The sequence below is a fragment of the Corynebacterium sp. HMSC072A04 genome (genome assembly GCF_001809235.1).
GTDB classification, from domain to species: domain Bacteria; phylum Actinomycetota; class Actinomycetes; order Mycobacteriales; family Mycobacteriaceae; genus Corynebacterium; species Corynebacterium hiratae.
Genome location: NZ_KV796748.1, coordinates 1 through 57,413, shown reverse-complemented (window position 1 = coordinate 57,413; position 57,413 = coordinate 1). Strand labels below are relative to the sequence as shown.

General features: G+C 62.2%; 51 protein-coding genes and 2 tRNA genes (1 of these 53 running past the window's edge). 15 read left to right on the top strand and 38 right to left on the bottom strand.

The window, feature by feature from the left end; genetic code table 11:
- On the bottom strand, positions 1-896 hold the 5' portion of the coding sequence (locus HMPREF2565_RS02285; RefSeq protein WP_071406814.1) for a L,D-transpeptidase. 334 nt of this gene lie to the left of the window's left edge; only the first 896 of its 1,230 coding nucleotides appear in the window; the start codon lies at positions 894-896; its stop codon lies off the left edge, out of view.
- 286 nt (positions 897-1,182) lie between these two features.
- Here HMPREF2565_RS02285 and HMPREF2565_RS02280 point away from each other — a divergent pair.
- Positions 1,183-1,255, top strand: a tRNA-Lys gene (locus HMPREF2565_RS02280).
- A 51-nt stretch (positions 1,256-1,306) separates the two neighbouring features.
- On the opposite strand, the gene HMPREF2565_RS02275 is transcribed toward HMPREF2565_RS02280, so the two are convergent.
- From HMPREF2565_RS02275 to HMPREF2565_RS02255, 5 genes are all read right to left on the bottom strand, one after another.
- Positions 1,307-1,849, bottom strand: coding sequence for a 2'-5' RNA ligase (locus HMPREF2565_RS02275; protein ID WP_070509727.1), 543 nt, complete (start codon positions 1,847-1,849; stop codon positions 1,307-1,309).
- An 11-nt stretch (positions 1,850-1,860) separates the two neighbouring features.
- Positions 1,861-2,622 carry an ABC transporter ATP-binding protein gene (locus HMPREF2565_RS02270; RefSeq protein ID WP_070509729.1) on the bottom strand — a complete coding sequence of 254 codons (762 nt, stop codon included), beginning with the start codon at positions 2,620-2,622 and terminating at the stop codon, positions 1,861-1,863.
- Positions 2,613-3,728 (bottom strand): FecCD family ABC transporter permease, encoded by a 1,116-nt coding sequence (locus tag HMPREF2565_RS02265; RefSeq protein ID WP_209167932.1) that lies wholly within the window; start codon positions 3,726-3,728, stop codon positions 2,613-2,615. Before HMPREF2565_RS02265 ends, HMPREF2565_RS02270 begins: the two co-directional genes overlap by 10 nt.
- 2 nt (positions 3,729-3,730) lie before the next feature.
- Positions 3,731-4,879: an ABC transporter substrate-binding protein gene (locus tag HMPREF2565_RS02260; RefSeq protein WP_070509730.1), complete on the bottom strand. Its 1,149-nt coding sequence runs from the start codon at positions 4,877-4,879 to the stop codon at positions 3,731-3,733.
- Positions 4,880-5,147: 268 nt separating this feature from the next.
- Complete coding sequence (locus tag HMPREF2565_RS02255) at positions 5,148-5,426, bottom strand: DUF3618 domain-containing protein (RefSeq protein ID WP_010191207.1); 279 nt, start codon at positions 5,424-5,426, stop codon at positions 5,148-5,150.
- Between the two features lie 197 nt (positions 5,427-5,623).
- Between HMPREF2565_RS02255 and bcp the strand changes: the two genes are divergently transcribed.
- Positions 5,624-6,094 carry a thioredoxin-dependent thiol peroxidase gene (gene bcp / locus HMPREF2565_RS02250; protein WP_070509732.1) on the top strand — a complete coding sequence of 157 codons (471 nt, stop codon included), beginning with the start codon at positions 5,624-5,626 and terminating at the stop codon, positions 6,092-6,094.
- Between the two features lie 3 nt (positions 6,095-6,097).
- Positions 6,098-6,736, top strand: a complete 639-nt coding sequence (locus tag HMPREF2565_RS02245) for a TetR family transcriptional regulator (protein ID WP_070509734.1) — start codon at positions 6,098-6,100, stop codon at positions 6,734-6,736.
- A gap of 13 nt (positions 6,737-6,749) precedes the next feature.
- Here HMPREF2565_RS02245 and HMPREF2565_RS02240 read toward each other — a convergent pair whose 3' ends face one another.
- From HMPREF2565_RS02240 to HMPREF2565_RS13875, 6 genes are all read right to left on the bottom strand, one after another.
- Positions 6,750-7,175, bottom strand: coding sequence for a holo-ACP synthase AcpS (locus HMPREF2565_RS02240; protein WP_070509785.1), 426 nt, complete (start codon positions 7,173-7,175; stop codon positions 6,750-6,752).
- Between the two features lie 36 nt (positions 7,176-7,211).
- A complete protein-coding gene (locus HMPREF2565_RS02235) occupies positions 7,212-7,964 on the bottom strand; it encodes an ATP-binding cassette domain-containing protein (protein ID WP_046647351.1) in 753 nt (250 codons plus the stop codon).
- 2 nt (positions 7,965-7,966) lie between these two features.
- Entirely contained in the window at positions 7,967-9,025 is a 1,059-nt protein-coding gene (locus HMPREF2565_RS02230) for an ABC transporter permease (RefSeq protein ID WP_070509735.1), read from the bottom strand.
- The gene (locus HMPREF2565_RS02225; protein WP_070509737.1) at positions 9,022-10,017 is read right to left on the bottom strand and encodes a substrate-binding domain-containing protein; all 996 of its coding nucleotides are present in this window, start codon (positions 10,015-10,017) and stop codon (positions 9,022-9,024) included. The genes HMPREF2565_RS02230 and HMPREF2565_RS02225 overlap by 4 nt, the downstream gene beginning before the upstream one ends.
- A gap of 97 nt (positions 10,018-10,114) precedes the next feature.
- Positions 10,115-19,060: a type I polyketide synthase gene (locus HMPREF2565_RS02220; protein WP_071406819.1), complete on the bottom strand. Its 8,946-nt coding sequence runs from the start codon at positions 19,058-19,060 to the stop codon at positions 10,115-10,117.
- Between the two features lie 5 nt (positions 19,061-19,065).
- Positions 19,066-19,236 carry a hypothetical protein gene (locus HMPREF2565_RS13875; protein WP_154762460.1) on the bottom strand — a complete coding sequence of 57 codons (171 nt, stop codon included), beginning with the start codon at positions 19,234-19,236 and terminating at the stop codon, positions 19,066-19,068.
- A gap of 37 nt (positions 19,237-19,273) precedes the next feature.
- On the opposite strand from HMPREF2565_RS13875, the gene HMPREF2565_RS02215 reads away from it, so the two are divergent.
- From HMPREF2565_RS02215 to HMPREF2565_RS02195, 5 genes are all read left to right on the top strand, one after another.
- Positions 19,274-20,056, top strand: a complete 783-nt coding sequence (locus HMPREF2565_RS02215; protein ID WP_070509739.1) for an HNH endonuclease family protein — start codon at positions 19,274-19,276, stop codon at positions 20,054-20,056.
- A 370-nt stretch (positions 20,057-20,426) separates the two neighbouring features.
- Positions 20,427-21,410, top strand: coding sequence for an ABC transporter permease (locus HMPREF2565_RS02210; RefSeq protein ID WP_049155780.1), 984 nt, complete (start codon positions 20,427-20,429; stop codon positions 21,408-21,410).
- A complete protein-coding gene (locus HMPREF2565_RS02205; protein ID WP_071406813.1) occupies positions 21,411-22,496 on the top strand; it encodes an ABC transporter permease in 1,086 nt (361 codons plus the stop codon). It abuts the gene before it with no gap.
- Positions 22,493-24,463 carry an ABC transporter ATP-binding protein gene (locus HMPREF2565_RS02200; protein WP_070509743.1) on the top strand — a complete coding sequence of 657 codons (1,971 nt, stop codon included), beginning with the start codon at positions 22,493-22,495 and terminating at the stop codon, positions 24,461-24,463. The genes HMPREF2565_RS02205 and HMPREF2565_RS02200 overlap by 4 nt, the downstream gene beginning before the upstream one ends.
- Before the next feature lie 57 nt (positions 24,464-24,520).
- Positions 24,521-26,230 carry an ABC transporter family substrate-binding protein gene (locus HMPREF2565_RS02195; protein ID WP_049155772.1) on the top strand — a complete coding sequence of 570 codons (1,710 nt, stop codon included), beginning with the start codon at positions 24,521-24,523 and terminating at the stop codon, positions 26,228-26,230.
- A 124-nt stretch (positions 26,231-26,354) separates the two neighbouring features.
- On the opposite strand, the gene HMPREF2565_RS02190 is transcribed toward HMPREF2565_RS02195, so the two are convergent.
- From HMPREF2565_RS02190 to pflB, 5 genes are all read right to left on the bottom strand, one after another.
- Complete coding sequence (locus HMPREF2565_RS02190; protein ID WP_046647358.1) at positions 26,355-27,551, bottom strand: SPFH domain-containing protein; 1,197 nt, start codon at positions 27,549-27,551, stop codon at positions 26,355-26,357.
- Between the two features lie 104 nt (positions 27,552-27,655).
- The gene (locus tag HMPREF2565_RS02185) at positions 27,656-28,906 is read right to left on the bottom strand and encodes an alpha/beta fold hydrolase (RefSeq protein ID WP_071406812.1); all 1,251 of its coding nucleotides are present in this window, start codon (positions 28,904-28,906) and stop codon (positions 27,656-27,658) included.
- Positions 28,907-28,910: 4 nt separating this feature from the next.
- Positions 28,911-29,780, bottom strand: coding sequence for a pyruvate formate-lyase-activating protein (gene pflA / locus HMPREF2565_RS02180; protein ID WP_046647360.1), 870 nt, complete (start codon positions 29,778-29,780; stop codon positions 28,911-28,913).
- On the bottom strand, positions 29,781-30,032 hold the full coding sequence (gene grcA2 / locus HMPREF2565_RS14350; RefSeq protein WP_071406811.1) for an autonomous glycyl radical cofactor GrcA2: 252 nt from the start codon (positions 30,030-30,032) through the stop codon (positions 29,781-29,783).
- Between the two features lie 35 nt (positions 30,033-30,067).
- Complete coding sequence (gene pflB, locus HMPREF2565_RS02170) at positions 30,068-32,179, bottom strand: formate C-acetyltransferase (protein WP_256375066.1); 2,112 nt, start codon at positions 32,177-32,179, stop codon at positions 30,068-30,070.
- A gap of 354 nt (positions 32,180-32,533) precedes the next feature.
- Between pflB and HMPREF2565_RS02165 the strand changes: the two genes are divergently transcribed.
- Positions 32,534-34,456, top strand: coding sequence for a solute carrier family 23 protein (locus HMPREF2565_RS02165; protein WP_071406809.1), 1,923 nt, complete (start codon positions 32,534-32,536; stop codon positions 34,454-34,456).
- Between the two features lie 41 nt (positions 34,457-34,497).
- On the opposite strand, the gene HMPREF2565_RS02160 is transcribed toward HMPREF2565_RS02165, so the two are convergent.
- From HMPREF2565_RS02160 to HMPREF2565_RS02150, 3 genes are read right to left on the bottom strand one after another with little or no spacing between them, the layout of a single operon-like run.
- On the bottom strand, positions 34,498-35,103 hold the full coding sequence (locus HMPREF2565_RS02160; RefSeq protein ID WP_070546629.1) for a hypothetical protein: 606 nt from the start codon (positions 35,101-35,103) through the stop codon (positions 34,498-34,500).
- Between the two features lie 6 nt (positions 35,104-35,109).
- Complete coding sequence (locus HMPREF2565_RS02155) at positions 35,110-35,466, bottom strand: DUF3817 domain-containing protein (protein ID WP_070443384.1); 357 nt, start codon at positions 35,464-35,466, stop codon at positions 35,110-35,112.
- Entirely contained in the window at positions 35,466-35,861 is a 396-nt protein-coding gene (locus tag HMPREF2565_RS02150) for an SURF1 family protein (protein ID WP_049155743.1), read from the bottom strand. Before HMPREF2565_RS02150 ends, HMPREF2565_RS02155 begins: the two co-directional genes overlap by 1 nt.
- A 143-nt stretch (positions 35,862-36,004) precedes the next feature.
- Between HMPREF2565_RS02150 and HMPREF2565_RS02145 the strand changes: the two genes are divergently transcribed.
- Positions 36,005-36,086: transfer RNA gene (locus HMPREF2565_RS02145), tRNA-Leu, on the top strand.
- Positions 36,087-36,208: 122 nt separating this feature from the next.
- On the opposite strand, the gene rdgB is transcribed toward HMPREF2565_RS02145, so the two are convergent.
- The 8 genes from rdgB to clpS form a co-directional block, all read right to left on the bottom strand.
- Positions 36,209-36,820 (bottom strand): RdgB/HAM1 family non-canonical purine NTP pyrophosphatase, encoded by a 612-nt coding sequence (rdgB, locus tag HMPREF2565_RS02140; protein ID WP_070754694.1) that lies wholly within the window; start codon positions 36,818-36,820, stop codon positions 36,209-36,211.
- Positions 36,814-37,542 carry a ribonuclease PH gene (gene rph / locus HMPREF2565_RS02135; protein ID WP_046647369.1) on the bottom strand — a complete coding sequence of 243 codons (729 nt, stop codon included), beginning with the start codon at positions 37,540-37,542 and terminating at the stop codon, positions 36,814-36,816. Before rph ends, rdgB begins: the two co-directional genes overlap by 7 nt.
- 21 nt (positions 37,543-37,563) lie before the next feature.
- Positions 37,564-38,331 carry an MBL fold metallo-hydrolase gene (locus HMPREF2565_RS02130; RefSeq protein ID WP_071406808.1) on the bottom strand — a complete coding sequence of 256 codons (768 nt, stop codon included), beginning with the start codon at positions 38,329-38,331 and terminating at the stop codon, positions 37,564-37,566.
- A gap of 67 nt (positions 38,332-38,398) precedes the next feature.
- Positions 38,399-39,175, bottom strand: a complete 777-nt coding sequence (gene murI / locus HMPREF2565_RS02125) for a glutamate racemase (protein ID WP_071406807.1) — start codon at positions 39,173-39,175, stop codon at positions 38,399-38,401.
- On the bottom strand, positions 39,175-39,897 hold the full coding sequence (locus HMPREF2565_RS02120; RefSeq protein WP_246819105.1) for a rhomboid family intramembrane serine protease: 723 nt from the start codon (positions 39,895-39,897) through the stop codon (positions 39,175-39,177). The genes murI and HMPREF2565_RS02120 overlap by 1 nt, the downstream gene beginning before the upstream one ends.
- A 13-nt stretch (positions 39,898-39,910) precedes the next feature.
- The gene (locus tag HMPREF2565_RS02115; RefSeq protein WP_046647373.1) at positions 39,911-40,855 is read right to left on the bottom strand and encodes a P1 family peptidase; all 945 of its coding nucleotides are present in this window, start codon (positions 40,853-40,855) and stop codon (positions 39,911-39,913) included.
- A gap of 22 nt (positions 40,856-40,877) precedes the next feature.
- On the bottom strand, positions 40,878-41,414 hold the full coding sequence (locus HMPREF2565_RS02110; protein WP_046647374.1) for a DUF2017 domain-containing protein: 537 nt from the start codon (positions 41,412-41,414) through the stop codon (positions 40,878-40,880).
- Between the two features lie 3 nt (positions 41,415-41,417).
- Positions 41,418-41,753, bottom strand: a complete 336-nt coding sequence (gene clpS, locus HMPREF2565_RS02105; RefSeq protein ID WP_049155733.1) for an ATP-dependent Clp protease adapter ClpS — start codon at positions 41,751-41,753, stop codon at positions 41,418-41,420.
- 88 nt (positions 41,754-41,841) lie between these two features.
- Here clpS and HMPREF2565_RS02100 point away from each other — a divergent pair, with 88 nt between their 5' ends.
- From HMPREF2565_RS02100 to HMPREF2565_RS02090, 3 genes are read left to right on the top strand one after another with little or no spacing between them, the layout of a single operon-like run.
- A complete protein-coding gene (locus HMPREF2565_RS02100; RefSeq protein WP_052750511.1) occupies positions 41,842-42,420 on the top strand; it encodes a spore germination YkwD domain-containing protein in 579 nt (192 codons plus the stop codon).
- A 41-nt stretch (positions 42,421-42,461) separates the two neighbouring features.
- Entirely contained in the window at positions 42,462-43,814 is a 1,353-nt protein-coding gene (locus HMPREF2565_RS02095) for a nicotinate phosphoribosyltransferase (protein ID WP_082254414.1), read from the top strand.
- 36 nt (positions 43,815-43,850) lie between these two features.
- The gene (locus tag HMPREF2565_RS02090; protein ID WP_070821855.1) at positions 43,851-45,812 is read left to right on the top strand and encodes an ATP-dependent DNA helicase; all 1,962 of its coding nucleotides are present in this window, start codon (positions 43,851-43,853) and stop codon (positions 45,810-45,812) included.
- Here HMPREF2565_RS02090 and HMPREF2565_RS02085 read toward each other — a convergent pair.
- From HMPREF2565_RS02085 to nrdF, 4 genes are all read right to left on the bottom strand, one after another.
- Positions 45,809-46,534 carry a peptidyl-tRNA hydrolase gene (locus HMPREF2565_RS02085; protein WP_070821856.1) on the bottom strand — a complete coding sequence of 242 codons (726 nt, stop codon included), beginning with the start codon at positions 46,532-46,534 and terminating at the stop codon, positions 45,809-45,811. The genes HMPREF2565_RS02090 and HMPREF2565_RS02085 overlap by 4 nt on opposite strands.
- The gene (serB, locus tag HMPREF2565_RS02080; RefSeq protein WP_070821857.1) at positions 46,527-47,720 is read right to left on the bottom strand and encodes a phosphoserine phosphatase SerB; all 1,194 of its coding nucleotides are present in this window, start codon (positions 47,718-47,720) and stop codon (positions 46,527-46,529) included. The genes HMPREF2565_RS02085 and serB overlap by 8 nt, the downstream gene beginning before the upstream one ends.
- Positions 47,721-47,823: 103 nt before the next feature.
- Positions 47,824-49,515, bottom strand: coding sequence for an aa3-type cytochrome oxidase subunit I (gene ctaD / locus HMPREF2565_RS02075; RefSeq protein ID WP_070509772.1), 1,692 nt, complete (start codon positions 49,513-49,515; stop codon positions 47,824-47,826).
- Between the two features lie 351 nt (positions 49,516-49,866).
- Entirely contained in the window at positions 49,867-50,856 is a 990-nt protein-coding gene (gene nrdF / locus HMPREF2565_RS02070) for a class 1b ribonucleoside-diphosphate reductase subunit beta (protein ID WP_046647383.1), read from the bottom strand.
- 125 nt (positions 50,857-50,981) lie between these two features.
- Between nrdF and HMPREF2565_RS02065 the strand changes: the two genes are divergently transcribed.
- Complete coding sequence (locus HMPREF2565_RS02065; RefSeq protein ID WP_070509775.1) at positions 50,982-51,671, top strand: FadR/GntR family transcriptional regulator; 690 nt, start codon at positions 50,982-50,984, stop codon at positions 51,669-51,671.
- On the opposite strand, the gene nrdE is transcribed toward HMPREF2565_RS02065, so the two are convergent.
- The 4 genes from nrdE to ykgO all read right to left on the bottom strand — a co-directional run bounded on the left by nrdE (position 51,668) and on the right by ykgO (position 55,131).
- Positions 51,668-53,830, bottom strand: coding sequence for a class 1b ribonucleoside-diphosphate reductase subunit alpha (nrdE, locus tag HMPREF2565_RS02060; RefSeq protein ID WP_070509791.1), 2,163 nt, complete (start codon positions 53,828-53,830; stop codon positions 51,668-51,670). The genes HMPREF2565_RS02065 and nrdE overlap by 4 nt on opposite strands.
- A 63-nt stretch (positions 53,831-53,893) precedes the next feature.
- Positions 53,894-54,319, bottom strand: coding sequence for a class Ib ribonucleoside-diphosphate reductase assembly flavoprotein NrdI (gene nrdI / locus HMPREF2565_RS02055; RefSeq protein ID WP_070509778.1), 426 nt, complete (start codon positions 54,317-54,319; stop codon positions 53,894-53,896).
- A 9-nt stretch (positions 54,320-54,328) separates the two neighbouring features.
- Positions 54,329-54,568, bottom strand: coding sequence for a glutaredoxin-like protein NrdH (nrdH, locus tag HMPREF2565_RS02050; protein WP_046647387.1), 240 nt, complete (start codon positions 54,566-54,568; stop codon positions 54,329-54,331).
- 440 nt (positions 54,569-55,008) lie between these two features.
- Complete coding sequence (gene ykgO / locus HMPREF2565_RS02045) at positions 55,009-55,131, bottom strand: type B 50S ribosomal protein L36 (protein WP_003847162.1); 123 nt, start codon at positions 55,129-55,131, stop codon at positions 55,009-55,011.
- Between the two features lie 217 nt (positions 55,132-55,348).
- On the opposite strand from ykgO, the gene nadE reads away from it, so the two are divergent.
- A complete protein-coding gene (gene nadE, locus HMPREF2565_RS02040; protein WP_371326146.1) occupies positions 55,349-56,164 on the top strand; it encodes an ammonia-dependent NAD(+) synthetase in 816 nt (271 codons plus the stop codon).
- 16 nt (positions 56,165-56,180) lie between these two features.
- On the opposite strand, the gene HMPREF2565_RS02035 is transcribed toward nadE, so the two are convergent.
- Complete coding sequence (locus HMPREF2565_RS02035; RefSeq protein ID WP_175973587.1) at positions 56,181-56,906, bottom strand: fructosamine kinase family protein; 726 nt, start codon at positions 56,904-56,906, stop codon at positions 56,181-56,183.
- Between the two features lie 168 nt (positions 56,907-57,074).
- Positions 57,075-57,413, bottom strand: a 339-nt coding sequence (locus HMPREF2565_RS14025; RefSeq protein ID WP_210385869.1) for a hypothetical protein, incomplete at its 5' end; no start/stop codon positions are given.

The following is a 57,413-nucleotide window of genomic DNA, read 5'->3' as shown; positions in this document are numbered from 1 at the left end:
GGGTACTGGTCACCGATGATGTAGGCGCCATTCGGGGTGTCCCACTGACCATCCCTGCCCATCGACACCGGAATGCGGCGCAGCACCTCCCCATTCTTGAACACCGACATCATCTTCGTGTTGTTATCGACCAGCGTGATGACGCGGTCACCGATAGTGAAGTTGGTGGAGGCATCCTCGCCGCCGTAAACACCGCCGCCGAGGTTGCGACCGTACAGGTCGACGTCGACAGTCACTTTCGTGCCCGTCTCCCAGTAGTTCTGCGGGCGCCAGCGCACCTCCTGGTTATTTACCCAGTAGAACGCCCCCTCAACGGCGGGCTCGGTCTTGACCGTGATGGCCTTCTCGGCCGCCTTGCGGTCGGTGACGTAGTTGCCGAAACGCACGCCGATAACCTGGCCCACTCCTACTTCGGAGTCCGGCAGCGGGCTCAACGCCACCTCAGACACCGCCGCGGCCTGCGGAGTGGTGAAGGTGATGGTCTTGTGGGTGCCATTCTTGTCTGTGGCATCGATGGTGTAGGTGCGGTTGTACCCCAGAACCTCGGCACTCTTCCACGTGGTCGAATCACTCGACAGCTCGTCCTCCACCACTTTGCCGGCCTCGTTGGTCATCGTCACCGACTTCAGACCCGCAGGAGAAGTGACCTCGACCGGTTCGGAAGGATCGACATCACTAGCGCCGTCTTTGACAGAAAACTTTAGTTGCTTCGCCTTAGCGGCTGCCGAGGCCGAAGCATCCGCCGCCGCACTCGCTTGGGCGTCTGCCTCAGAGTGACTATCGGCCGGGCTGGAATTCTCGGCCCCGCCAATGGTGCAGGCAGTCAGAAGGGAGGCAGTCGCAATGAGACTCGAGAGAAGCACTGCGGGACGTGCAGAAGGGAATAGAGAGTGCACACAAACCCCTAGCTCATAAAAGGACAGACAAGGACAAGAGTGCACTAAGCCTAACCGCCCGCACGGCCTTCTAACTAGTTAGCGCCACCGCCCTTAACCGTTTCGTTACCGGTCTTCCCCACTCCCACACTCCACACTTTCAAAGAAGAGACAAGTAGCCGCAACCTTAGGAGCTCAAAAACCTTTATTCACCTGGCGATTTTACCTTTTCAGGAAGAGGGTGTTAAAGTTACATCTCGTTGCACGGCAGGCACTGAGGAAATCAGAGCCAGCTAGGTAAACACCAGCGCCATTAGCTCAATTGGCAGAGCAACTGACTCTTAATCAGTGGGTTCGGGGTTCGATTCCCTGATGGCGCACAATATCACCCCCGCCCGGGTTATCCGGAGCGGGGGTTTCCTGTTTCTTAATCACTCCGCGGATTCGCGCTCGCGACCGACGGCCACAGACCCACCAAAGATGTCGAGGCGCTGTGTCTTAGGCCGCCACCACGCGGCATAGTCAGCCCTAAACTCTTTATGCTCCGGCCCGGCGATTTCATCGAGTGCGCGCATATAGTCGGGCACGAGCGCTCTAGGCAGGCGCAACCCCATCGTCAGGTGCGGGGTCCACCGCGGCCCGCGGCCTTCCGGGTTTGCGGCGCTAACCTGGCGCGCAGCGATCTCCAGGTCATCCGTGGTTTCCAAAAGCCACGCCACGGTCTGCTTACTTTTCCTGCCGAACACCACCGTCCCGACGCGATGAAACAGCGCCGGCAGTAGCGGCGGCAACAGAGTGCGGGCCTTGTCGACGACTGCGGTCTCGAGCGCCGGCGCAAACGTTACCGTAATGTGCGGGCGCTGGTGCTGCACCGGAAAGCCACGCTGAGCCAGGGCAGCATAGACTTCCCGGATCGTGTCTTCATCCTCCGGGGTGAGGTACAGCAGGAGGTTCTCGGGCGAATTTCGGCTCACACGGCCCGAGTCTAACTAACCTCTCGCAGCGCCACGATGGGTTGCCCGCGGTGGTCCAGCACATCCGTCTCTACGCCGTAGACCTCGCGCAAGAGTTCCTCCGTGAGCACCTCCCCCGGCGCGCCGTGAGCGCGTCCCTTGCCGCCGTGAAGCACGACAAGCTGATCGCACATCCGGGCGGCCAGATTGATGTCATGAATCGCCACCAACGCGAGGCTGCCTTCCTCCCGAGCTTTTGCCCGCACGCGGCCCAAGACGAAGAGCTGGCGGTTGAGATCGAGGGCAGAAGTGGGCTCGTCGAGAAGCATGAGCCCAGGGGTCCCCACGAGCATCTGCGCCACGGCGACGAGCTGGCGCTGGCCTCCAGAGAGCTCATTGAGGTAGCGCTGCGCAATCTCATCGAGCCCCATGGAGTGCAGGACCTCGGCTGTGCGGGTGATTGGGTCCTCGCACGCTTCGCGCCGCGCCGCAATCAGCACTGCCTCAAACGCGCGCAGCGCCGCGGTGTGCGGCAGGCCCTGCGGCACATAGCCGATGAGCTGGCGGCGCCGCTGTCCGCGCGGGCTCTGGCCGTCGACGCGAAAGCCCACCGTGCCGCCCCGCGCGCGATGCACGCCAGCGAGCGTCTTGATGGTGGTGGTCTTGCCGGACGCATTCGGCCCCAGCAGCCCCACGACCTGCCCGCCGCGCAGGGTGGGAAGGCTCAGCCCGTCCACCACCGTGCGCGAGCCATAGCCGGCAGATAGATCGGTGATGGTGAGTTCTACGTCCACAATGCCCTCCTCCGAGTCATGACGATGGCGATGAAGAATGGCACGCCCAGAAGCGAGGTGACGATGCCGATGGGGATGGCCAGCCCGGGCTTAATCAGGAGGCTGAGCGCGTGGGCGGCGCACATCACCGCCGCGCCCGCGGCCATGGAGGCCGGCACGAAGTAACGCTGGTCCTCACCCACCAACATGCGCGCGATGTGCGGGCCCACCAGGCCGATAAATCCGATGATGCCGGCGAAAGCCACGGTGGTGGCCGCGACGAGCGAGACCACGACGAGCACGATCACGCGTAGGCGGGAGGTGTTGATACCGAGGGCGGTGGCGCGGGCGTCGCCAAGCCGCAGCGCCGTCAGCCGCCACGACAGCGCTCCCAGGATCGGCAACGCCACCGCAAGCACGCCGGCCAGCACGGCGTTGGCCTGCCAGCTAGCGCGGGTGAGCGAACCCATGGACCAGAAAACGATCTGTTGGAGGGCCTCGCTGGAAGAGCGGTATTGAATGAGCGCCAGCATGGCCTGGAAGAAGAAGACGAGGCCGATGCCGAGCAGCACCATCGTCTCGGACTTCGCACCGCGAATAACGGCGGCAACGACGATGATGGCTGTGGCCAGCGCCGCCGACAGCCACGCGATGAGTGCGAGGTTGAACTGCGGCTGGGCCAGAAGCTGCCAACGCAACACGATGGCGCTGGCTCCGCCGAAGGCAGCCGCCGCGGAGATGCCGAGGGTAAAGGGCTCCGCCAGCGGATTATCCAGGATGGTCTGCATCTGCGCGCCAGCCAGTGACAGGCTGGCCCCGATAAGCAGCGCCATGACGGCCATAGGCAGGCGCAGGCTCCACAGGACTGTACGCGTTTGCTTGTCGACGCCTCCCGGATCCACCATCCCCCGCAGCACCTGCCCCGGGGTGAGGTCGATGGCGCCAACGATCACGCTAAGAACGAATGCGGCGAGTGCTACGACGATAAGCCCGGCGACGATGGCGATACGGCGGCGGGTCACGCGGGAGTGCTCGCGTGCGAGGGCCTCCACGGGAAGCACCGCGGTTTCTGCGCGCGTGGTCCGTTCAGGGCTTGCCGAGCGCGCGGTTGAGGTGAGAATGCTCATGACTAGTTGGTACTGAAGAAGGTTCCGTCGCCGGGAACGGGCGAGTATTTCTCTTGGGCTTCGGCCCATTCTTGCTGAACGTCGACGTCTGCGTAGTCCTCTGGGTGGAGCCACGCGGCGATCTGAAGGAGCGCCAGGTAGTTGAAGGGCGAGTTGTAGAACTGGTGCCACAGGCCGTGGAGGTTGTGCTCCTTGACGGCGGAGAGGTCCTCAAAACCAGGTTGAACGCCGGCCAGCGAAGCGGCGCTGTCATGGGCGTCCTTTTCGCTGATGCCATAGCCGGCGGCAGCGAAGCCGGTGTGGCCCTTTGCGTTATCGACCTTGGCGGACCAGTCGCCGCCGGTGGCGATGATCATGTCGGGATTGGCGTCGATGACCTTCTCCGGGGTCAGCGCGCCGGACTCACCCTCGATGATGCCGTCTGCCACGTTCTTTCCACCGGCGACGTTGACCAGCTCAGAAATGTTGGAGTCATTCCACGAGCCGCAGCAATCGGAGACACCCGCTGCGCGCCACACGAAGGTGGAGGGCTTGTCCTGCGCTTTCGTGGCGCGCTCGGTTACCAGATCCACGTTCTTTTGCCAGTCCGCGATGAACTCCTCCGCGCGGTCCTCGTGGCCGAAGATATCGGCGAAGATTTCCATGGTGGGAATGGTGTTCTCCAAGGGCTTGGCGCGGAAGTCCGTGACAGCATAGGTCAGGCCGGCCTGATCCAGCTTGTCGGTGAGCCCAGCGGTCTGGGAGGCCTCGTACTGATCCTTGGAGAGCACGATGAGGTCCGGGTCGAGGCTGATGAGCTCCTCCACAGTGACATCGCCCTTGGTGAAGCCGCCGATTTCCGGCAGCTCGTTGACTTTGGGCGTGGTCTTTTCCAACTCGCGGTAGTAGTCGGGCACATTCTGCTTCAGGTCCGATCCGATGGCCACGACCTTGTCCAGCGGGTCTTCCTTGTTGAGGATGCCGGTGGCAAAGACGCTGCGGCCTTCTCCCAGGATGACGCGTTCCGGCGCGTGGTCCAGCTCCACCTGGCGGCCGGCAAGGTCTGTGAAACTCACAGCGGCAGTCCCCTGCGCTCCCGTGGCCTGCTCGCTGCCGGCATCGGCATTGTCGGAGGCACAGCCCGCCAGCGCGCTGGCCAGCGCCGCCACCATGGCGCACGCCCCTACTACTCGCCCGGCGCGCGGACGGGATGCCTGGCCTGCAGGCGTCGATACGTGAAGCACGATTTCTCCTTCAAACTTTGGTCTTATGGTCTGTTCGGAGGTTCATACTACACAGACAGGTAAGGCTACCCAAAGCCCGCATAGGGTAGGCAATGCTTCCAGTAACGCATACGGAGCGCAAAAATGCCCCACCCCGGGGTATTTCCCAAGGCAGGGCCTCTAGGTATGCAGTCGCGCCCAACGGCGCTAACCGGCTCTAGCGACGCTCAGCGAGCAGGCGCTGCAGCTCCTTGATATCGGACTTGCGGCGCTTGGAGCGGAAAACGGAGAAAGCGATAAGGCCTACGACGGCTGCACCAACGCCGGCGAGCGCCATCTGCACATTGCGCTCCTGCAACTTCTGGGTTGCCGCGCCCTTAGCGTCCTCGACGAAGTTCTGCGGCTTGCTGCGATCAGCCAGCTCATCCAAGGTGCTAGCCAGCTGACGGCGGGTGCGCTCGATGTCGCGCTGGATATCATCAATGTTGCGTGCCACGTGAATCTCCTGAATTTGGCTTCGTTCGGTGTTGTTGCGGTTAGTGTCTTTCTAACCGTTGAGGTTCTAACGTGGACATTCTACATTGACCACCAGCTCCCCTGCAGAGTTGGCCAAGTTTTGTCTCAGCTGTGCTGCGGCGAGCGAACTGAGATTCACCAAAGAGTCCTAAGGGAGAGCACGGTAGGCTATACACCATGACTGAAGCACAACGACTGTCCGTGGGTGACAAAGCCCCCGCTTTTTCCCTCAGCGATGATGCCGGCAACACCGTAAGCCTGAGTGACTATGCCGGCCAGCGCGTGGTGGTCTACTTCTACCCGCGCGCCAACACCCCTGGCTGCACGAAGGAAGCCTGCGACTTCCGCGATAGCCTAGAGCAGCTCAATGGCATGAACATCGCCGTGGTGGGCATCTCTCCCGACAAGCCCGAGGCCCTGGCTAAGTTCCGTGAGGACCACGAGCTGAACTTCCCGCTGCTCTCTGACCCCGATAAGGAGGTCATGACTGCGTACGGCGCTTTCGGTGAGAAGAAGAACTACGGCAAGGTAGTCCAGGGAGTTATCCGCTCCACGTTCCTCGTCGAGGAAGACGGCACCATTGGCCAAGCCATGTACAACGTCAAGGCCACCGGCCACGTCGCCCGCGTGCTCAAGGGGCTCAACTAAACCGTGGAATCTAGCTCGAAGTCACCGGAGATACTGGTCCCTAGGCGTCGCCCAGCGCAGGCGCGTAGCCGGGCCAAGTATGACCGGATTTTGTCCTGCGCGCGTCAGACGCTCGTGGACCATGGCTTCGAGTCTTTTACTTTCGACGAGGTCTCGCGCCGCGCGGAAGTGCCGATTGGCACGCTGTATCAATACTTCGCCAACAAGTACGTGCTGATCTGCGAGCTTGACCGCCAAGACACCGCCGAAATGCTGGCGGAGGTTGAGCGTTTTTCCCAGCGCGTGCCGGCCCTGCAGTGGCCGGACTTTCTCGAGGAGTTCATTGATCGCATGGCGCGGGTCTGGCGCGAGGACCGCTCGCGCCGCGCAGTGTGGCATGCCGTGCAGTCCACGCCGGCCACCCGCGCCACGGCCGCTGATACGGAGCTGTCTCTGCTCAAACCCATCGCCGAGATCATCGAACCACTTGCCCAAGGAATGGACGAGTCCGCCCGCGTGGAGATTGCGGCCTTCCTCGTCCACACCGTGGTCTCGCTGCTTAACTACAGCACCATGCGCTCGGAGGAGAGCTTCGATGGCGTGGTGGAAGAAATTAAGCGCATGCTCATCGCCTATCTCTTTGCCATCGCCACCAGCGCCTAGATCATGGCGTGGGTTATGGCGTGTGCCGCGAAAGGTGCACGATAGCGGTGGCGTAATCACCATCGTGGCTGATGGACAACGCCGGTGAAAAATCCCCCAAGGACTCCCGCGCGAGGCGGGCAATCTCGCCCCGCAGTTCAAGTGCTACGCGGCCCCACGCATCGGGGCGGACCTCAATCTCGGCCCAGTCCACGGCCTCCTCCGCTAGGACCGGCGGATGCCCGTAGAGCGCTTGCGACCACGCCTTGATGAAGGCCTCCTTTGCCGCCCAGCGCCCTGCGAGGTGCTGCGCGCGGGCAGCACCGCTCAGTCCACGGGCCTGCGCCACGCGCAATTCGGAGGCGCTGAAAACCTGCGCGAAGTGCGTGCCGGGAAGCTCCAGCTGCTGGGCAAAGGAGGGGATGTGCACCAGGTCGGTGCCCACGCTCACGCCACTCATAGTCATGCAGGCCAGCTTAGTTACGCCAACTGTGGCCTAGCGCGCCAGCTCCTGTTTGAGCTCCTCCAGCTCGTCACCGCCGGCCATCCACTGGGTCAGCTCCGGCAGCGTGACCTCCTCCTTGGAGGCATCCAGCGACATCTGCCCCACCGTGAGCACGATGAAATGATCGCCCACGAGGTAGGCGTGCTGCGGGTTGTGCGTAATGAACACCACGCCCATGCCGCGTTCGCGGGCGGCGTCGATAAAGCGCAACACCATGCCCGACTGCTTCACACCAAGAGCGGCGGTCGGCTCGTCCAAGATGATGTAGCGCGCGCCGAAGTAGATGGCGCGGGCAATCGCGACCACCTGGCGCTGGCCGCCGGAGAGAGCGGAGAGTTCCACGGAGACGTCGCCAAGCTCAATGCCCATCTCGGCCAGCTGGTCATGCGTAATCCGCTTCATCTCTTCCTCACGCAAGCTCCCCAGCGCCCCGGTTAGTTCCTGGCCCAAGAAAAAGTTGCGCCACACCGACAGCGAAGGCACCAGCGCCAAATCCTGGTACACGGTGGCAATTCCGGCATCGAGGGAATCGCGGGGGCTGGCGAAGTTCACCTCTTCCCCATCGACGGTGATGGTGCCGCCCGTGGGCTGGTTGAGGCCGGCGAGGATCTTGATCAGCGTGGACTTGCCCGCGCCGTTATCACCCAGCACGCAGGTCACCGCCCCTTCCTTCACGCTGAGGTTGATACCGCGCAGGGCGTGGAAGTTGCCGAAGGTTTGGGAAATATCGTGCAGCTCAATCATGATTATCGCTTCCTCGTAAAGTTGGCCACCGAGGTGTTCGTGAGCACGGCGAAGAGCAGCATGGCGCCGAGGAAGAACTTGAACCAGTCGGGGTTCCAACCGGCGTACACGATGCCCTGGTTGGTCATGCCGAAGATAAGCGCGCCGATAGCGGTGCCCACCGCCGTACCGCGCCCGCCGGTCATGGAACAACCGCCGATGACCGCGGCGATGATGTAGAGGAACTCGTTGCCAATGCCTTGGCCTGCCTGGATGGAGTCGAAGGCAAAGAGGGTGTGCATGCCCACGAACCACGCTGCAAATCCGACGAGCATGAACAGCGCCACCTTGACGCGGCGCACGGGAACGCCGACGGCGCGGGCGGCTTCATCGTCGCCACCAACGGCGAAGATCCAGTTTCCCCAGCGCGTCTTGTACAGCACCCACGAGGCAATGGCGACGAAGAGGATCCACCAGATAACGGTGGCGCGGATACTCAAGCTGCCGATGTGGATGGTGCCGGCAAAAATGACGCGAGCAGAGCCGAAGCCTTCCATGTCCGAGATAGTCGGGGTGGCAACCTGGCCCGTGACCAGCTTGGTAATCGCCAGGTTGAGGCCCTGCAGCATGAGGAATGCCGCCAGCGTAATAAGGAAGGAATCGATCTTGGTGCGCACCACGAGGAAGCCGTTGAGCGCACCGATGGCCAGTGCGGTGATGAGGGACAGCCCCACGCCCACCCACGAGTTGAGGTGGAAGTTGTAGTTGAGCATGGTGGCCACGAGCGCCGCGGAGGTCACCGCCACGCCGGAGGATAGATCAAACTCATTACCAATCATGAGCAGGCCCACCGCTAGGGCCACAATGCCCAGCGTGGAGCTGGCGTAGAGCACCGTGGAGAAGGCCTCCACTGAGCGGAAGGCGGGCGCCACGATCATAAAGAGGACGAAGATGACCACAGCACCGAGCAGGCTGGCCAACTCTGGGCGGCGGATGAGGCGCGCGAAACCGCTGCGACGGGTCAGGCGCGTATCGGCGGGGCTAGATAGAGCCTCGTCTGATGCAGTAGCGGTCTCGCTCATCGCAGACCTGCCTTAGCGGATTCGGAGATGATGTCCACGTTGGTGGAATCCACGAAGGAGGGACCGGTGTACACGGGGCGGCCGCCGCCCATCGTGGAACCGTTGCGGTGCGCCAACCACAGCGAGTCGACGGCGAGGTAGCCCTGCATATAAGGCTGCTGATCGACGGCCCACTCGATGCGGTTGTCCGCGATGGCGTCGACAAGCTCGGCGTTGGTGTCGAAAGTGGAGACCTTGGCCTGGGAGGAGGCGTCAGCAACCGCGTCGGCGGAGCGCATCGCCACGGAGGCCTGCAGCGCCATGACCCAGTCAATGGACGGGTCCTGGCTCAGCTTCGCGTTGATGGTGGACTGCGCAGCAGTGAGATCCTTGCCGTTGACGTACAGGATCTCCACCTTGCCGTTGTCCAGCCCGTCCTTCACGCCGGCGCAGCGCGACTCCTGAGAAGAGTTGCCTTGCTCGTGGATGACGCACAGAACGTGCTTGGCGCCATCGTCCTTGAGGCGCTCACCGGCCTTGGTGCCGGCGACCTTTTCCTCTTGGCCGAAGAAGGCGCTCATGCCGTACTTCTGGTAATCATCCATGCCGGCGTTAAGCCCCACGGTGGGGATGCCGGAATCCGCAGCTTTCTTGGCCACAGGGCCAATCGCCCCAGAGTTAGGCATGGTCACGGCGATGCCGTCCACGCCGGAATCGATGGCGGACTGCACCAAGTTAGCCTGGTTGGGCGCTTCCGGGTCGGAGGAGTAGCGCAGCTCGATGTTGTCCTTGCGGGCGGCATCCTCCGCACCTTTGCGCACGAGGTCCCAGTACGTATCTCCCGGCGCGCCGTGGGAAATCATGGCGACGACAAGACGCTCGGTGTCGACGCCACCGGCTAGCTCACCGTCAGCTTCGGGACGGGGAGCACCACCGGTGGCGGAGCAGGCGGCAAGAAGGGTGGCAGCGGCTACCGAAATAAGGCCTAGTAGTGGCTTCTTAGCTTTATTCACCCTTGCATGGTGCCCCAGATTGGGGGACTTCTCCAACCCGTCTGACCTGCTTCTTTATCGTTCCAGAGGGTGCACGCTGGGGATACTCTAGCGCCCGCTACCCCCGTTGTGTTGTGTTTCCTCCCTCCGGATCCAGGGTGCCTCCGCGCAAGCGCGCGGACTCGCTCAGCAACGCTGCGGCCTCTCTTTCGGTCACCTCGGTAGCTGGGCCCGAGCCGAGGTTGCGGTTCACCGGCCTCTCGTACAGCGCTGCTCCACCTCGCATGGCATCTTCTAGGCGCCGCAGACCACGCCGCTCGCGATCGGTAGCGGCTGCCCGCCAGGCTTCGGCCACGCCCCCACCCTGCTCCCGAGCCAACGCAGCAAAGAAAGCACCCGGGTGGACCAGCGCGATGAGGGCGGAAACATGCCCGAAGCCCAGGGAGGTCACCAGGCCCGCCTTCGGCGGGGTGCGGCGAAGGTCCAACGGCTGGCGCAGCCACAGCAGGTGCGAGTGACGGCGCAGCGCGGGGTCGACGCAGTCGAGCGAACGGTTCGGTGGGAGGACTCCACTACGCAGCGCCTGAGTCAGACCGACGAGCTGGAAGGCTGCGGCACCGCCCTTGGCGTGCCCGGTCAGGCTCTTCTGCGAAACCACATACAGCGGGTTGCCGGGGCTGCGGCCGAGGGCTGCGGCGATGCGCTCGTGCAGGTCAGATTCGTTGGGGTCGTTGGCGTTGGTGGACGTATCGTGCTTCGACACCACCGCAATATCGTCCGCGCCCACGCCGAGGGCCTTCAGCGAGCGGGCCAGGCGGGAGTTTGTGCCGCCCCGCGCCGCTGAGAGCGCACCCAGGCCCGGCGCGGGGATGGAGGTGTGCGCGCCGTCGGCGAAGGACTCAGCAAAGCCCACCACGCCGAGGACCGGCAGCCCCATCTCCGCCGCAAAGGTTCCCCGCGCAAGCAGGATGGTTCCACCGCCTTCGGATTCCACGAAGCCGGCGCGGCGGCGGTCGTTAGCGCGGGAGAAGAAGCGGTGCTCAATCCCCTTCGCCGCCATCTCGGCGCTATCGGCCGTGGCCGCCATGTCACCAAAGCCGGTAATCCCCTCGATGGACAGGGCGTCGATACCACCGGCCACGACGAAGTCCGCCTTGTGCAGGCGCAGCTTGTCGACGCCCTCCTCCACCGACACCGCCGCCGTGGCACAGGCGGCCACGGGGTGCACCATCTGGCCATAGCCGCCGACATAGGACTGCATCACGTGCGCAGCAATGACGTTGGGCAGCGCTTCCTGCAGGATGTCATTGGGCCGCGGCTGGGCCAAGAGCTTATCGACGTACAGCGAGCGCAGCGCCTCCTGACCCGCCATGCCGGTTCCCTGGGTGGAACTCACGCGCGCCGGGTGGACGTGGGTTAAGAGCTCGGCGGGACTAAAGCCTGCGGAGAGGAAGGCATCCACGGTGCACACCAGGTTCCACAGGGCGAGGCGGTCGAGGTTATCCACCATGTCCGCCGGGATGCCGTAGACCTGTGGGTCGAAGCCCTCCGGTATCTGGCCGCCCACGAAGCGGGTCATGGCCACGCGCCGCGGAACCCGCACCGCGGAGCCGGCGGGCCGGGTGACCTGCCATTCGACCTCACCTGTCGCGCCATCGACGCGGCGCAGCGTGGCTCCCTCGCAGCTATCGACGAAACTGCGCGCTGTCGCCTCATCCCCCACGGTGAAGCTCAGCGGCTTCTCCAAGTAGATGGTGGTCAGCTCGGGCGCGAGGTTATCCACCATAGGCAGGTGCGGGCCGAAGTCATCGTGGAAGCGCCGCACACCAATCCCGGCGAGCACCTCGTCGTGGAAGCGCGCGTAGACGTCTTCCTCGGCTATCTCCTCGCCTTCGGCAGTCAACCAGCCGGCCGTGTGCTCATCCCAACTGATGAGCCCGCGGCTCCACGCCAGCTCCAGCACGCCAGCCGCAGAGAGCTCTCCACCGACCTCCGCCTCATAGCGGGTACGCGAGGAGCCCAGCGGACCGAGCTCTCCCGCGCCAACGATGACCACCATGTCCTCGAGGGACTGCGTCACCGTGTTGAAGTCGGGGCTGGTCCACTCTGCAGGCTTCAACACATTCGGCAGGGCCTTCGCCGTTCGCGGAGCCTTCTCTTCGCCCGATCTAGCAGCTGCGCTCGATGCATCTGCATCCTCTGACTGTGAATCCCGGGCAAGCGCGGCTAGGTCTAGCTCGGCCTCGGCCAGCCCGCCGGTGAGGTCAAAACTCAGCGGTGAAGACGCTGCCTGGGCGCGAATGTGGGGGGAGGCGGTGGCGTCGATAAGCTGCACCGCCATCTCCTTCGCCGAGAAGGTCCGCACGCCGCGGGCCTCCACCTGAGCAACCAATGGATCGTTGCCGCCCATCAGGCCGGTGCCGCGCACCCACCCGATGTGGGCATGCACCAGCGAGGTCCGCGCACCCCAGCTGGATTGCTCGGAAGACCAGCGGTTAACCAAGGCGTCGAGGGCCGCCTTGGCCTCGCCGTAGGCGCCGTCGCCGCCGAAGCGCCCGCGGTTCGGCGAGCCCGGAAGCACCACGTGTAGCCGGTGGCCAACATGTGTATCCGCGCCCACGGCGGACAGCGACGCGATGAGCTTCTCCACCGACCACAGCAGCAGACGCATCTGGGACTCCGCCCCTGCCCCGGCATCCACAAGAGTGCCGGCCACACGCGGCGCGGCGAAGGGGAAGAGAAGATCCGGCACGTAAGCAGGCTTGAGCTGTACGGACTTTCCGCCCACGATGGCGGTGTGCTCCGCCGCAATCCATTCCACGAGCGCATCCACGTCCGCGAAGGAACTAAGGTTTGCTGGAACCACCCACAGCGCTGCCGCCCCGACGGCCCGGCTGCGGTAGAGCTCCTTATAAAACTCCAGGCGCTCGTGTTTTAGCTGGGAGGTCGTCGCGATGACGGTTGCGCCCTCCGCGAGCAGTTCACCGATGAGTTCGGCGGCAATCGAGCCCGGCGAGCCACCCGTCACCACGGCTACTTGGTCAGCGAAGAGCAACCCGTCGGCCGGGGTGCGGGCATCGCGGGCCAGATGCTCATAGCCGAAGTGCTCGGCTAGGAGCGCAACTTCCTCGCCGGCGCCCAACACGTCCAGCTCGGGCTCTGCTTCCCCGGCGGCCGCCGCGCGAGCGATGTCCTCGCGGGCGCTGGCCCAGCGGTCGTCGAGAAGCACTGCCTTGCGCGCATCAAAAGCGGGGGCGACGCGCTGCTGCCAGTCCGGCCCCAGCTCCGTGGCAACGAGTTGCTCCAGCTCCGTGTGTGCTGCGCTGTCCCCCTGCTCAATCGGGGTCTCCTCACGGCCGAGGGCGGCGAGTGCGGCGCGGGCGGAGTCCTCCAGCGCCGATTCAAGACGCTCGGTATAGGCGCGCACCGCCTCCGGGTCCACGGTCTCGTGTGGCGTTGCCGCTGCGGCCTTCTGCAGCGCGATTCCTTCGCACTCGCCGGCAGCGCGCACCGCGGAGTCGATCAGTTCATCGAGCTCAGCTACCGACACCACGGCAGTCATGGGCAAGCTAGCCAAATCCCCGCCGCGCAGCGAGGAGCCCTCGCGCGTGCCCAGGACCAGCTGTACCGTCGCGTGGTCGGCCCATCCAGTGCCCAATCCCCACGTACCGCTCACACGCTCAGCCACGTAGCCCGGCTTCTTGCCCGCCGGTCCCGTCAGCCGAGTCAGTGCCTGCGAGACCTGCTCTGAGAGGACCTCCCCGAAGGTTGCATAACCCGGCGCGCGCTGAGCCACGCTCTCCGCCAGCTGCGGGATGGCAGCATCCGCGGCATTCTCGATGGCACTGATGCCGAATTCCGATCCGAGGTCGACGAGCAACTGGTTGCGGCGGGAGGACACGCCTTCCACGAGGGTTTCGATCGAATCAGTCGGCGCGATCTGGTCGGGGCGGACCTTGGTCCACAGCGCGATAAGCATCTCGAGGGCCTGGTGCACGCTCAGCGGGAGGTCCTCGATGGCGGCCGGCGCCTCCTCACGGGGTGCCTGCACGGTTTCTTCCTGGTGTGCCCTGTCGATTGCCTGCCTCGACTCAGATTCGACCGATTCCGCTTCGGCGCTAACCGGTTGTGCGGCATGCTCTGCGACCGCCTTCGCTGCTGGCCCGGGTGCCGGCTCGGCGTCTTCGGCAAAGACTCGCCCATGGTCGCGCTCATAGTTGAGCACCTCGAGGTCTGCGCTGCCCGCGTACTGGGGAAGCCGCAGGGTTTGGCCCAACATGTTGGACAGCGTGGGCGCGGTGCCAACGCCAACCTCGATGAAACGCTCCACTTCGAGCTTCCCAAGGAGCAGATCCTGGGTCTCTATCCAGCGCACCGGGGAGGCAAACTGCCAGGCCAAAAGCTCGATGAGCAGGGTTCGGCCAAGACGCGCCGGGCTCGCCATGGCACCATCGAAGTCCGCGAGGATCTCCGCGATAGGCTCCGAGTCCACCACTTCTGCGATGGCCTCCACGAACTCGCGGCTGAGCGCGAAGGGCCGCGCCACGAGGTTTGGAATATAGCGCCCCACCAGCACCTCAAGGTTGACCTCCTGAGGGATGAGGGCGTTAAGATGCGCGCGGAAATCTGCCACGCCGCCCACTAAGCGGGAGGAGTGGAAGGGCACGTCAATCCCCGGGATGGGGATGACGGCACGTTGCCCAGGGGCGCGCCGCTCGGCGTCGCTCGCCAGCGCATCCAGGCCCGCCTTCGTGCCGGCCACTGCATATTGGCGCCCGGCAATATTGTGGTTGACCACCTCAAGGAACTCGCCCGTCTCCGCGGCCACGCCCGCGACGTGGGCGAAGGCTTCGGTCGCGCTCATCCCCATCTTGTGCGGGCGCAGCGCCGCCAGACCGTAGAGCGACTGGCCCGCGGCATCGCGCTCGACCAGATGGTGCATGGTCAGCCCGCGGACATAAACGATGTCCAGGACCGCCTCCAAGGACAGGACCTCGGCATAGGCGGCCAGGGCGTTGTACTCGCCCACCGAGTGTCCAGCGAAGAAGGCACAACTTTCAAGGACCTCGGATTCTTTAAGCGCTGCAATCTGTGCGCAGCCCAGTGTGGCCATGGCCACCTGCGTGAACTGCGTCAGATACAGCACGCCATCCGGGTGCGTGAAGGTCTCACCAGCCACCACCACGGTGTCGGGGTTGTGGCGGACGATCTCCAGGATGGAGAAGCCCAAGCTTTGCCGCGTGTGCTCATCCGCACGCTCCCACACGGCGCGCGCCGCTGCGGATTCCGCATAGTCCTTCATCCCCATCCCCGGGGACTGGATGCCCTGGCCGGGGAAGGCATAGAAGGTAGTGGGGCTGCTCATCGTCGCTCGCGCCTGCAGCACCGGAACGCCCTGGCTGGTGGCGGTCACGCTGCGGATCTCGCCGTAGCCGCTGCGCTTGTCGACACCCACCCGTTCCACCTCGAACTCCACCTCACTGCCGGGAAGCACGGGTGCAAGCCAGGTAACGGACCACTCGAGGACGCGAGCCCCGTCGAAAGCCACGGCTGCTTGCGCCAGCGCCGAGGTCCACATGCCGTGGACGATCGGGCCTTGACGATGCCCCGCCAGTGCCGCAGCGTTCGATGACAGGTGGATGGGGTTCCTATCCCCCGTTACAACGGCGAAGGGCCGCAGTGATTGCGGTGCCACCGCGGTGGTGCGGTGGCGGAAGGAACGCGGAGTCTCCCGGAAGGAGGACTTTACGCTGTCTTCTTGACCGCTTTCTTGTGCACCATTAGTTGTGGCGCGCACGAGCTCGAGCGCAGTGCCACCGCGCCGCCCGGTAATCAGGAAGCGCTCGTGCATCTGCGCGAATTCATGTTCTTCGCCGTGCACGGCGACGTTGACAGCAACGCTCACGTCAATGAGGCGCCCCGAGGGCGTATCGCGAACGTCTTTCAGTTCTGCGATGTAGCTCAGTGCCAAGGGCTCGGAGCCTGGGGCGGCGCTGCTGCGAAGCAGCTCCCTGGTGTCTGGCGTGAGGCTCAGCGAGTGCTCGAAGTGGACGAGGTCAAGGAAGCCTTCGACCAACGGCTCCCCGGACTCTGTGTGGGCACTGGCCAGGACAGCGAAGAGTGCCGGCCAGGCGCGACCAAGGAGGACATCGGGCGAGACAGCAGTGCTCATCTCCCCGCTCGTCACCGCACCATACTGGGCAATGTCGGTGGCGTTGAGGTGAACGTTGACTGTTGCGGCCCCGGAATCAACCTCAGGTAGGTCACCGCCGGCGGCTTGGCGCAGCAGCTCCCGCATGGCGGATTCGGCATCGTCGACAGTGACCAGTGGTGAGGCACCCGGAATACGCGGCAGAGTGATGCGCACACGCAGCCCAGCTCCGGAGTGGAAAGGAACGGTCAACCACATGGCCTCCTCGCCCGCAGTTTCCAGCTCGGCCCCATCAAGGCCAAGGCGCAGGGGGTTGGGCTGCTCGCGCCCGGCCCAATTCAGGCTCGGGGCGCGGCAGATGAGCTCTTCAGCGCTAAAGGCGGGCTCGCCAGAGTCATCATCAGTTCCGTCGAGAAGCGCAAGCGCCGCCTGTTCGAAGCAGCCGAGTATCTGCGCCACCGGCACGTTGGCCTGCGTGATTCCCTCAACGGCTGACGTGCCGGGGATGATGCAGACCTCATCGGCGGAATAACGCTCATTGTGGGCCTGCCACAAGGTGTCGTGGCGCCAGCGGCGGCGTACGTCCGCATCAATGACCGGGACGAAGTTCGCGGGTTTGCCAGGGCTATCCACGAGCTGAATGAACCACGCGGCGTCGGTCGGGTGCAGCGCCGCGTCACCGTAGAGTTCGGTCAGCTGAGCAATTGCCTCAGCCGGGTGCTCACGGTCGACCTCAACGCACAGCTCAATCTCGCCGTGATCGGCCGGGTGGAGGCGGGCTTCGGCGCGAGTCACCATGCGGGTGAATCGGCTCAACCAGGATTCATCAACCCAGCCGTCCAGGTAGGACAGCTCAAGGTAGCGCTGCAGCCACTCGGAATAGGACATCTCATCGAGGTCCCCGAAGTAGGGCTTGCACGTGCGCCCGATGGCTTCAATGATTTCCGCGCGGCGTGCTTCTACGGCCGCGGCGTCACCGGCCACCGCATCCAGCAGGCGCCCGGCGCGGGCGAAAGAGTTGTCCAGTTCATGGATGTCCGCGCCCAGGTCCGAGCGGCCCGACACAACGTCCCCGCTGTGCGCGGCGACGAGAGCATGCTTCACCGACTCGGATGCGGTGGACTCCTTCGCCGCCATGGCGGCGGTGCCCACCATGATGGCATCGACGGGGGCTGCGGGCAGGCCGAAGCGCTGCGCCCACGTACCCAGGAGGTACTCCGCGCCACGCGCCGGGGTTCCGATTCCCCCGCCGACGGCGAGGAGGACATTGTCGCGCTCACGGATCCGCGCGTAGGTGGCAGCCAGAACATCATCGAGGCCCTCTAGGGAATGGTGGCCACCGGCCGCGCTACCTTCCAGTTGCATGATGACGGTGGTCTCGGGGAGAGCATCGGCGATGCGGAGTACGTCCTCCACCTGTGTCGAGGTGCCCGGCTTGAAAGCGACCCAGGGGATGTTTTCCGCGTGGAGCTTTTCCACCAGCTCCACGGCTTCCTCCACAGGAGGAATGCCGGCGGAGATGACCACGCCGTTGATGGGTGCTCCTCCTGCGCGCGCCTGCAGGATCGAGTTCGGCCCCTCAATCTGGCGGCGCCACTGGGAGGCCGCGAGATACAGCGCGTTGAACTGGGCATTCACCCCGGGCTGCAGCAGCCTGCGCAGTACACGCAGGTTCTCCTGCAGAATGTCATCGGTGTGCTGTCCCCCGCCGGCCAGCTCCGCCCAGTGCCCAGCGTTGGCGGCCGCGGCGACGATGGCCGGATCCACCGTGGTGGGGGTCATCCCGGGGAGCATGACCGGTGAGTAACCGGTGGCCTGCGTAAAGGCAGTCACCAGGCGCCCGTCTGTCACTCGCGGTGCCCACTCGGGCCACGCGCGTGGCAGGGCGGGCGCGTGGCCCGGCTCCACGAGCTGGGCCAACCCTTCCGGTGCAGCGACGGCCAGCGTGCCCACACCGCGCCCGGCAACGATATCTCGAGTCAGCGGCTCCACCCCGCGGGCGGGCCCGATTTCCAGAATCCAACGCGCCCCGGCCTGAAGCGCTGTGTCAACGCGCTCGGGCCAATCCACGTAATCGGTCAATACCGCCCGCGCGAGCTGCGCGGTGGGCTCAGGATCCAGTCCGATCCGGTCCGCCCAGATTTCCACCTGTTCCACCGCGTGCTTCATGGTGGGATGGTGGAACGCGGCTGAAACCTCAAGGTCGGTGACAGCGACGGCGGCTGGCTCCCCTTCCCGATCTTCCTTGAGGTCCGAGCTCTCTTGCAGCGCGGCCTTCACCCGGGCAAGTTCAGCCGGGGTTCCGCCGATGACGAAGCGCCCCCGCCCATTGTCGAGCCCGATGTGGGCGCCGGCGTCGAGCAGTTGCTGCTTCGTCGCGCCGGTCACCGCCGCCATGGGCGCGCCCTGCGGGGTGCGGACCAGCCCAGCACTTCGTGCGGTTGTCTCCAGAGCCGCGCCGATGAGGCGTGCCAGCGCCAGAGCCTCGGCTGGGCTCATGCGTCCCTCAACGACCGCCGTGGCAAGCACGCCCTGGGAGTGGCCAATGTTGGTGACGGCATCCTCGAGTTCAATTCCGTGTGCACGCAGCGATTCGAGGACCGCTAGCTGCGCGGTGAGGATGCCGGGGGTGGAAAGCGAGGCGTCGGCAAGCGCGTGTGCCCACGCCGGCTCCTCGTCTGTCCAGTCCAGAGGCGCGAACCCGTGCGGAGTGGCAGGCAGAAGCTCCTCCTCCAGCGGGGCAAGGAGTTCCTCGGTCTTAGCAAGGTACTCCGCGATGTGTGGCTGCGCACCGGTAGCAAGGGCATCGCGCAACGTCGGCAGCCAGGCATAGCCCTGACCGGAGAAAGACAGCGCGAAAGGCTCGGAGGCCAAGCGCGCGGACAAAGGCACAGAGACGTGAAAATCAGACACCTGCACTACTCCCCCAAGGTGTGGGCGACGAGTTGAACCGCCTCTTCGAGGGAAGACTGGGTCTTCGGCTCAGGCGCATCACAAAAGACCTGGCAGGCGTGGTCCGGGACAACCTCGGCGGAGCGCGTCAGGCCGCGTTCAGCGAGGTACTCGTCAAAGAACATATCGATACTCATACCGTGTGTCGATTCTACCCACTAGGATCAATGCGTCATGGCCACTCGTACCCCGTTCTTCATCGCCGCGCTGCTCAACGCTGCGGTGGCTGTGCTCGTGGCGATCGGCCTGCTCCTTCCCTCCCCGTCCACTCTCCCAGCGGCGGGGCCGAGTTCTTCCACAACGACAGCGGCGCCCACACAAGAAGCCCCCACAGAAGAACACTCCGACGAAGCCACGCCCCCGCCAGACATTGCGCCGGGCATAGCCGAAGCGCTCGCCGCCCTAGATTCTCTGAAGGTCAAGGGCCGCGCTCCCATGACCGACTATGAGCGTGAGGAATTCGGCCAGGTTTGGTCCGATGACGTCTCGGTGGAGTTTGGCCACAACGGCTGCGATACCCGCAACGATATCCTCCGCAGGGACTTGGATCCGGAGAGCCTCGTGCTCAAGGAAGGCACCCACGACTGTGTGGCGCTCGCCGGCACCTTGCATGATCCTTATTCGGGCCAGGACATTGAGTTTCAGCGCGGGGTGCAGACCTCGAGTGCAGTGCAGATCGATCACGTTGTGGCGCTGGCCGACGCCTGGCAGAAAGGCGCCCAGCAATGGTCACCCGAGAAGCGCCGCAACTTTGCCAATGATCCCCGCAATCTCCTTGCCGTCGATGGTCCTCTCAACCAGCAGAAAGGCGCTGGCGATGCCGCCACGTGGCTGCCGCCCAACAAAGGTTTTCGCTGTGAGTATGCGCGTCGCATCGTCGAGGTAAAAGCAGTCTATGAAATCTGGGTCACGGAGGCAGAAAAAGATGCGCTAAGCCGGCTCCTGCATGCTTGCTGAGCGTTCCTTACCCCTTATCTATTCAGCACAATCCCCCTGCACACTACCCCCAAACTATGCGCATATTATTCACTCCCACCCAGGCAATCAGGCACGATTTGTGAGCCCAAAGAAGCTTTCAGTCCCTGCACCGACACTCCCCTGCTTGCAGATTTCTATAGGCCAATTAATATGTAATTAATACAAAGTTTTCACACGCGGGGAGTACCCCCATGAAACAAAAACAATCATTATTCCTCTCCTGTCTCACATTTCTTTTAATATGTGACACAGCACCTAGCCTGAGGTCTAGGTCACATGAGTGCCGTTAACTCTTATCGGCCGCCATACTCACCGAATCTGCCGAGACAAACCCTGCGAAGGAATAGTGATGTTCAAGTACATCATCAAGAAGACCGCCAGCTGGCTGGTAGTCATCTTCCTCGCGACTAATATCGCGTATCTCCTGGCCGCAACCTTCCTTGATCCCCGATCAAATTATGTCGGCCGCAACCCACCACTCGAGCCGGAAGAAATCGGCCGCATCCTCACTCCGCTCGGACTCAATCCTGAGACCCCGCTTATTGAGCGCTGGTGGGGCTGGCTCTCTAACATTCTCTTCCACTGGGACTGGGGTACCTCCCCTCTCGGCGACCCGGTCAGCGCGCAAATCGCTCACCGCGCGCTCGTCTCGGCGCAGCTGCTGCTCGTCGCCACAATCCTCTCCGTCATCATCGGCGTTGGCCTCGGTGTCTACACCGCTTCCCGCCAATACAAAGCGGCTGACCGCTTCTGGCAGGGTGTTTCCATCATCACGATGAACACCCACGTGGTCGTCGCCTCCATTCTGGTTGTTGCCGGTGGCCTGTGGATCAACCGCGTCACCGGCCACCGCGTGGTTTATGTGACGGGCGCGTCCAGCCTCGGCGTCGAGGGCTTCTTCCCCAAACTTCTGGATATGGCGCAGCACCTCATCCTGCCGTCCATTTCCCTCATCATCATCAGTTACGCCGGGTATCACATGATGCAGCGCACCTTGCTGCTGGATAACCTGAACGCCGATTATGTGCGCACCGCCCGCGCCAAGGGCCTGACCCGTGCGCAGGCTATTCGCAAGCACGCCCTGCGCACCTCCATCATCCCGGTTGCGACCTCCGTGGCCTTCTCCGTTCCCGGTATCTTCACCGGCGCCATCATGACGGAAACCATCTTCGCGTGGAAGGGAATGGGCCAGTACTTCATCGAAACCATCAGCCGCAACGATGTCAACGGCACCACCGCCGTCGCCGCCTTCGGCGCCGTCATGATTGCCTTCTCCGCAATCTTGGCTGACCTCGTCGTCGTAGCCCTCGATCCGCGAGTAAGGGTGAGCTAAATGTCTCCAGAAAAGAAATCCACGTCGCCGCGCTCGGCAGCACGTCAGCCGCAACGCCACCGCCGCAACGATCTCGCTATCGACACCGCCGCGGACAACCTTGGCGTGCGCCCGCATACCGCCACTGCTGACTTTTCACCGCAGACCGAACCCAGCGCACAGTCCGCACTTGGTTCCGGCGTCGATGTCGATGACGCACAGCGCAAGCAGTTCTCCAGCAACGAGTTCCGCGGCACCTCAAAGCTCAAGCTGTACGTTCGCCGCTTCTTCCGCAACAAGTTCGCGGCCGTCGGCCTCGTCATCTTCGTGTTGCTCACCCTGCTGGCCATCTTTGGCAGCCTGCTGACCCCCTGGGGTTTCGATGAGCCGGACTTCTTCAACCTGTCCACCGGACCTTCCTCCGAGCACTGGTTCGGCACGACCGATTCCGGTAACGATCTCTTCGCACAAACCGTCCACGGCCTGGGCCGCTCGCTCATCATTGCGCTTATCGTGTCGATAGCATCCACGGTGTTGTCCGCTTTCATCGGCGCGGCCGCGGCCATTTACGGAGGCGCGGTGGAAAAGGTCATCCTGGCCGTCATCCACTTCCTGCTGGCTATTCCGACCTTCCTGCTCATCGCTCTGGTGGTCTCCGATTCCGGCGGTGACTGGAAGCTGCTCATCGTGGTGCTCATCGTCTTCGGCTGGATGTACCCGGCGCGTGTCATCTGGGCCATGGCGCTCAGTGTGCGCGAGAACGACTACGTCCGCGCCGCGGACTACATGGGTGTTTCGCGCCTGCGCACCATCTTCCGCCACGTAGTGCCCAACATCGGTTCGCTGCTCATCATCCAAGCGGCCCTGGGCGTGGTGTCCACCATCATGTCGGAGACCGCGCTGTCCTTCTTGGGCTTGGGCGTGAAGCTTCCCGACGTCTCCCTGGGCACCCTCCTGGCCGGCGGCGCCAACGCCGTCGAGGCTTCACCCTGGCTCTTCTACTTCCCTGCAGGCATCCTCACGCTGCTGACCGTCTCCATGGCGTTCATCGCCGACGGTCTGCGCGACGCCATTGACCCCAACTCGAACTCTGGAGGCCGAGCATGACCCCGCAGAATACTGCGCATAACGCCAACGCCGTCCCGGCCAGCCGCGCTACCGATCCCGCCGCGTCCGCCGACCCGGTTCTGTCCGTACGTAATCTGTCCGTCACCTTCCCCTCGGAGGCCGGCTCCGTCCACGCCGTACGTGGCGTTGACTTCGATCTCATGCCGGGCCGCACCCTGGCCATTGTGGGCGAGTCCGGCTCCGGTAAATCCGTCACCTCAATGGCGGTTATGGGCCTGCTGCCGGATTACGCCAAGGTGGAAGGCTCCGTGGTCTATGCCGGCACCGAGCTCATCGGCAAGTCCGACAAGGACATGTCGAAGATCCGCGGCAAGGACATCGCCATGATCTTCCAGGACCCGCTCTCCTCCCTGACCCCGGTGTTCTCCATCGGCGACCAGCTCATCGAAGCCATCCAGACCCACCGCGATGTCTCCAAGAAGGAGGCGGAGAAGGAGGCCATTCGCCTGCTCGAACTCGTCGGCATTCCGGAGGCGGACAAGCGCGTGAAGTCCTTCCCGCACGAGTTCTCCGGTGGTATGCGTCAGCGCGTGGTCATCGCCATCGCCATGGCGAATAACCCGCGCGTCATCATCGCCGACGAGCCCACCACGGCCCTCGACGTCACCATCCAGGCTCAGATCCTGGAGGTCCTCAAGGTGGCGCAGCGCGAAACTGGAGCGGCCGTCATCATGATTACCCACGACATGGGTGTGGTAGCAGGCACCGCCGACGACGTCCTCGTCATGTACGCCGGGCGCCCGGTGGAGCTGGGCGATGTCGACACCATTTTCAACCACCCCAAAATGCCCTACACCGTTGGCCTTTTGGGTTCCACTCCGCGCGTGGACAAGGCCACCGATGAGCCACTCACTCCCATCGCCGGTACCCCACCACGCCTCATCGAGGTTGCTGCCGAGTGCCCCTTCGCCGACCGCTGCCCGGTCGTGAAGGATGAGTGCCGCACCGTGGAGCCAGAGCTGCGCGCGCTTGACGACGCCCCCGGGCACTACGCCTCCTGCCTGCGCTCCGATGAGATCGAGGACGGCACCATCGGTGGCGAGCGCATGTACCCGCTGCCGAAGATTTCCGCCGATACCCTGGGCGATACGCCCTATGAGCAGCGCCCCGTCACCTTGGAGGTCAAGAACCTGGTCAAGGACTTCCCGCTCATCAAGGGAGCGATTCTCAAGCGCCGCGTCGGCACCGTCCATGCGGTCAAGAACATCAGCTTCGACGTGCACCAAGGCGAGTGCTTCGCCATCGTGGGCGAGTCCGGCTCCGGCAAGACCACCACCCTGCTGGAAATCATGGACCTCAACCCACCAGAGGGCTCCACCATCGTGGTCAACGGCACCAACACCTCCGGCTTGAGTGCGTCGGCACGCCGCAAGCTGCGCAAGGACATCCAGATCGTCTTCCAGGACCCAATGAGCTCGCTCAACCCGCGCATGACCATCCGTGAGATCATCGCTGAGCCGCTGGAATCGCTGGGGTACGAGGGGGACGTCGGCCAGCGCGTGGCTGAGCTGATGCAGCTCGTCGGTCTCGAGTCCCACCAGGTAGACCGCTTCCCCGGACACTTCTCTGGCGGACAGCGCCAGCGCATCGGCCTGGCCCGTGCTCTGGCCACCAACCCCTCCATCGTGGTGCTCGACGAGCCCGTCTCCGCCCTCGACGTCTCCATCCAGGCCGGCATCATCAACCTGCTGCACGACCTGAAGAACCGCCTGGGCATCTCTTTGGTGTTCGTCGCCCACGACCTCTCCGTTGTGCGCCACCTCTCCGACAAGGTCGCCGTGATGTACAAGGGCGACTTCGTGGAATACGGCCCCACGGACGAGGTCTTCGACAACCCCAAACACGCCTATACCCGCGCGCTGCTCTCCGCCATCCCGGTGCCAGACCCAGCCGTGGAACGTGACCGGGTGCGCGAGATTTACCAGCCCGCCGAAACCCCGGCTTAGCAAGACTTATAACTAAATACTCCCCGTCTCCATGTTTCCTCTCGAAAGGACACAAAAATGAACATGAAGCTCCGCAGGACCGCCCTCGCAGTGGTCACCGCCTCTGCCCTCATTCTCACCGGCTGCGCCTCCGACGGCGGCTCCGGCAGCTCCGATGGCTCCAAGGACTCCAGCAACTCCGCAGCCGGCGAGAAGCTGGACGTCAAGCTGGACGGATCCTACAACGCCAAGGACCGCTCCGAGCTCAAGCAGGGCGGCGAGCTGCGCCTGGCCATCACCGAGATCTCCCAGCAGCAGAACCCCTTCCAGGCCGACGGTACCCGCTACACCAGCGACGTCTGGAAGTTCTACAACCCGCAGATCGGTCTTTTCGACGGATCCGGCGAGTTCCACGTCAACAATGACTACATCACGGACGTCAAGGACGAGGAGAAGGACGGCAAGACCGTCGTCACCTACACCATCCACGAGAAGGCCCAGTACAACGACGGCACCCCGATTGACTGGAAGGCCTTCGAGAACACCTGGAAGTTCAACAACGGTGAGGACGAGGAGGCTAACGTCTCCTCCACCGATGGCTACGAGCTCATCGAGTCCGTCGAGCCAGGTGAGAACGACAAGCAGGCCGTCATCACCTTCAAGCAGGCATACCCCTGGTGGCAGGGTCTGTTCAACATCCTGCTCCCGCCGCAAATTGACTCCGCCAAGAAGTTCAACGAAGCCTACCTCGGTGAGGTCCACCCAGAGTGGGGCGCGGGCCCGTTCAAGGTTGAAAACGTTGACTTCCAGAGCGGCAGCGCTACCTTCGTCCCGAACGAGAAGTGGTGGGGCGATAAGCCTTTCCTGGACAAGGTGACCTACCGTCAGATGGAGGATCAGGCCTCCATCAACGCGTTCAAGGCCGGCGAGATTGACGCCACCGGCGTGGGCAACAAGGAGCGCCTGGCTGCAGTCAAGGACATGCAGGGCATTGAGATCCGCACCGCCATGGCCCCGTCCAACTCGCTCATCGTTCTCAACTCCAAGAACGAGATTCTTTCCGATGCCAAGGTCCGCGAGGCCATCATGACCGGTATCGACCGCTCCACGCTGTCCGGCATCCGCTTCAACGGCCTCAACGGCTACACCGAGGAGTTGCCGGGATCCTTCAACCTGTACCAGACCCAGGAGGGCTACGAGGACAACTTCGGGTCTGTGGTGAAGTTCGATGCCGAGAAGGCTAAGTCCCTGCTCGACGAGGCCGGCTGGAAGGAAGGCGGCGACGGCATCCGCGAGAAGGACGGCAAGAAGCTGTCCATGCGCTACACGCTGTTGGGTGATTCTTCCATCAGCAAGGCCCTGGCAACCGCCACCCAGAAGATGATGAAGGACATCGGCGTGGACCTGAAGGTGGAGGAGCGCCCGTCCGCGGACTTCTCCAAGATCACCTCCTCCTATGACTTTGATGTCTTCCCCATGGGCTTCTCCTCCGGCGATCCGTTCGGTGTGGCCTACTTCGGCCAGATTTACCGCTCCGGCTCCCAGCTCAACCGCTCCGGCACGGGTACCCCGGAGATGGACAAGAAGATCGACGAGCTATCCCAGATCGCCGATCCAAACGAGCAGATCAAGGAAGCCAACAAGCTGGAGAAGGAAGCACTGGGTCAGTTCGGCATCATGCCGATTTACAACGGCCCGGCCATGGTGGCTACCAGCCCGGACATCGCGAACTTCGGTGCCAACTCCTTCGCCGTCATCGAGGTGGAGAACATCGGCTACACCAAGTAAGTAGCGCGCTAGGCACCGCGTCTTATTATTCGCAGTGCCTAGCCACTCCATACGCCGTGTAGGGCAACGACAAGAGGGCCTTCCCAAACTGGGGGAAGGCCCTCTTTGTGTGTTTTAACTGTGTTTAGTTGTCCTTGTTGAGCTGGTTGCGCAGCTGGTCAAAGTAGTCGCGCGCGCTCTGCGGCTGGTTGTTGCCCTGCGGCGGGGCCGGGAAGCCGGAGAACTGACCAAAGCCCTGGCCCTGCTGTGCGTTCTGCACCTGCTCTTGTGCCTGTTGCTGGGCGCGCTGCGCCTGCTCCATCAGCTCAGCATCGCGGCGGGCACGCTCATCGCGCTCGCGGCGCTCCTGCTCCTCACGGCGGCGACGCTCAGCAGCGGCGTTCTCGCGGCTGTGCTTTGCTTCGCCGGCCGGCACCTTCGGCTTCGGAGCTTCGTTAATAGCGTTGGTGGACAGCAAAGTATCGCGCATACCGCCGAAGAGATCCTGCATGCCGCCCGGGTTAGACGGCATGTACAGCACGTTGGTGTGGGCGCGGTCGGCCACATCCACCATGGCGTCGAGGTACTGGGAGACCAGCATGAGGGTCTCGGGGTTCTCCTGCACGCCGGCAGCACGCAGCAGCTCATACTGCTGGGCAATACCTTCGACGATCTCCTTACGTTGGTCAGCCACACCGCGACCCTGCAGCTTCTTAGCCTCGGCCGCACCCTCGGCTTCCTTGACCACGCGGATCTTCTCGGCCTCCGCCTGGGCTACGGCTGCCTCGCGCTCACGCTGCGCCGCGTTAATGGAGTTCATGGACTCGCGCACGCGGGCATCCGGGCGAATATCGGTGACCAGGGTATTGACGAAGTTCCAGCCGTAGGCGGCCATGTTATCGCGCAGGGACATCGCCACGTTGCGGGCGATGGTGTCCTTGGAAGAGAAGGAATCATCCAGATTCATGTTTGCCACGGAGGAACGGACATTGTCCTGCACGTAGGCCACGATCTGCTGCTCGTGGTTGGACAGGGTGTAGAAGGCCTGGCGCTCGCTGCCCTGGACTACCTCATACTGCACGGCAACCGGGATCTGGACGAAGACGTTGTCCTTGGTCTTGGTTTCTACCATGACATCGAGCTGACGGATTTGCAGGCTGATCTTGGCGCGCACGCGGTCGACGTAGGGCAGCTTGAAGTGCAAGCCTGCGTGAGCCACGGTCACGAACTTACCCATGCGCTCAATGATGGCGGCTTCCTTCGTCCGGACGATGAAGAAACCGTCGAAGGCGGTGGCAATAATAAGTAGGAGAATCACGCCAATGACGATGAGACCGGCCATAGGCTTATCCTTTCTGCTCGATTTAAATTTTCCTAACCAGTGTGCCACACGGTGACCACCACCACATCCCGAAGGAGATCACTCCCCGAGCTCACTCGGAGCCTTTAATGCTCGTCAGCTACCCGGAAGAGCTCACCCAAAATCCCCGCACCGTCCTCACTAATCCCATTGTGCTGGAAGCGGTTGGTCACCACTGGGCGCAAGTCGCGATAGGTCTCCCCTGTAGCCAGGGAATCCTCGAAGGGCACGAAGATATCGTCGAGGTAGATGGCGGCGGAGGCGGTCACGGGGGCGTCGGCAAGCGCAGCGGCGTCATACGGAGAGCTTGCCCACTCGTGGGCGGCGAGCTCCTCGGCGGCCTGCTTGAAGGGGCGCAGCGCCGGATCCTCATCGAATTGCCAGGGGAAGATGTGCTCACCAGTGAGATAGGTACCGTCCTCGGTAAACTCGGGGAATTCCTCGCGCACGCGGTGAGCAGCCCAGCCGGTGACGGCCTGGCCGCCGACGCCGCCGTAGATAGATTCATGGATGGCCGCATACAGCGGGCCAGCCTGGAAGCTCACGCGCTGCCCCACGTCGTTGAGGAAGTCCGAACGCAAGCGCTTTTCGCCGTTCACCGTCCGGAAAGGCTCCTCCAGCAGGTAGCCCAAAGAATCGAAGCCAGTGCCGCGGCCCAGCTCAATTCCGATGGTGCGGAAGCGGCGCGACGACAGGCGCTCCCCTGTCGGCAGCAGCTCCTCCGAGTTGTCTAGGTGGTGGAGGATTTCCTCGATGCGCGCTTGTGCCCACGGGAACTGGGCATAGAAGCGTTCGTGGCGCACCTTGAGCTTGGCAAAAGTCGTACGGTAGAGATCATCAGCGCCTTTGGTCAGGGTGGGCAGTCCACCAGTGAGGAAGGCACGCCCAATGGAATCAGGGAACATCGAGACATAGGCGGTGATGATGAAGCCGCCGAAGGATTGGCCGAAGAGATCCCAGGATTCCTCGCCGAGGTGCTCGCGCAGGCGCTCGGCATCGCGCACGATATTTTCTTGCCGCAGCTGCGCCAGACGCGCAGCGCTGCGATCCTCAGCCGGGCTGAGCTCGTCAATGCGGTGGCTGCGCCCGGTGCCGCGCTGGTCCATGAGGATCCAGCGGTAGCGCTCCAAGCCCTTCCCGATGAGTCCGGAAGCACCCGTCGGCCGCGGCGCCGGGAAGCCCGGCCCGCCCTGGTTATAGAGCAGCGCCGGATAATTCTCACCGCCGGGCGGGATGATTTCCCGGGCGTAGAGCTCGAACTCCCCCGCGGCGGGATTGTCATAGTCCCAGGGGACGGTGATGGTGTGTTCCTTGATGGTGTGGCCGAAGCGTTTCATGCTTCTAGTAGACCACGAAACCTTCCTTGCGGAACACCTCGCGGATAGCTTCGACGTCTTCCGGCTTCGGCGGCTTCGTATCCTCCAAGGTGTAGGGGTAGCCCAGCTCGTGCCACTTATCCGCGCCCATGTTGTGGAAGGGCAGCACCTCGATGCGCTCAATGTTGCTCTTCCAGCGGGAGACAATGCGCGCAACGTTGGCGACGTTCTCTGGGGAGTCGGTAAGCCCCGGCACCACCACGAAGCGAATCCACACCGGTTTGCCGATGGCATTGAGGCGATCCCCAAAGTCGATCGTCGGCTGCAATTCACGCCGGGTGACCTTCTTATAGGTCTCCTCGTCACCGGACTTGACGTCCAGCAGCACCAAATCGATATTGTCCAGGTCTTCATCACGCAGGCGCGCGCCGAGGTAGCCCGAGGTATCGATCGTGGTGTGGATGCCTGCATCGTGGACTTCCTTGAGCAGGCGCCGCGCGAAGGCGATCTGGAAGAGTGGCTCACCACCAGAGATGGTCAGCCCACCCCCGGAAGCCTTGAAGACGGGCTTATAACGCTTGACGCGCTTAACCACGTCTTCGATGCGCTCCAAGGTGCCGACCTTCATCTCCATGGTGTCTGGATTGTGGCAGTACTGGCAGCGCAACGGGCACCCGGACATGAACATGGTCATGCGTGTTCCGGGCCCATCCACAGCCGTCACCAGCTCCCAGGAGTGCACGAGTGCGACGTCGCCGGAGCGGCGAGCCTGCATCAACTCCGAGCGGGTGTAGCCGTCGAGGTCATTGTCCGTTCCTAAACCGGCGGCGGCGCCGCGCACCTTTTCCCCTTCTTCCGGAGAAAGACGCACGACGCCGGTAATGCCATCTGCCATTTAGGAGCCCTGGTGGAAGGTACGGGAGATGACGTCGAACTGCTGCTCGCGGGTGAGCTTCACAAAGTTCACCGCGTAGCCAGAAACGCGAACCGTGAGGTTCGGGTACTTCTCCGGGTGCTCAACGGCGTCCTCCAGGGTGGACTTGTCCAGGACGTTGATGTTGGCGTGGTAGAGGCCCGAGTCCATGTTGTTGGCGGTGCGGTTGGCCTTCATGGTGGCGAGGCGCTCGTCAAAAGTTGGGGTTGCCATGATGTGTTCTCCTTAGGAAGTGGTGTGGACGTGGTCTATTCAGAATCCATGATGAAGCCGGCATCAAGGACGCCCACCAGGTTGGTGATGCGCTCCTCCGGGGTGCGGCCCAATCCGGATGGGGTGATGGTGTTGGTCAGCGAGATGCCATCGAGGGCATCCTTGTAATCCAACTTGCCCACCGACAGCATGGAGGCGACCATGCCGTGGTTATCCGCGCCGTTCTCCGGATTAGCGCCCGGGGCGAACGGGGTACCTGCCTCGTGGCCGGACGGGAAGGCACCGGTGGCCTTGCCGTAGACAACGTTGGAGGTAATGGTCAGCACCGACTGGGTGGGGATGGCGTTGCGGTACATCGGGATGGCCTTAATCTTCTCCATCACGGTGTGAACGATGGTGGCGGCGATGTCATCGGCGCGGTCGTCATCGTTGCCGTAGAAGGGGAAGTCACCTTCCGTCTTGTAGTCCACGATAAGACCGGTCTCATCGCGCACCGGGTAGACCTTGGCGTACTTAATGGCGGACAGCGAGTCAGCCACGATGGACAGGCCGGCGATACCGCAGCCCATGGAGCGCACGATATCGGAATCGTGCAGCGCCATCTCGATCGACTCGTAGGCGTACTTGTCGTGGCAGTAGTGGATGATGTTGAGGGCCTCAACGTAGGTGCCCACAACCCAATCCAGCATCTCCTCGTACTTCTGCCAGACCTCATCGAAGTCGAGCGGTCCATCGCCCTTGATGGGCTCGTAACCGTCAACCCCCTGCTTGCCGCTGACCTCGTCGCGGCCGCCGTTGATGGCATAGAGCAGGGCCTTCGCAGCGTTGACGCGGGCACCGAAGAACTGCATTTGCTTGCCGACGGCCATCGGGGACACGCAGCACGCAATTGCGGCGTCGTCGCCCCACTGCTCACGAATCTGCTTATCGGACTCGTACTGGATCGAGGAGGTCTCAATCGAGATGTGGGCGCAGAATTCCTTGTAGCCCGCCGGCAGCTGCGGATCCCAGAAGATGGTGATGTTTGGCTCCGGGGACGGGCCCAGGTTGATCAGTGTCTGCAGCAGACGGAAGGAAGTCTTGGTCACCATGTGGCGGCCATCGTCGCCAAAGCCGGCATCGGACCAGGTTGCCCAGTACGGGTCACCGGAGAAGATCTGGTCATAGTCCTCGGTGCGCAGGAAACGGACGATGCGCAGCTTGAGCACCAGCTGGTCGATGATTTCTTGGGCGTCTTCCTCGGTGATGATGCCCGCGTTCAGGTCGCGCTCGAAGTAGCAGTCGAAGAATGCGGAGAGGCGGCCGATGGACATGGCGGCGCCGTCCTGGGACTTAATGGAGGCCAGGTAGCCAAAGTAGGTCCACTGCACTGCCTCGTGGGCGGTCTTCGCGGGCTTCGAGATATCGAAGCCATAAGACTCAGCCATGACCTTGAGCTTCTTCAGGGCCTTGATCTGCTCGGCGTGCTCCTCGCGGTAGCGTGCCCAGTGCTCGGAGAAGCCGAGGTCCCCCACCGCGTGCTTGGATGCTTCCTTCTCAGCGATGAGGTAATCCACGCCGTAAAGGGCCACTCGGCGGTAGTCACCAATGATGCGGCCGCGGCCATAGGCATCCGGCAGGCCGGTGATGATGTGAGAGGAACGCGCTGCGCGGATGCGCGGGGTGTAGATATCGAAGACTGCATCGTTGTGGGTCTTGCGGTAGCGCGTGAAGATCTTCTCGATCTCCGGGTCGGTTTCCTTACCGGCTTCCTTGATGGCCTGCTTGACCATGCGCCAACCACCGTTGGGCATCATGGCGCGCTTGAGCGGCGTATCCGTTTGCAGGCCAACGATGACGTCATCGTCCTCGGAAATGTACCCAGCCGGGAAGGCATCGATATCGCTCGGGGTGTGGGTATCCACGTCGAAGATGCGCTTCTGGCGCTCGACGGACAGGTAATTCTTCTCCAAATGATCCCACACGCGTTGCGTCTTCTCGGTGGGTCCAGCAAGGAAGGAGGAGTCCCCGTCATAAGGGGTGTAGTTGCGCTGGATAAAATCACGAACGTCAATGTTTTCAGTCCACGGGCCGGGCTCAAAGCCCTTCCATGCCTCGAACTGCACAGACTGTTCCGTTGCGGTGGTCACTATTTTGACTCCCTTCATAGTTCGCACGACGCGTAACACTTAGTCGCAGAAGGGCTGTGGGTGACTTCGGCTCACGGGCAATTCGGTCAACACGTATCGTCACCGAACCCCTCTCTGTAGCCCATAGTAGGGGTACAACCGCATAACCTCACATCGGCAAATGCGGGCCCCATGCCACCGAACGGGCTGGTTTTAGCACCACACTGGTCAGCTCTCTCATAGGTAACGACCGTACGGTTGGATGCGGGGGTAAATCACCCCCTGACGTGGCCTTTCCCACACCTTCCAGGCGAGTTCTTGGTGCCTGTCCGCGCCGCGCTCTATTGTTATGCGCAGTATCCTCGTCTCGCCCTTCAGCAAGGAGCTCTTTGCGTGTCTGACACCGCCGCTACCGCTAGCCCTGCCACCACCCCAACCCATCCCGTTGATGTTGTCCCGCCAGCGCCCAAGCTGGCAGCGCTCGGACTTCAGCACGTTCTCGCTTTCTACGCGGGCGCGGTCATCGTGCCGCTGCTCATCGCTGGTTCCTTGGGCCTCGATGAAGCCACCACGATTCACCTCATCAACGCTGACTTGTTGACCTGTGGTCTGGCGACGTTGATCCAAGCGGTGGGCGTCGGCAAGCACATCGGCGTCCGGCTGCCCATCATCCAGGGCGTAACCACCACGGCGGTCAGCCCCATCATTGCCATCGGCATGAGCGCTGGTGACCAGCCACTGCCCACGATCTATGGTGCGATTATTGCTGCCGGTATCTTTACCTTCTTCGCCGCGCCGGTCTTTGGACGCGTGCTCAAGTACTTCCCGCCGATTGTCACCGGCACCGTGCTTCTGGTCATGGGTACGTCGCTGCTGGCGGTCTCAGCAAATGACTTTGTCAATTACGCTGACGGGGTCCCGGCCGCGCGCGATCTGCTCTATGGTTTCGGCACGCTGGCCATCATCATTGTTGTGCAGCGTTTCTTCCGCGGCTTCCTGGGCACGCTGTCGGTGTTGCTTGGTTTGGTCATTGGCACCGGCATGGCCTTCGTGTTGGGCGATACCTCCTTTGACGGCGTGCGTGAGGCTGATGCCATCGGCATGACGACGCCCTTCTACTTCGGTATGCCGAAGTTCGACATCATGGCGATTCTCTCCCTCATCATCGTCATGATCATCACCATGGTGGAAACCACCGGCGATGTCTTCGCTACCGGTGAGATTGTGAAGAAGCGCATCAAGCGCGATGACGTTGTGCGTGCCATTCGCGCCGATGGCCTCTCCACCACCCTTGGTGGCGTGATGAACTCCTTCCCCTATACCTGCTTTGCGCAGAACGTCGGCCTCGTCCGCCTCACCGGTGTGAAGTCCCGCTGGGTCGCGGTGTCAGCAGCGGGCTTCATGATCATCCTGGGCCTGCTGCCCAAGGCCGCAGCCATCGTGGCGGCTATCCCCTCCCCGGTGCTCGGCGGCGCCTCCCTCGCACTATTCGCCAACGTTGCCTGGGCCGGCCTGCAGACCATTGCGAAGGAAGACATCGCCGACGGACGCAACGCCGCCATCGTTACCACCGCGCTGGGGCTGGCCATGTTCGTCACCTTCAAGCCGGATGTGGCCACCGCGTTCCCGGAGTGGGCGCAGATCTTTGTCTCCTCCGGAATGTCCATCGGCGCTATCACCGCAATCCTGCTCAACTTGCTCTTCTTCCACGTCGGCTCGCAGTCCGGCGATGATGTCAGCCGCCTTGACGGCGCCGGCGTCTCTCTCAAGGAGCTCAACGAGATGGACCGCGAGAGCTTCGTCAGCGCTCTGCGCCCGCTCTTCAACAACGAAACCTGGCCGCTCGAAGCCGCCTGGGAGCTGCGCCCCTTCCAGGACGTCAGCCAGCTGCGCGAGGCTATCCAGGTCACGGTGCTTACCTCTCCGAGCGACCAGCGCCGTGCACTGATCCACGACTACCCCGCGATGGATGAGCTGCTGCTGGCCGATTCCGACACGGCCGCCACCATCTCCGCCGACCGCGGTTCCCTGGCCCTGGATGACCTCGATGACGTACAAACGCAGCAGCTTATCGACGTCTCACAGGCCTACCGCGAGCGTTTCGACATGCCCTTTGTGGCATACCTGGATACCAACGACTCGGCCGACCGCGTAATCGATGCGGGCGTGCGCCGCTTGTCCAACTCGGATGAGCTGGAGCAGCGCGTGGTCTTGAGCGAAATCATCGAGATTGCCAATGACCGCTTCGATATCCTCCTTGCGGACGCTAACCCGGTGCGAGCTTACTGGGACCGCAAGTTCACGGAGGTGGAATGAACATAGTTCATTCCACGTACGGGGGACACTCGACGTGAGGACTAGCTGAACTCCATGGTGACCTGGGCCTCGGGGTCAACGCCACGGATGATGCCCTCATAGAAATTGCGAGCTTGGTCCTGCAGGAGCTCGCGGTTGTCGTCGATGTCCTCGCGCTTCTTATCGGCGCTGAGGACATCCGACACTGTAGATGCGGCGTCGATCGGCTGGGTGGTCCAGCTGAGCACGCCGTTGTTTTCCACGGCGGTCTTAAACTCTTCATCGGAATGCCCAATGAAGATGAAGTCCGGGATGTGGACAGTGTAGGCATGCTCGCCGGTCTCAGTGACGCGAACGTCCTTGCCTTCGATACCGAGCTTGGCTTTATAGGAATACTGCACAAATTGTGTTCGGCTAGTCCACGGAACCTTCACGCCTAAGACCTGACCCACGGAAGATTTCTCCGCCAGCCCCTGGATACCCAGGCTGAGCAAGACCACCTGCTCTTCGCGCTGGACAGCCTTAACGACCTGCGTGTTGGTTGACTGCACCGGCGCGGTATAAACCTCGTGCGGCTGGCGTACGGCATACACACCCAAGCCAGCGCAAGCGAGTGAAAGAAGCACCACAATCGCGATAAGTGTGGTGCTCAGTTTGCGGCTCGTCATACCTACCTACAGCTGGAACTGCTCAACAACTTCAGTGCGGCGCTTGTGCTCCATCCAGAAGGACAGGAATGGAACAACACCGGCAAGCGCCGTGGTGAAAAGCTTGCTTACCGGCCACATGGCACGCGGACCAAGGACCAGGATGGACACGAGGTAGACCATGTAGGCCACGCCATGCGCTTGGGCGATGAGCGTAGCCCAGGATGGCATCTCCATCCCCACGCCGTATTGCAGGATCATGCGCGCGACGAGAATGAGAAGGAAAATACCGGTGATAGTGGCGGCAATGGAAAAGAACTTCAGCGGGCCACGGATACGCGCCTGACGGTCAGGATGGACAGCGTTGTTGACTGAGTTGCTCATTAATACTCCTCTTCAGTGCCGCGACGGCGGCGCTGCTTGTTCATAGCGTTGAAGGTGTCCACATCAATCTGCGGGCGAGGCGGTAGGAAATCTTCGTCGATTTTAGTCGCGGTGTGCTCCTTGGCCGCGCGCACGCTCTCTGCCTCATACTGAGCAGGCTCTTCTCCCCGTTCGAGGGCTTCGTTCTCGGCATCGATTCGCTCATTCTCGTAGCGCATGGCAGTGCGGTAAGCGTACACAACAAATACCGCGAACAGCGGCCATTGGAAGGCGTATCCCAAGTTCTGGAAGGTTCCCGAACCGGAGCGGAACCGCGTCCATTGCCAATAAGCAAGGAACAAAAAGAGCACGACGAAGAGCACGATGATGACGATGTGCCACCATCGAACCTTCATCCGCTTTTTCGGTGCTGGGTTGGTGCTCACTCTCAACAGCCTACCCACCACGCCCAGAAAAGTGGATTTCCGTCTATGGCCTGCCGCCCTGTAGGCTAGTGACCGTTGCGCAGAGCAAAGAGTGCTCCGCAGTGACTAAACCCGCGCCCGTGGCGGAATTGGCAGACGCGCTAGATTTAGGTTCTAGTGTCTTACGACGTGTGAGTTCAAGTCTCACCGGGCGCACATATTCAGACCCCGCACGGTTTCCGTGCGGGGTCTTGTCGTCACAGCGCCCGGCAAGCCAGCCCAGCTCGCGGATGCCGGGCTTGCGGATGCCGGGCTTGCGGTAATGGTTTGGCGGATACTTAGGCTTGGCCGGCGAGGGCTGCTAGGGGTTCGCGCAGCTGCGCCAGCGCGCGCCCGCGGTGCGAGACTGCGTTCTTCTCCTCTGGAGACATCTGCGCGGCGGAACGGGTTTCGCCCTCGGGCTGGAAGAGAGGATCGTAGCCAAAACCATTTTCTCCCTGTGGGGTGCTAAGCAAGGAGCCTGGCCAACGGCCTTCCACCACATGTTCCTGCCCATCCGGGGTCACCAGCGCGCAGACCGACACGAAGGCGGCCGCGCGGCGCTCGGCGGGCACGTGTGACATCTGCCCCAGCAGCAGGCGGTTATTGGCTTCATCGTCGCCGTGGCCGCCCGACCACCGGGCAGAGAGCACGCCCGGCATGCCGTTGAGTTCTTCCACCGCGAGGCCGGAATCATCCGCAATCGTTGCCAAACCGGTGTGCTGCACCCCGGCGCGCGCCTTGATCAGCGCGTTATCGGCAAAGGTGCGGCCATCCTCCACAGGCTCCGGGTAGGTCTCCACCGCAGACAGCGGGAGCAGCTCGATGCCCTCAATGCCGGCATCAGCGAGAATCTTCTCCAGCTCCTTGAGCTTCTTGGCGTTATTCGAAGCGACGAGGAGTTTTACCATCCGAGGGCCGCCTTTTGAGCGTCGATAAGCTGGGCGCAGCCGGCTTGGGCAACGTCCAACATGTCGTTGAGCTCCGCGCGGCCAAACAGACCGTGCTCACCGGTGCCCTGAATCTCGACAAAGTCCCCGCCTTCCTGCATCACCACGTTGAGATCAACCTCCGCGCGGGAATCCTCCTCATAGGGCAGGTCCAAGCACACGTGACCATCGATGATGCCAACGGAGACAGCAGCGATCGGATCCAGCAGCGGCTCGCCCGGGACGACGCCCTCCTCCTTGAGGTAGGCAATCGCATCAGCCAGCGCCACATACGCGCCAGTAATCGACGCCGTGCGGGTACCACCATCGGCCTGCAGCACATCGCAATCCAGCTGGATGGTGTTCTCCCCCAGCTCGGACAAGTCGACGGCGGCGCGCAGGCTGCGGCCCACCAGGCGGGAGATCTCGTGGGTACGTCCCTTGACCTTGCCCTTCATCGACTCGCGCGGCATGCGGTCGTGGGTGGCCGCAGGCAACATCGCGTACTCAGCAGTCAGCCAGCCTTCGCCGGAGTCCTTCTTAAAGCGCGGCACCCCGAATTCCACGGAAGCCGTACACATGACTCGGGTGTTGCCGAACTCCACCAAGACCGAACCAGCCGGATTAGTGGTGAAGTTGCGGGTAATACGAACGCTACGAAGTTGGTCGAGCGCGCGACCATCGGCACGAGTGAAATCAGTCATGCCCCTACCCTACCGCGCGTGCTAAAAGTCGAGCTCCATCCCAGCAGCACCGACGACAATCTCACCGTCGAACTCACGGGCAGCTGCGGCATAGGTGGCGGCGGCATCACCCCAGGGCTGCAGGTGAACGAGCACAAGCTTCTTGACCCCCGCCTCGCGCGCCAAGCGGCCAGCTTCTGCCCCCGACATGTGCATGTCCGGGGCCTTGTCCTCCGAGGTCTCGCCCCATGCGGCCTCACAGAGGAAAACATCCACGCCCTGGGCAGCTTCAACGAGTGCGGGCGTATAGGCCGAATCCGCGGAATAGCACAGGGTGGCGCTGGTCTTGGTGTGCTCAACCCGCAAAGCGTATGTCTCTACCGGGTGAACTGTGCGGAAGGGGGTGATATAGACATCGTCGACAAGCTGGCGTTCCCGATCCACCCACGGGCTGAACGCAAACGTATCGCTCATATCATCCACCCCGTCCGGAGTATCCGAGGACAGCCGGCCCAGGTGGGTCTCAGTCGTCGACGGCCCGAGGCAGAAATTGCGGGAGGCTGCAGGGGCTGTTGGGTGGAAGCGACGCCACACCATCAAAGACGGAAAATCCAGGCAGTGATCGGCATGGAGATGAGTTAACGCCACGTGTGCATCGCACGGATCCTGGAGTTCCTGCAGGCGTGCAAGCGTACCCGGGCCCAAATCCATGATGATGGACGGAGCAGAGGGGAAAGACAAGAGATAGCCAGAGGCCGGATTACCCACAGTGGGCACCGAGCCGGAACAGCCTAGGATGGTCAGCTTCATGCGTTCAATAGTTCCACGAAACAATGGGGGATGCGGGATTTGGGTCGATTGTACATCCTCACCCGCTCTAAATCTTGGGCCCCAGGAAGCGCGCGGCTAAACGCTCGAAGGTGGCGTGGTCGCCAGTGGACTCGAAACTACGTGTGGGTACCTGCCCTACTGGGGCCAGCATGTCTGTGTTGGTGAGGATGCGCAGGACATCCTTCGCAGTCTCCTCCGCCGAGGACACCAAGGTGACGTTATCCCCAATAGCGAGCTGGATGACGCCTGTGAGCAGCGGGTAGTGTGTGCAGCCAAGAACGAGCGTGTCGACGCCCGCCGACTGCAGCGGCGCGAGGTAGCCCTCGGCCACACCAAGAATCTGACGCCCGGCGGTAATGCCGCGCTCAATGAAACTCACGAAGTCCGGGCACGCCACGGCCGTGCACTCAACATTCGGGTTGACGGCGAACAAATCCTGGTAGGCCCCGGAGTTAATGGTTCCCTTCGTACCAATCACGCCGATCTTGCCGTTGCGGGTGGTGGCGATGGCGCGGCGCACGGCCGGGCGGATGACCTCCACGACCGGAATGGCATAGCGCTCGCGGGCATCGTGTAGGAAAGCGGCCGTGGCGGTGTTGCAGGCGATCACCAGCATCTTGCAGCCGCGCTCCACCAACTCGTCGGCGATGGCGGTGGACAGCTCCCTCACCTCGGCGATGGGCCGCGGGCCATAGGGGGTATGGGCGGTATCGCCGATGTAGATGATGGATTCGTCAGGAAGCTGCTCGATGATCGTGCGAGCGACGGTCAGGCCGCCCACACCCGAATCAAAAATCCCGATCGGAGAGGTTGCGTCAGGCATTAACGCATCGCTCCCCGAGGCGCGGGCTTGACCTTCTTAATCGGGTCATCTGAGGTGATCACCATTCCCGCGACGATGCCACCGATGGCGCCGAAAAGGTGCCCCTGCCAGCTGACTCCTTCATAGATAGGCAACACGCCCCAGATAAGACCGGAATAGGCAAAACCCAGCCCCACGCCGACGAGAAATTGGCCCAGGGAACGGTTGAAGATTCCCCGGACGATAAGGTAAGCCAACCAGCCGTACACCATGCCCGAGGCACCGATATGCGAGGTCCCAGGCCCGCCCAGCAGCCACGTGCCCACGCCGGCGATGAGCACCACGATGATGGTGACCTCCCACCATGCCTTGCGGCCCGACAAGCCAATCAGGAAACAAAAGATCGCACCAGGCAACGAGTTTCCGATGAGGTGCTCGAAGTTCGCGTGGAGCAGCGGCGCGGTGAAAATCCCCCAGATGCCGTTGAAGTCCAGCGGATGAATGCCGTACTGCCCCAGCTCGCTTCCAAAGAACAGGAAGTTAATGATGTGGATGATCCACTCGACGGCGAGGAATCCCACTGTGAGAGACGCGGCTGTTTTGAGGCGGCCGGCCCGCGTGTAATTCTTCGAATCGCCTGTATTAAGGAGGGGCTGCTGTCCCTGTCCCGCGGCAGCGGGGCGGGGTTGGAAGGGGTTAGGCTCATGCGAATGCTGCTGGCCAAAGGGTCCACTCGTCGTCATAATGCCTCCAACTCTAGCAAGCCCGCAGCGAGGAATACGCCTCCAAACCCAGCCCTGGGCTTGCACTCACCACGGCGTCAACGATGGCTGCCTCCACGGCATCGGCAGCAGCTGCGCTTAACGACGCCAACTCCGCCGGGCCGATGCCCTTCTCCGCTGAGCGGACTCCCGAGGCGGCAGCAAACAGCGTATCCCCATCCAGCGGGGAATGCGCTGGGCGCACAGCGCGAGCGATGCCATCGTGGCCCGCGAGGGCCAGGCGCTTGGTCTGGGCCTTGCTTAAAGGAGCATCGGTCAACACCGCACCAATGGTGGTATTAAGCCGCGAGGATTCCGCGAATGACTCGGCCAAGCTGCGGGCCGCGGCAAACCGCTCAACGTCGACGGCTGGTGCACCCGGTGCGCCAAACAAGCGCCCGGTCTCAGCATCAATCACCTGGCCTACCGGGTTGGCCACGACGACGGCGGCGACGGAGAAGGGGGAGACGTCGACAAGCGCGGTGCCCACCCCACCCCGCACCTTGCCGGCACAGGCTCCGGTGCCCGCACCCACGCTGCCACTCGTGGCGTCGTGTCCTGCCAACGCGGCGCGTAGAGCCGCCTCGCCGTCTGCCGCCGAGGGACGCTGCGGTCCGGCGAGCAGGTCGAAGATGACCGCGCCCGGGACGATAGGAACGCGCGGGCCGGGGATCTCCTCCCCAAAGACGGGGAAGCCAATCCCTGCCTCCTCCAGCCCGCGCATGACGCCATCCGCAGCGGCCAGCCCAAAGGCCGAGCCGCCTGCCAGAAGAAACGCATGAACGCGCTCAACCGTGTTGTGTGGCTCTAAAAGATCCGTCTCGCGCGTGCCTGGACCGCCGCCCCGCACGTCGACACCGGCCACGGCCCCCTGCTCGCCGCAGTAGATGACGGTGACGCCGGTGTCCTCACGTGTGACGTGGCCGACGGAAAAGCCCATGTCGGGAAGTGTGCGCACGGTGCTAGTCCATGAGAACGTCGAGCAGCGAATCCTGGCAGAACGCCAGCCATTCCACGAGCGTATCGCGGTCCGCCCCAGGGGTATCCTCCGGCACGTCCCCGGCGGCGATATAGAGGCGCAGATCATTAAGCCCCGCGAGGAAGGCATGCGCCTCTTCCTCACTAATGGCTACCTCTACCCCGCCAGTCGGCCCCAGCGCGGTGTTAATAACCTGCAGGTTCTCCAGCTTGGCGCGCGCGATGTCGTTCTCGTGGAGCGAGCGCATGAGGGAATTGTCTCCATCGAATTCCTCATCCCCCGGCTTCTTGAAGTCCGGAAAGAGGCGGGCCAGCGACGGGTCTTCGGGGGCTTCGGTGTGGCCGGTGGGCATGTCGAGCATGTCCGCCAGCTCATCCTTCGGCGCCGACTGCGCGCGAGCGATGATGGCCTCGGACACCGTCGCGGTGAGGTCACCCAAGACTTCGCGCTCCATCGGCTCGAAAACAGCCGTGTACTTGGCGCCGCGCATGAAGGACTTTTTCTTCTTCCAAGCCTGCATAACCTACCCTGCCTGCTGCATTGTGGCCCAGAGGCCCGCGACCTGCAGCTTCTTCACGTCGGCTTCGACTTTGTCGCGTTCACCCGAGGACACGGCTGCCTTACCTTCGGTATGGACCTGCATCATCAGCTCGTTGGCTCGCTTCTTGTCATAGCCTAAAACGGTCTGGAACACGTAGGAGACGTAGCTCATCAGGTTGACTGGATCATCCCAGACAATGCACATCCACGGCAGGTTTTCGCTCGTGGCGACGTCGACGTCAATCGCCTCATCCAGCTCCGGGGTGGCCATGGGTGAACTCATCACCACGCCCGCGGACGTTTCGTTGTGCGCTTTCATGCCCTCTACACTAGCTAAAATTCTCCGCGTCGCGAGCAGTTATACTGTCAGCGACCCTTAACCTGATTATCGTTTCCAGGTGGCATCAATGAATTCTTTCTCCCTTCCCCCAGCCGTTGTTGACATTCTCGCGGGACGCCAACCGGCGAAGGAGGATGTCGTGCTCCTCCTGCAGCGCGTGCTCACCGTGCTCGTTCTCGGCGGCACGCTCGTGGCTGCCGTGTTGAGTCTGACCAACCCCTCCGACGACGGCAGCTCGACGGATGCGGAACCCCCGACGTCGGAGGCGTGCGACTACGAGCTTCCCGACGTTTCCGTCCAACGCCAGCTCAACACCATCCAAGAGGAGCTGATAGGTGCGCTCAACACCTGGCGTAAGGAAGACGGCCAGGCCCCATTGGTGCCGTGGATCGACCGCCAAACCGCAGCCCGCGAAAAGGCAGAGTGCAACGCGGTGACCAAGACGCAAGAGCCATCGGAAGAAAATGTGCAGATGGTTCAGCACCACCTGCCCGTGGACAAGGCCAGCGCATATGAATTCGTCGAGGCCTTCCGGGCCTCCCCCGACCACGTGGCCGCCCTGCGGGATCGCCGGATGACCACCGCGGCCGTTGGCGTGGCTTATAACGACGGCGAGGTGTACGTCGTCATTCAGCTTGAGGAATAGAACAGCTGATTTTTTAGGACGCCCTGAGTAGCATCTTCGATGTGACTACTACCTCAGATAACGTCCGGGATGCCGGAAACGACCCTGCAGATCGTTCCACGGCCCTTCTTACCGATAAGTACGAGCTGACCATGCTGCAAGCGGCGCTGCGCGATGGCTCCGCGCACCGCCAGGTAGCCTGCGAAGTTTTTGCCCGCCGCCTTCCCAACGAACGGCGCTACGGCGTTGTTGCCGGCACCGAACGCGTTCTTCGCGCAGTCCGGGACTTCCGTTTCACCGCCCAGCAACTGGCGGAGATGGACTTCCTGGATGCTCCAACCAAGGAATACCTGGCCAATTACCGTTTCTCCGGGCAGATCGATGGCTACCGGGAAGGCGAGCTGTACTTCCCCAACTCGCCACTGCTGACCGTGCGCGGCACCTTCGGTGAATGTCTCATCCTGGAAACCGTGATCCTCTCCATCATGAATTCCGATTCCGCGGTGGCCTCCGCGGCCTCCCGCATGGTGGTTGCCGCGGACGGCCGTCCCATCATTGAGATGGGCTCGCGCCGCACGCACGAATACGCCGCGGTGACTGCTGCCCGCGCCGCCTATCTGGCTGGCTTCCAGGCCACCTCCAACTTGGAGGCCGGCTACCGCTATGACATTCCGGTCTCCGGTACAGCGGCGCACGCGTGGACGCTGGCACACGTCAACGAGGACGGCACCCCGAACGAGGAGGCCGCCTTCCGCGGGCAGATCGAAACTCTCGGCGTGGATACGACCCTGTTGGTGGATACCTATGACATCACCAAGGGCGTGGAAACCGCCGTCAAGGTGGCCGGACCCGAGCTGGGCGGCGTGCGGATCGATTCCGGCGATTTGGCCGCGGTCACCCGCCGTGTGCGCAAGCAGCTCGATGATTTGGGCAACCACAACACCAAGATCGTGGTCTCCTCCGACCTGGATGAGTTCGCCATCGCCGGTCTGCGCGGCGATCCCGTCGACGTCTACGGCGTGGGCACCTCGGTGGTCACCGGCTCGGGCGCCCCGACTGCTGGGATGGTCTACAAGGTCGTCGAGGTCGATGGCCATCCAGTGGCCAAGCGTTCCTCCTCGAAGAAGTCGCAGGGCGGGTCAAAGCGCGCCCTGCGCACCTACCGCTCCTCCGGGGTGGCCGTCGAGGAGCTCGTGCTCCCCTTCTCCTCCGAGAACCCAGAGACCGGGACGCTGCGCACCCGCGAGATGACGGTGCCGCTGATGCGCGACGGCGAGATCCTCGACAACCTGCCTACCCTCGAGGAATCCCGCGAGTACCTGGCCCAAGCCATCACCACCCTGCCGTGGGAGGGCCTCGCACTCACCCGCGATGAGCCCGCGGTTCCCACCCGCTTTATCGGCTTCGACGCTTAGGAAGTACGCGCGGGAAGACCGACTACACTGGCACCAATGCAGGACACAACGGTTGACCTCCTTGACGCCGCAGTCTCCGCCCTCGGTGGCTCGCGGCGCCCCGGCCAGGTGCGCATGGCGACGGCCGTGACCACTGCGTTGGAGAAAGAGCGCCACCTCGCCGTGCAGGCAGGAACAGGCACAGGTAAGTCCTTGGCCTACCTTGTGCCTGCCTTCCGCCACGCACAGGAAACCGGTCACACCGTCATCGTCTCCACCGCCACGCTGGCGCTCCAACGCCAGCTGGTGGAGCGGGACCTTCCACGTCTGGCCGAGGCCCTCGAGCCGCACCTAGAAAAGAAGCCGACCTTCGCCATCATGAAGGGCCGCTCCAACTACGTCTGCCTCAACAAAGTCTCCCGCGCCGCTGAGCTTGAGGACGAGGACGCCTTGCTCGACGAAGACGCTGTTTCCCACCTCGGCCGCCACGTCCAGCGCGTCTACGAGTGGGCGGAAGACACCGAGACTGGTGACCGCGAGGACTTGGAACCGGGCGTGCCAGACTTAGCGTGGCGGCAGGTATCGGTCACCTCGAACGAGTGCCTCGGTGCCACGCGCTGCCCGCACGGCGAAGACTGCTTCGCGGAGCTCGCACGGCGCCGCGCGGCCGACGTCGATATCGTCGTCACCAACCACGCCCTGCTCGCCATCGACGCAGTAGCAGACATCAATATCCTGCCGGAACACGATGTCGTCATCATCGATGAGGCCCACGAGCTAGATGGCCGCATCACCTCGGTTTCTACCGCCGAAATCACCGGGCGCGCGCTGAAGATGGCGGCCAGCCGCGCCAAGTCTCTCGGCGCCAACGGCAAGGACCAACGCCTCGCTGAGCAGGCCAACGAGCTGAGTCAACTCCTCGGAGAATTCGCGCCAGGCCGCTGGACCGACTTGCCAGAGGAAGCCAAACAGCAACTCATGAGCGTGGCGGACACGCTGGCCGACTGCCGCGACACCATCGCCCGCGCACCCGAGGGCGAACAGTCCCAAGACCCGGAAAAATCTGCGGAGCGCCAGAACCTGACCAATCACCTCGCTAGCCTCGTCGAAGCCATCGCTCGCATCCTTGACGTTTTCGCTACCGGTGACCCCGCCGCACATGCCGACGTAGTCTGGCTGGAGCGCGATGAGCGCACGCTGAACGACACCCTAGCCGTAGCCCCTCTGTCCATCGCTGGCATGCTGCACGAAAAGCTCTTCGGCGAACAAACCGTGGTGCTGACCTCCGCCACCCTGGCATTGGGCGGGCGCTTCGACGCCATGGCCGCACAATGGGGCCTGCCGAAGGGCACGTGGGACAGCCTTGATGTGGGTTATCCTTTCGACCCCGCGCGCAGTGGCATCTTATATACCGCGTCGCACCTACCGCAGCCGGGCCGTGACGGCCTCAGCCCCGAGACGCTCAAGGAGATCCGCGAGCTCATCATGGCTGCGGGCGGGCGCACGCTCGGGCTCTTCTCCTCGCGGCGAGCCGCGCAGCAGGCAGCCGAGGAACTCAAGCCCACGCTCCCCTTCGATATCTACCTCCAGGGCGAGGACTCCATCGGCGCTCTCGTGGACAAGTTCACGAAGAACGAAAACTCCTGTCTTTTCGGCACGCTAACCCTTTGGCAGGGCGTCGACGTACCGGGTCCTGCTTGTTCCCTGGTCCTCATCGACCGCATTCCCTTCCCCCGCCCGGATAACCCCCTCATGCAGGCTCGCACCGAGGCCGCGAAGGCCGCCGGGCGCAACGGCTTCATGGAAGTCTCCGCCACGCATGCTGCATTGCTTATGGCCCAAGGCGCGGGCCGTTTGCTGCGCTCTGCTAACGACCGCGGCGTCGTCGCAGTACTGGATAACCGCTTAGTAACCAAGCGCTATGGCTCCTACTTGAGGGCCTCGATGCCACAGATGTGGCCCACGAGCGACCCGCACGTCGTGCGCGGGGCTCTCCAGCGCCTAGTCGAAGCCCGTTAGGGGCGGCGCAGCGCGCAGACCGTAGCTGAGTCTGGGGCAACTTCGGTGAAGCCGGCGTCGTGCACCACAACAGCACCGGGGCGAGCGCATGCCGCTGCAAAGTCCGCAGTGCCGAGTTCGCGCACGGAAAGCGAAAAGTCCCGCGCTGCCCAGTCCTCTACTTCCTTGAAGCTTATTGCCGCAGCCAGCAGCATTGAACCATGCCCCACTTGCGCCGCAGCCTTTCCGGCGCTCATGGCAAGGGATGAGTCGATGTAGATCACGGGGGCGTCGGCAAGCGCGGGGCCCGGCTCATCCTGCGGGAGATCAGTATGGCCGATCTGCAGCTTGGCGACGAGCGGGTGCACATCCTGTACCGCCGAGGGGACGAAGACACGCGCGCGGTCATTGACAGTGACCCCAGGCAGAGCCTGTACATCGCGCCACGCCTTGTTGCGCGCCCGGCGGGCCACCTTGCGGATGCGGTGGCCGTACCACTGCCCCAAGGCCTCGGCGAAGGCCCCATCCTGCCCGGCCCGATCGTCGAGGCAGAGCTTGACCACGCCCCGCGCCGCTGCCTCCAACACCTCCGTGCGCGTGGGTGTGTCTTGCTTGGGCAGGTTGAGCGCTATCTGCATCGCCTGGATGGTCTCGGGCTTGTTGGGGTCCTCGGGATCCTCCCGCCAGCTGCGCTCGCTGCACGCGGCCACGAGGCGACGGTGGGCCTCGCGGAGGTTATTCACTGGCAACTTCCTCCATGGGGATACCCAGGATTTGCAGGATTTCATCCATGTACGGATGGTTGACCGAGGTATCCGCAACCTCTCGCAGCGCGGGTTTGGCGTTGAAGGCGATGCCCAAGCCGGCAGCGGAGATCATGTCGATATCGTTGGCACCGTCACCAACCGCCACGGTCTGCCGCATGCTCAGGCCCGAATCCGCAGCAAATTCGCGCAGGAACATCTCCTTGGCCTTACGGTCCACGACGTCCCCGATGACCCGGCCGGTGAGCTTGCCGTCCTCGATCTCGAGGGTATTGGCGCGCACGTAGTCGAGGTCGAGCTCTTTAGCTAGATCCTCGAGGACCTGAATGAAGCCGCCAGACACCACCGCAACGCGGTAGCCCATGCGCTTGAGCGTGCGGATGGTGGTGCGCACGCCTGGAGTCAGACGAATATCGTTGGCGGTTTCCTTAATCACCGTTTCCGGCAACCCGGCCAAGGCGGCGACGCGCTCGCGGAGAGACTCTTCGAAGTCCAGCTCACCGCGCATAGCGCGCTCCGTCACGGCGGCAACCTCTGCCTCCTTGCCGGCGTGGGCGGCCAACATCTCGATAACCTCGCCGGTGATGAGGGTGGAATCGCAGTCAAAGCAAATAAGCCGCTTTGAGCGGCGTTGCAGGCCGGAGCGCTCGATGGCGATGTCCACGCCCTGCTCCGTGGCCAAGCGGGCCAACATGGCGCGAACAGGGTCAGAGGAGCCATCGATCGTGATGTAGAGCTCCAGGCCGTTGAGCGGGTACGTGGACAGGCCGCGGATGCGGTCGATGTTGACATCGAGGTTGGCCAACTCTTTGGCAATCGCCGACATGTGGCTTGCGTTGACTTGACGGCCCAGCACCACGACGACGTGTGTCGAGCGCGGGCGGGAGGTGGCTTCCTCCTCCCGGGGCTCCACGGTGATGGACTGCGCATAGATGCTCAACGTGTTGCGCAGCCCCTGCTCCATGGCCTCCAGACGCGAGGCGCTGACACGGATGTACGCAGAGAGGGAGATGCGGCCGGAGAAGATGGCCTGTTCGGCGTCGACAAGCTCGACGTTATGGGAGCTAAGAACGCGGAAGAAGGCGGCAGACACGCCTGGTTTGTCGGGACCTGAGGCGGTGACAACGGCGAAAACTTGTTCACTTTGATTATCCACGGGCCTCATTATCGCACACCGCGATCCTGGAATCTCCACCAACGGCAAACGCCGCCACCCCATCGCTGTGATGGGGTGGCGGCGTTTTCAGGAGTACTCAGCTAGTGAGTGCTTAGTGCCCGACGTGTGCTTCCTCGCGCATGCGCTTAACCATGTGCGGGTAGTGCAGCTCGAAGGCCGGGCGCTCAGAACGGATGCGCGGCAGGGACACGAAGTTGTGGCGCGGCGGCGGGCAGGAGGTAGCCCACTCGAGGGAGTTGCCGTAGCCCCACGGATCGTCCACGGTGACGATCTCGCCGTAGCGCCAGGACTTGAAGACGTTCCAGACCAGCGGGATAACCGAAGCGCCCAGGACGAAGGAGAAGATGGTGGAAATCTGGTTGAAGACCGTGAAGCCATCAGACTCCAGGTAGTCGGCGTAACGACGCGGCATACCCATGTTGCCCACCCAGTGCTGAACCAGGAAGGTGCCGTGGAAGCCGATGAAGGTCAGCCAGAAGTGGATCTTGCCCAGACGCTCATCCAACATGCGGCCGGTCATCTTCGGGAACCAGAAGTACAGACCACCGAAGGCGGAGAAGACCACGGTACCGAACAGGGTGTAGTGGAAGTGAGCGATAAGGAAGTAGGACTCTGCGAGGTGGAAGTCCAACGCCGGGGAGGCCAGCATAATACCGGTCATACCACCGAAGAGGAAGGTGGTCAGGAAGCCCATGGCGAAGATCATCGGGGTATCCCAGGTGATGTGGCCCTTCCACATGGTGCCGACCCAGTTGAAGAACTTCACGCCGGTCGGAACCGCAATCAGGAAGGTCATAAAGGAGAAGAACGGCAGCAGGATGGCGCCAGTCACGAACATGTGGTGTGCCCACACAGCCATGGACAGAGCACCAATGGCCAGCAGGGCGAAGACGAGGCCGATGTAGCCGAAGACCGGCTTACGGGAGAAGACCGGGACAATCTCAGAGATAATGCCGAAGAACGGCAGTGCGAGGACGTAGACCTCTGGGTGGCCGAAGAACCAGAAGAGGTGCTGCCACAGGATGGCGCCGCCGTTGGCAGAGTCATAGATGTGGCCGCCCAGCTTGCGGTCATACAGAACACCCAGAGCCGCAGCAGTCAGCAGCGGGAAGATCATCAGCACGATGATGGAAGCGGTAAAGATAGCCCAGGTGAAAACCGGCAGACGGAACATGGTCATGCCCGGCGCACGCAGGGTGAGAATCGTGGTGATCATGTTGATGGCGGAAGCAATGGTACCGACACCGGTAGCACCCACACCAACGATCCACATGTCCGCGCCGATGCCCGGGGTGTGGACGGAATCAGCCAGCGGCATGTACATGGTCCAGCCGAAGTCAGCAGCGCCGCCCGGGGTCAAGAAGCCCGCGAGCATAACAATGCCGCCGGTCAGGGTAATCCAGAAGCCGAAGGCGTTCAGACGCGGGAAGGCCACGTCCGGTGCGCCAATCTGCAGGGGCATAACGTAGTTACCGAATGCCCACACCACTGGTGTAGCAAACAGCAGCAGCATGACAGTGCCGTGCATGGTGAACAGCTGGTTGAACTGCTCGTTGGACAGGAACTGCAGTCCTGGGGTGAAAAGCTCAGCGCGAAGCAGCAGAGCCATGAATCCACCGAGGAAGAAGAAGCTGAAGGACATGATCATGTACATGATGCCCAGCTGCTTGTGGTCGGTGGTGGTTAGCATCATCCAAGCCTTGGAACCGGTCTTTGCGTTACCAGTCGGCTCTGGACGTGTAGGCGCGACGTAATCGTCGAGCCGTGGCGCCACAGCGGTCATAAAATCCTCCTGAAGAACAAGTGCTTAACCACATCGGCATCACGCGTTTTCTCGCGCCACACACTCAGTGGTCAAACACCTAGGTTTACTCGCATTATATTAGGCCACCTCAGGGCCGAATTTCCAGCGCTCTGTTATTTTCCGCCAACCTTGCTAACCCCGTTTGGAGCAGATAACGCCATGTACGTGGCCAACTGCCCACACTACGCCCTAGCATACGGTGATCTAGAACACAGCAACGCGGGGGTGTCGTCCCCCAAAACCCGAAAACGCACCCCCTGAAAGAATCAACCTTTCGGATGATCCCTGCCAGAAGGTGCGGTACGGCGACAGGTAAATGCGAGGAACTAGCTAGAAGTCCCAGTCATCATCGGTCGTTTCCTCCGCCTTACCAATGACATAGGAGGAGCCGGAGCCGGAGAAGAAGTCGTGGTTCTCGTCCGCGTTCGGGGACAGCGAGGACAGGATGGCCGGAGACACGCGGGTCTCATCAGCCGGGAACAGCCCCTCGAAGCCGAGGTTGTTCAGAGCCTTGTTGGCGTTGTAGCGAAGGAAGCGCTTCACATCTTCGGTCCAGCCCAGCTCGTCATACAGATCCTCGGTGTAGTCGATCTCGTTCTCGTAGAGGTCGTAGAGCAGGTCGAAGGCATAGCCCTTCATTTCCTCCTGCTCCGGCCCCGACAGCTTCTTGTACCCCTGCTGGAACTTGTAGCCGATGTAATAGCCGTGGACGGCCTCATCGCGGATGATGAGGCGAATGATATCCGCGGTGTTCGTCAGCTTCGCGCGCGAAGAGAAGTGCATCGGCAGGAAGAAACCGGAGTAGAAGAGGAAGGACTCCAGCAGCGTGGAGGCGACCTTCTTCTTCAGCGGATTGTCACCCTGGTAATAGGACATAACAATCTTGGCCTTGCGCTGCAGGTTCTCATTTTCCTCAGACCAGCGGAAAGCATCGTTGATCATCGGGGTCGACGCTAGCGTCATGAAGATATTGGAGTAGGACTTCGCGTGCACCGACTCCATGAAGGCGATGTTGGTGTAGACGGCCTCTTCGTGGGGCGTGACGGCGTCGGGAAGCAGCGATACCGCACCCACGGTGCCCTGGATAGTGTCGAGCAACGTCAGGCCAGCGAAGACGCGCATGGTGGTCTCCTGTTCCTTCTCCGTGAGCGTCTTCCAGCTCTGGATGTCGTTGGACACCGGGACCTTCTCTGGGAGCCAGAAGTTGCCGGTTAGACGATCCCACACCTCAAGATCCTTCTCATCTGGAATGGTGTTCCAGTTGATTGCCTTCACCGGAGCCTCGTGGCTGGCGATGTAATCGTCGTACTCGTGAGACACGCACGTCACCTCGTCTTACTAGTAATTTGTGAGTCTGGTGCCATCGTACCCGGTAAAACTAGGGGCCAAAATTCCTGCGTGTTTTATACTTAAGCCCTACTCCCACGACCCCGAGTTTCGATGGAATGACTGAACCCTCCACTCCCCTACTCAGCACCGTTTTGGACGCGTTGGGCACTGATATCGTCAGTGGCGCCCTCCCCGCCGGTGAACGTTTTACGCTCAACGACCTCTGCGAACGCTTCGGCATTTCCCGAACCGTGGCGCGCGAAGCCATGCGCGCACTGGAGCAACTGGGAATGGTCTCTTCCTCGCGCCGCGTCGGCATTACGGTGCTCCCCATCAGCGAATGGGCGGTCTACGATCCCGCCATCATTTCGTGGCGCCTGGGCTCGGAGAAAGCGCGCGATAGCCAGCGCACCTCCCTTAATGATCTGCGCCTTGCCATCGAGCCTGTCGCCGCGGGCTTAGCCGCACAGCACGCCTCCCCTGAAGATAAGGAAGAGATTCTGGAGCTGGCCCAGCGCCTCCAGGTCACGCCCACGCGGCGCGTCGGCGAGCACCTCGCCACAGATCTGCGCTTCCACGCCATGGTCCTCCACGCCTCAGGCAATGAGATGTTCTCAGCGCTGAGCCCCTACCTGCTCTCCATGGTGCGCGGGCGTTCGCTCTATGGTTCCCGCAAGCGAAACCCGACGGCCGGTACCGCCCAACTTCATCTCGATTTGGCAGAAGCCATCAACCGCGGCGACTCACCTGAGGCAGAAAAAATCGCACGCGCCATCTTGCTTGAGGCGCGTGCGAATAAGGGTTAGAGCATGCAGGAAACGCAGCCCTCAATCTCAGTACCTTCCAGAGCCATCTGGCGCAGGCGGATGTAGTAAAGGGTCTTAATGCCCTTGCGCCAAGCGTAAATCTGGGCGCGGTTGATATCGCGGGTAGTAGCGGTGTCCTTGAAGAACAGCGTCAGCGACAGACCTTGGTCAACATACTTCGTGGCCTCGGCGTAGGTATCGATGATCTTCTCGTAGCCGATCTCGTAGGAGTCCTTGAAGTACTCCAGGTTGTCGTTGTCCATGTGCGGCGCCGGGTAGTAGACGCGGCCGATCTTGCCTTCCTTGCGGATCTCAATCTTCGACGCAATCGGGTGAATCGAGGAGGTTGAGTTATTGATGTAGGAGATCGAGCCGGTCGGCGGCACCGCCTGCAGGTTGCGGTTGTAAATGCCATGCTTGGCGACGTCCGCCTTCAGCTCCGCCCACTCCTCTACCGACGGGGTGTGGATGGACGACTTAGCGAAGAGTTCCTTGACCTTCTCCGTGCGGGGAGCAAAGTCGGCCGGATCGTAGCGGTCGAAGAATTCGCCGCTCGCGTATTCAGATTCCGGGAACTCCGTGAAGTATTCGCCGCGTTCACGCGCCAGCTTGTTAGATGCGCGCAGCGCGGCATACATGATGGCCGCAAAGTAGGCGTTGGTGAAATCGAGGCCTTCCTCCGAGCCGTACTCGATGTGCTCGCGACCGAGATAACCGTGCAGGTTCATCTGCCCCAGGCCAATGGCGTGGGAATCATCGTTGCCCTTGCGCACGGAAGGCACGGAGTTGATGGAGGTCTTGTCTGCCACAGCGGTCAATCCGCGGATGGCCGTTTCCACCGTGAGGGCGAAATCCGGAGAATCCATGGTCGCGGCAATGTTGAGGGAGCCAAGGTTGCAGGAAATGTCACTGCCCAAGGTCTTGTAGGTGAGGTCCTCGTTGAGCTCCGACGGGGAGTTCACCTGCAGAATCTCCGAGCAGAGGTTCGACATGTTGATGCGCCCAGTCTTGACCGGGTTGGCACGGTTCACGGTGTCCTCGAACATGATGTACGGGTATCCGGACTCGAACTGCAGCTCCGCGACGGTCTGGAAGAAGTGACGAGCGTTGATCTTCTTCTTGCGAATACGCGGATCCTCGACCATCTCTTCGTAGTGCTCGGTGACGGAAATATCGCCGAAGGCCTTACCGTAGACCCGCTCAACATCGTACGGGCTGAACAGATACATGTCGTCGTTGTTCTTGGCCAGCTCGAACGTAATATCCGGGATCACGATGCCGAGCGAGAGAGTCTTGATACGGATCTTCTCATCCGCGTTCTCGCGCTTGGTGTCGAGGAAGTTCATGATGTCCGGGTGATGCGCGTTGAGGTAGACCGCACCAGCACCCTGACGAGCACCCAGCTGGTTGGCGTAGGAGAAGGAGTCCTCGAGCAGCTTCATTACGGGGATGACGCCGGAAGACTGGTTCTCGATGTGCTTGATGGGTGCGCCCGACTCGCGGATATTAGACAGCAGCAGAGCGACGCCGCCGCCGCGCTTGGACAGCTGCAGAGCAGAGTTAATGGAGCGACCAATCGACTCCATGTTGTCCTCAATACGCAGCAGGAAGCAGGAAACCAGCTCACCGCGCTGCGCCTTGCCGGCGTTGAGGAACGTCGGGGTGGCCGGCTGGAAGCGGCCGGTCATGATCTCATCGACGAGGCGCTCCGCCAGCTTCGTGTCGCCGTCAGCCAAGAACAAGGCAGTCATGGATACACGGTCCTCGAAGCGCTCGAGGTAGCGGCGGCCGTCGAAAGTCTTCAGCGTGTAGGAGGTGTAGTACTTGTAGGCACCCAGGAAGGTCTTAAAGCGGAACTTAAAGGCGTAGGCGCGCTTAAACAGGGACTTGATGAACTCAAAGTCATACTGCTCGATCAGTCCCGGCTCGTAGTACTTGTTTTCTACCAGGTAGCGCATCTTTTCTTCCAAGTCATGGAAGTAGACTGTGTTCTGGTTGACGTGCTGGAGGAAGAACTGGTTCGCGGCCTCGCGGTCCTTGTCGAACTGAATCTTGCCATTCTCGTCATACAGGTTCAGCAGGGCGTTGAGCGCATGGTAGTCCAGCTGCTCTTCCGGCTTCACAGGTTCAGCGACGGTCTTACCCAGTTGCGTGGTCACGACGTTCACGGGCCTTTCTTTGCTATGGCGAAATGGAGAGATGGGTTGGTAGGAATTAAAGCCTTAGGCGGCTAAACCTAAAGCGGCCGCGTTGGCCAAGAGGCCTTCACGGCAAATTGTGACATCTTCCTCGGTTCCGAGAAGTTCGAAGCGGTACACATAAGGAACCTTACACTTGGCTGCGATGACCTCGCCGGCCTTGCCAAAGTCACTGCCGAAGTTGCTGTTACCTCCGGCCACGACGGCACGAATGAAACTGCGGTTGTGTTCGTCATTCAGGAAACGAATGACTTGCCTGGGGACAGGCCGCGTGTTCCGCCCGCTCATCGATACCCCTCCCCCATACGTCGGACAAATCAAGACGTAGGGCTCATTCACAGTGATGGGCTCATCGCTGAGACGCAGCGGGATGCGGACGTTGGGAAGGCCGAGCTTCTCGACGAAGCGGTGGGTGTTTTCTGTAGCGGAAGAGAAATACACGACCAACATGGTTTTGCCCTAGGCGCTCGCCGCCATCGCAGAGAGTGCCTTGATGCGGTCAGGACGGAAGCCGGACCAGTGCTCACCGTGCGCCTCAACGACCGGTGCTTGGACGTACCCCAGAGCCATCACGTAGTCGCGGGCATCATCATCCAGGGAGATATCCACCGTCTCGTATTTGAGGCCAGCACGGTCGAGGGCCTTCTTGGTGGCGTTGCACTGGACACAGGCTGGCTTGGTGTAGAGGGTGATGCTCATGTGACGTTCCTTTAGCTTCCTTCGGCACTACACGCGGAGTGACTGTTGAATTCGATACGAGCAGAGCGTTTAGCGGCTCTGCATGCGAGCTCTGAGCGGTGATGTAGGGCCGCCGCCCGAGCAACATCAACGACACTATACTTTGTGCCCACAACCCGCAACCGACACAATATGTAGTAGTTACATGGCTGGTATTCCCAGGATGTAACTCGGCCCGCCCCCACATGTTGACACCCCGCCACAACCCCCGCCGCCACGGCGGTAACTACACGGGTGATATTCCCTGCACGTTTACCAAACATTCACTCAGTTTGTGACAAAGTCCACAAATGGGAGCAGGCCACCCCGCGACGCCTCCCCCGATCCCAGCCGGCGAAGGGAGGCATAAAAAAATCCGCCGCCCCACAATGCGGGGACGGCGGACCGAGGACACTCGTTTCTTAGCCCTGGCGAGCCTTGAAGCGCGGATCCTTCTTGTTGATCACGAAGACCTTACCGTGGCGGCGAATAACCTGGGCGCCCGGCTTCTTCTTCAGCGACCGAAGCGACTTGCGAACCTTCATCGGGCGCTCCTTTCGTTATGCGCAATCTTGATGCGATTGATTAGTTCAAAGCACAGCTGGGCAGACACCCAGCAATGACACGAGGAAAAATATTACCCCACGAGTGCCTCATTACCAAAACACTCACGTCACCGAGAACTAGCCACGCCAATTTTTCCCCGAGCCAACCTGGCAGACCCTCGGACCACCGCTGCGCGTGATGGCTACCATGGTCGCTATGACACAAGCATCCAGGGAGCTTCAACAAGAGATCATCGCTGCGCTAGGGACGAAACCTTTCATTGATCCGGCAGAGGAGATTGAACGCCGTGTCGACTTCCTCGCCACGTATCTGCGCAACACCGGCGCTCAGGGCTTTGTTCTCGGTATTTCCGGTGGCCAGGATTCTACCCTTGCCGGCCGCTTGGCCCAGCTGGCCGTCGAGCGTGTCGATGGCGCACACTTTTGGGCCGTACGTCTTCCCCACGGCACGCAAGCGGACGAGGACGATGCGCAAGTAGCGCTCGATTTCATCCAGCCCGATTACCGGCTCACCATCAACATCGCCGACGCCACAGCGGCTCTCGCCGGCGCCGTGGCTTCCGCACTCGACACGGAGCACTTGAACGATTTCAACCGTGGGAATCTCAAGGCGCGCCTGCGCATGTCCGCCCAATATGCGGTGGCTGGTGAGGTCGGCGCACTCGTTATCGGAAGCGACCATGCCGCCGAAAACGTCACGGCTTTCTTTACCAAGTGGGGCGATGGCGCTGCCGACATCCTGCCTCTCGCCGGGCTCAACAAGCGCCAGGGCGCTCAACTCCTGAAACATCTCGGCGCACCGGATTCCACGTGGAAGAAGGTACCAACCGCTGACTTGGAGGATGACCGCCCATTGCTCTCTGATGAAGAAGCGCTCGGCGTCACCTACACCCACATCGATGACTACCTCGAGGGCAAGAACGTGCCTGACGACGCCCGCGAGCGCATCGAAACCCTCTGGCGCCGCGGCGCCCATAAGCGCGCCATGCCGCCAGGACCCACTAGTGCCTAACGCCTCACAAGGAAGACTATCCGCCCAACGCTTCGAGCGTGGCACGTGCGGCCCGCTCGAGCGGTACATAATACGCGGGACCATGCGTCATCGAATGAACCGCCAGCGGGTGTAGTTGATGCACCGGCACCCACTGGTGATACTCCTCCCCCACCCCATAACCACGCAGTATCTCGCCATAGTACGGCGTGCCAAATAGCTCCAGCATGGCCAAATCCGTCCACGGGTGTCCGCCGTGTGCGGCTGGGTCGATCATCACGGCCGACGAGGCAGTAAACAATACGTTTCCTGCCCACAGGTCGCCATGAATTCGCGCCGGTTTCACGTCCCACTCAACGGCTTTTATAGCCTCGCATGCTTGTCGAACTATCCCCTGTAGCTCTTGAGGCAGTCCTCCTATAAAAGGCGACACCCGCTGCTCGGCGTAGAACTCGCCCCAGGATTCGCATGGTTCGCAGCGTTGTTCCACGCGTCCAATGAAATTCGCGCCCTCCCAGCCCGCCGGCGGCGCGCCGAAAGCGGGCGCTCCTGCTTCATGGACCGTACGGAGCGCAGCACCAAAAGCGCGGGCAGCGAGGGCACTCGGTCGCGACTGCTCAACCCGCCGAGTGCTAATAGATGTGGGGGTGACTTCGGCGACGTCCACGACGACGTCGCCATGCGCCTGCGCCAGCCATCTCAACCCAGCAGCCTCGGCACCAGCTTGATCAGGACGGGACACGGTCTTGGTGAAAACATCCATGTTCCCAGCATAGGAAAAGGCCGGCTCCATAACAGAGACGGCCACTGGTGGAGCTAACGGGATTCCATCGGTTTCTAAATATTACCCCTTGCCTAGCTGGCATTATGCCTATTTAACCTGCATTTATTTTAGGTAATTTCTAACATCATTATATGACACAAAACGGCGCTAGAGTTCCCCGAAGGTTCCCCAATATGCAGAACGAAAACGAAAAGAAAAAGGCCCGAAGTATAAGCCCCATCGTTCGTGGGGGCGAATTGAGCAACGCGGAAAAAATAGGTGGCGTGCCAGTTTCAAACACCAAGGCATTTTGCACAGAGCACCGATCACCTTTAAAGAAAAGAAGGACGCCGAAAGTTGGTTGAACCGCAATAAGGCAGACATCGATAAGGCAGAGGCATCGGGGATTAAATGGATCTCCCCCGCTGAAAAAGAGAAGCTAGAGCTGACAAACAGCACAACCGTGGAACAGCTAATAGTGTGATGTCTATGGAGTTTTTGGACACG

Coding starts and splice junctions, on each gene's coding strand:
- HMPREF2565_RS02265 (WP_209167932.1), bottom strand. CDS start 3,728: ATGAGCATTCTCACCTCAACCGCGCGCTCGGCAAGCCCTGAACGGACC.
- HMPREF2565_RS02260 (WP_070509730.1), bottom strand. CDS start 4,879: ATGGTGGCGGCGCTGGCCAGCGCGCTGGCGGGCTGTGCCTCCGACAAT.
- bcp (WP_070509732.1), top strand. CDS start 5,624: ATGACTGAAGCACAACGACTGTCCGTGGGTGACAAAGCCCCCGCTTTT.
- HMPREF2565_RS02240 (WP_070509785.1), bottom strand. CDS start 7,175: ATGAGTGGCGTGAGCGTGGGCACCGACCTGGTGCACATCCCCTCCTTT.
- HMPREF2565_RS02235 (WP_046647351.1), bottom strand. CDS start 7,964: ATGATTGAGCTGCACGATATTTCCCAAACCTTCGGCAACTTCCACGCC.
- HMPREF2565_RS02230 (WP_070509735.1), bottom strand. CDS start 9,025: ATGAGCGAGACCGCTACTGCATCAGACGAGGCTCTATCTAGCCCCGCC.
- HMPREF2565_RS13875 (WP_154762460.1), bottom strand. CDS start 19,236: ATGAGTATCGATATGTTCTTTGACGAGTACCTCGCTGAACGCGGCCTG.
- HMPREF2565_RS02215 (WP_070509739.1), top strand. CDS start 19,274: ATGGCCACTCGTACCCCGTTCTTCATCGCCGCGCTGCTCAACGCTGCG.
- HMPREF2565_RS02210 (WP_049155780.1), top strand. CDS start 20,427: ATGTTCAAGTACATCATCAAGAAGACCGCCAGCTGGCTGGTAGTCATC.
- HMPREF2565_RS02205 (WP_071406813.1), top strand. CDS start 21,411: ATGTCTCCAGAAAAGAAATCCACGTCGCCGCGCTCGGCAGCACGTCAG.
- HMPREF2565_RS02200 (WP_070509743.1), top strand. CDS start 22,493: ATGACCCCGCAGAATACTGCGCATAACGCCAACGCCGTCCCGGCCAGC.
- HMPREF2565_RS02195 (WP_049155772.1), top strand. CDS start 24,521: ATGAACATGAAGCTCCGCAGGACCGCCCTCGCAGTGGTCACCGCCTCT.
- HMPREF2565_RS02190 (WP_046647358.1), bottom strand. CDS start 27,551: ATGGCCGGTCTCATCGTCATTGGCGTGATTCTCCTACTTATTATTGCC.
- HMPREF2565_RS02185 (WP_071406812.1), bottom strand. CDS start 28,906: ATGAAACGCTTCGGCCACACCATCAAGGAACACACCATCACCGTCCCC.
- pflA (WP_046647360.1), bottom strand. CDS start 29,780: ATGGCAGATGGCATTACCGGCGTCGTGCGTCTTTCTCCGGAAGAAGGG.
- grcA2 (WP_071406811.1), bottom strand. CDS start 30,032: ATGGCAACCCCAACTTTTGACGAGCGCCTCGCCACCATGAAGGCCAAC.
- pflB (WP_256375066.1), bottom strand. CDS start 32,179: ATGAAGGGAGTCAAAATAGTGACCACCGCAACGGAACAGTCTGTGCAG.
- HMPREF2565_RS02160 (WP_070546629.1), bottom strand. CDS start 35,103: ATGACGAGCCGCAAACTGAGCACCACACTTATCGCGATTGTGGTGCTT.
- HMPREF2565_RS02155 (WP_070443384.1), bottom strand. CDS start 35,466: ATGAGCAACTCAGTCAACAACGCTGTCCATCCTGACCGTCAGGCGCGT.
- HMPREF2565_RS02150 (WP_049155743.1), bottom strand. CDS start 35,861: ATGAAGGTTCGATGGTGGCACATCGTCATCATCGTGCTCTTCGTCGTG.
- rdgB (WP_070754694.1), bottom strand. CDS start 36,820: ATGGTAAAACTCCTCGTCGCTTCGAATAACGCCAAGAAGCTCAAGGAG.
- rph (WP_046647369.1), bottom strand. CDS start 37,542: ATGACTGATTTCACTCGTGCCGATGGTCGCGCGCTCGACCAACTTCGT.
- HMPREF2565_RS02130 (WP_071406808.1), bottom strand. CDS start 38,331: ATGAAGCTGACCATCCTAGGCTGTTCCGGCTCGGTGCCCACTGTGGGT.
- murI (WP_071406807.1), bottom strand. CDS start 39,175: ATGCCTGACGCAACCTCTCCGATCGGGATTTTTGATTCGGGTGTGGGC.
- HMPREF2565_RS02120 (WP_246819105.1), bottom strand. CDS start 39,897: ATGACGACGAGTGGACCCTTTGGCCAGCAGCATTCGCATGAGCCTAAC.
- HMPREF2565_RS02115 (WP_046647373.1), bottom strand. CDS start 40,855: ATGGGCTTTTCCGTCGGCCACGTCACACGTGAGGACACCGGCGTCACC.
- HMPREF2565_RS02110 (WP_046647374.1), bottom strand. CDS start 41,414: ATGCAGGCTTGGAAGAAGAAAAAGTCCTTCATGCGCGGCGCCAAGTAC.
- clpS (WP_049155733.1), bottom strand. CDS start 41,753: ATGAAAGCGCACAACGAAACGTCCGCGGGCGTGGTGATGAGTTCACCC.
- HMPREF2565_RS02100 (WP_052750511.1), top strand. CDS start 41,842: ATGAATTCTTTCTCCCTTCCCCCAGCCGTTGTTGACATTCTCGCGGGA.
- HMPREF2565_RS02090 (WP_070821855.1), top strand. CDS start 43,851: ATGCAGGACACAACGGTTGACCTCCTTGACGCCGCAGTCTCCGCCCTC.
- serB (WP_070821857.1), bottom strand. CDS start 47,720: ATGAGGCCCGTGGATAATCAAAGTGAACAAGTTTTCGCCGTTGTCACC.
- ctaD (WP_070509772.1), bottom strand. CDS start 49,515: ATGACCGCTGTGGCGCCACGGCTCGACGATTACGTCGCGCCTACACGT.
- HMPREF2565_RS02065 (WP_070509775.1), top strand. CDS start 50,982: ATGACTGAACCCTCCACTCCCCTACTCAGCACCGTTTTGGACGCGTTG.
- nrdI (WP_070509778.1), bottom strand. CDS start 54,319: ATGTTGGTCGTGTATTTCTCTTCCGCTACAGAAAACACCCACCGCTTC.
- nrdH (WP_046647387.1), bottom strand. CDS start 54,568: ATGAGCATCACCCTCTACACCAAGCCAGCCTGTGTCCAGTGCAACGCC.
- ykgO (WP_003847162.1), bottom strand. CDS start 55,131: ATGAAGGTTCGCAAGTCGCTTCGGTCGCTGAAGAAGAAGCCGGGCGCC.
- nadE (WP_371326146.1), top strand. CDS start 55,349: ATGACACAAGCATCCAGGGAGCTTCAACAAGAGATCATCGCTGCGCTA.
- HMPREF2565_RS02035 (WP_175973587.1), bottom strand. CDS start 56,906: ATGGATGTTTTCACCAAGACCGTGTCCCGTCCTGATCAAGCTGGTGCC.